We start from the raw sequence: 57,671 nt of genomic DNA, 5'->3' as shown, positions 1-57,671 counted from the left end.
TTATGAATTCAATGATAAATATAATGATATTATGTTTTCGAAAAACCTAAAAGCTAGTGGAGTAAATCCCCAAACTGGCTTAATAGAAATTATTGAACACAATGATCATCCATGGTTTATTGGAGTTCAGTTTCATCCCGAATATAAAAGTACAGTTTCTGAGCCTCACCCATTATTTGTTTCTTTTGTTGAAGCAGCATTAAAATATTCTAAATCAAAAAAATAAATGGAAGAACAACAATTTGATCCATATAAATTTATTGGAATTATATTAATTGCGTTGATATTGACTTGGATGCTTTTTCGCACTGAAAACACTAATATTTCAAATCCCAATATTACAGAGTCAGTAGATGTTTCAGAAACCAAATCGTCTCCAAAGATCAATGAATTTAATAATTCATCCAAAAATGATGAAATAAATCTAACATATGGCATTTTTTCTAAATGGTTAGAGCCTAAAGAAAATGAAGATCTAGTTTTAGAAAATAAAAATTTAAAAATAAAAATAAGCTCTAAAGGTGCAAACCTAACACTTGTTAATTTGAAAGATTTTTCAAATCACCTAGAGAAGCCTCTCAATCTTGTTTCTGAAAACAATCATTTAATAAACACAAGTTTAAAAAGTCGTTTAGGATTGTTAATAGATACTAAGGATATATATTTTAACAATATTAAAAATGAAAAAAATAAAGGAAGTCAATCAATTATTTTTAGAGCAAATATTTCAGATTATCAATTTTTAGAGTTTAGATATACACTTCCAAATGATGGATATAAATTAGGTTTTGAGATTAGGTCAGAAGGACTTGAAAATATTTTGGCTGATGAAGATGTTATTTTGAGTTGGCAGACAAATTTATTCAGGAACTCTAAAAGCATTGATTATGAAAGTAGGTACACTCAGTTGACATATTCTTATGAAGAAGATAAAGTTGACAATCTATCACTTTCGGGGGAAGATGAAGAAATTGAAAACAAAGTTCGATGGATATCATACAGACAACATTTTTTCAGTTCAATTTTAATACCTGATATTTTAATGGACGAAGTGTCATTTAAATCAAAAGATCTTACAGTTGACGAAACCTTAGATAATAGATTTACAAAAGAGCTTACTAGTTCCTTTAAATTAGGGAAAGAGAGAGGAGAGATACTCTCAAATATGAATTTTTATTTTGGCCCAACGGATTATCAAATTTTAAAATCTTATGGAGATTCACTTGAGACTTCTATTCCTTTAGGATGGGGTATTTTCGGATGGATAAATAGATTTATTTTTCTTCCACTTTTTGCTTGGCTAGCAACATTTTTACCATATGGAATTGCAATTATAGTTTTAACTATTATTGTTAGATTAGTAATGTCTCCAGTTGTTTACAAATCCTATGTTTCTCAAATTAAGATGAAGGTATTAAAACCCGAAATTGAAGAAATTACAAAAAAACACAAAAATGATGCTGTAAAAAAACAACAAGAGACTATGAGTTTATATGGTAAAGCTGGAGTTAATCCAATGTCTGGATGTATTCCTGCACTTATACAAGTCCCTATTTTCTATGCATTGTTTTCTTTTTTTCCAGTAGCTTTTGAACTTAGGCAAAAAAGTTTTCTCTGGGCCGATGATCTATCTTCATATGATTCAATTTTTGAACTTCCATTTTCAATTCCTTTCTATGGTGATCATATCAGCCTTTTTCCAATATTGGCATCAGCAGCAATTTTTGTTTATACACTGATGACTACAGGACAGCAGGCAATGCCTCAGCAAGAAGGAATGCCCAATATGAAATTTATTATTTATATGATGCCACTGATGATGTTGCTATTTTTTAATAATTATGCTAGTGGTCTGAGCTTATATTACTTCATATCAAATACACTTACCATTTTGTTAATGTTAGTCATAAAGAATTTCATAATCAAAGAAGATAATATAAAGGCTCAAATTGCTGAAAACAAAAAGAAACCAAGAAAAGTTGGTGGTTTTACTCAAAAATTTCAAAAGGCTATGGAGGCAGCTGAAGCCCAAAAAAAAATAAACCAACAAGGACGTAAGTAGTTTGAAAAACTGATTTCAATTTTCTCATGCTTAATTGTACCTTTGTGTTATGAAAAGTAAAAGGGTTGTTTTGGGACTTTCAGGTGGTGTAGATTCAAGTGTTGCTGCACACCTTCTTAAGAAAGAAGGATACGAAGTTATAAGCATCTTTATGAAAAATTGGCATAATGAGGATGTTACTATTTCTAATGAATGTCCATGGCTTGAAGATAGTTATGATGCTGTTATGGTTTCACAAAAGCTAGGTATACCATTTCAAACAGTAGATCTAAGTAAAGAATACAAGGAGCGAATAGTAGATTATATGTTTGATGAATATTCAAGAGGAAGAACTCCTAATCCAGATGTTTTATGCAATAGAGAAATTAAATTTGATTTATTCTTAGACATTGCTTTGTCTCTTGGCGCTGACTTTATTGCTACTGGACACTATTGTCAAAAAAAACAAATACAAAAAGGTAATGAAACGATTTTTCAATTATTTGAGGGGAATGATACTAATAAAGATCAATCATATTTTTTATGTCAACTCAATCAATATCAACTTAAAAAAGCTCTTTTTCCTATCGGACATTTAAAAAAAGATGAAGTTCGAAAAATAGCCAAGTCTGAAGGTTTTGTTACTGCAGAAAAAAAAGATTCTCAAGGATTATGTTTCATTGGAAAAGTCAAACTTCCTGATTTTTTAAAACAAAAATTAAAACCTTTTAAAGGAGATGTTATTCAAATTCCTGATTCTTTAGACACTTTTAAAAGTCACAATTTGAAAAATTTAAATAATTTGGAATTCGATGAGAGTATGTCAGTCCCTTACCAATATAATTTGAATGATGGAAAAAAAGTTGGAGTTCACCATGGGGCTCATTATTACACTATTGGACAAAGAAAAGGTTTAGCTATAGGAGGAACAAAAAACCCTCTTTTTGTTATTGGAACTGATGTTGAAGAGAATATAATTTATGTTGGTGAAGGTAATTTACATCCTGGATTATATAGAAAAGCTTTACGAGTTTCTTTGGATCAAATCCATTGGATTCGTGAAGATTTAAGTTTAATAGAAGGACAAACTATGGCAGTTGAAGCTAGAATTAGATATAGACAACCATTATCTAAAGCAAAACTTTTACAAAAAAAGGATTACTTATATGTTTTTTTTGACGAACCTCAATCTGCTGTAACTCCTGGTCAATTTGTTGCATGGTATATTAAAAAGGAACTTATTGGTTCTGGAACTATATTAGAATAATGAAAAAAATAACATCTTTATTTAATATTAGGTATCCCATAATTCAAGGAGGAATGGTTTGGGCTAGTGGTTGGAAATTAGCATCAGCAGTTAGCAATGCAGGTGGGCTAGGGCTAATTGGAGCAGGCTCTATGCGTCCAGAAAATCTTGAAGAACATATTTTAAAGTGTAAAAAAGCTACATCTAAACCTTTTGGAGTAAATGTTCCTCTTCTTTATCCGGAAATGGATAAAATAATGAAAATTTTGATTGATCAAAAAATATCAATTGTTTTTACATCTGCAGGAAACCCCAGTATCTGGACTTCCAAATTGAAAAATGCTGGATGCATAGTAGTTCATGTAGTTAGTTCTGTGAAATTTGCAATTAAAGCAGAAAATGCTGGAGTAGACGCAATTGTGGCTGAAGGTTTTGAAGCTGGGGGTCATAATGGTCGTGAGGAAACAACTACAATGGTTTTAATTCCATTAATAAAAGAAGCAATTAATTTGCCTTTAATTTCTGCAGGAGGAATTGGTTCCGGAAAATCAATGGCTGCAGCTATTTGTTTAGGTGCGGATGGAGTTCAGATTGGCTCAAGGTTTGTTGCTTCGATTGAAGCTTCATCACATATTAATTTTAAAAAAGCTATAGTTTCAGCTGGCCAAGGAAGTACAGTGTTAACTCTTAAAGAATTAACTCCTGTAAGAATGATGAAAAATAAATTTTATGAAGAAATTCTTGAACTTTATTCCAAAGGATCATCTTCTGATGTCTTATACAAACATTTAGGAAAAGGAAGAGCAAAAAAAGGAATGTTTGAAGGTGATATAGATCAAGGTGAATTAGAAATTGGACAAGTTTCATCTCAAATAAATGAAATTAAGCCTGTGTCAAAAATTATAGTGGATATAATAAAAGATTTTAATGAAGCATTATTTACAATCTCTGCATATAAACTATAAATTAAAATCTAATTCAATTTGTTTATTTAATATGTCTTTAAAATCTTCTTTATGCCTTATCAGTAGTGCTTTGTTTTTGTACCATAAAACTTCTGCAGGTTTTAAACGTGAGTTGTAATTGTTTGACATAGCAAAAGAATAAGCACCTGCATTTTTAAACGCAAGAAGATCTCCTTCAGAAATTTCTTCAATCTCTCTATTATTAGCAAAAGTATCTGTTTCGCATATATATCCTACAACTGAGTAAAATCTTTTCTTCCCTTTAGGATTAGAAATGTTCTTTATATCATGATATGAATTATAAAACATAGGTCTTATAAAATGATTAAATCCACTATTTATCTGAGCAAAAACAGTTGAAGTAGTTTGTTTTACAGAATTAACTGATGTTACAAAATAACCAGATTCACTTACTAAAAATTTTCCTGGTTCAAATACTAAGTCAACTTCTTTACCATATAATTTACAGAATTCATTAAACCTTATGCTTAGTTTTTTTCCTAACTCTTCAATATTTGTTTCAACATCATCCTTCTTATATGGAACTTTAAACCCACTCCCAAAGTCAATAAATTCAAGGTTTTTAAAATTCATGGCATTTTCAAATAATATTTCAGATGCATATAAAAAAACTTCAATATCTAATATATCACTTCCGGTATGCATGTGAATACCATTAACATTCATTTTTGTATTTTTTATTATTCTTAATAAAAGAGGTATTTGATGAATAGAAATTCCAAATTTTGAATCAATATGCCCAACTGAAATATTTGAATTCCCACCTGCATTAATATGAGGGTTTATTCTAATACATACAGGCGTTCTTGGGTTTTTAGTCCCAAACTGTTCTAATACAGATAAATTATCAATATTAATTTGAACACCTAATTTTGACACTGCTTCAATTTCATCTATTGAAACTCCATTTGGAGTGAATATTATTTTGTCTGGCTCAAAGCCAGCTAATATTCCTAATTTAACTTCTTGAATCGATACTGTATCTACACCTGATCCAAGATGTTTCATGAATTTTAAAATTGAAATATTAGACAAAGCTTTAACTGCATAATGAATCCTAAGGTTAGGTATATTGGAAAATGCATTTATTAGCTTATTATATTGATTTTCAATTTTCTTTGCATCATAAATATATATGGGACTTCCAAACTCTTTAGATATTGATAGTAGTTCTTGTGTTTTCAATTAGTTTTGATTTAATTTTTCAAATTTATTAAGTTGAATGTAATACCTATTAAAAAATAATAATATATACCAGATTATTATATAATTGTTAGATAAATTTATATAAAAAGAAATATAAAATAATTGACGTGATTAACATATTGATTTTTATTTTTGTAGGAAGTTATTTATATAAATTATGAATTTACACGAATATCAAGGGAAGAGTATTTTAGAAAACTACGGAGTTGCAATCCAAAAGGGTATTGTCGCTAACAACTCTAATGACGCTCTTGAAGCAGCAGAGAAGCTCACGGATCTTACAGGCACCAAATGGTTTGTTATTAAAGCTCAAATACATGCAGGTGGACGGGGAAAAGGAGGTGGTGTAAAACTAGCAAAATCACTTAAAGAAGTTAAAGAAATTTCAGAAAGTATAATTGGTATGCAACTAATAACACCTCAAACTCCATCGGAGGGTAAAAAAGTAAATAAAATTTTAATAGCTGAAGACGTCTATTATCCAGGTAATTCTGAACCTAAAGAATTTTATGTTTCTATTCTTCTTAATAGATCCACTGGGAAAAACATGATTATGTATTCAACTGAAGGTGGTATGGATATAGAAATGGTTGCTGAGAAGACACCCCACTTAATTTTTAATGAAGAAATTGATTCTGCCCTTGGCTTACTTCCTTTTCAAGCTAGAAAAGTTGCTTTTAATTTAGGTTTGGAAGGAGCTGCATTTAAGTCAATGATAAAATTCATAACAAGTTTATATAGGGCTTATGTTGGCTCTGACGCTTCTTTATTTGAAATAAACCCTGTACTCAAGACTTCTGATGATAAAATTATAGCTGTAGACGCCAAAGTGAGTATTGATGATAATTCTTTGTTTAGACACCCAGATTTTAAAAATCTTAGAGATTTAGCTGAAGAAAATCCAGTTGAAGTTGAAGCAAGTGAAGCAGGACTTAGTTATGTTGATTTAGACGGAAATGTTGGTTGTATGGTTAATGGAGCTGGTTTAGCAATGGCTACAATGGATTTAATTAAACAATCAGGAGGATCTCCTGCTAATTTTTTAGATGTAGGAGGAACAGCTGATGCTGAAAGAGTAGAACTTGCTTTTCGATTAATACTTAAAGACCCAAAAGTTAAAGCAATTCTCGTGAATATATTTGGGGGAATCGTAAGGTGTGATAGAGTAGCTCAAGGGATTATTGATGCTTACAAAAACATGGGAGATACAATTAAAGTTCCCATAATAGTTAGGTTGCAAGGAACCAATGCTGAACAAGCAAAAATTTTAATCCAAAAGTCAAAACTTGACGTCATAGCAGCTACTGCTTTTGAAGAGGCGGCTATTAAAGTTCAAGAAGTATTACGATAATTACATCTTTGATTTTTCAAGTTGTAAAACCTTAATTTGGTCTCTAAGTAATGCTGCTTCAATAAAGTCCAATTCTTTAGCAGCTTTTTCCATATTTTTCCTGGTATTTCTAATTGCTTTTTCAAAATCCTCAGTACTCTTAAACTTAGTAATTGAGTTTAAAGCTTTTTGCTGTTCAAGTTCTTTAGAGTATGTAGAAACTGAATTTTTAGCTAAAACATTGTTTAATGATTTATTTAAGGCTTCAGGTTTTTTGTTGTTTTTAGCATTGTATTCTTTTTGTTTTTTTCTTCTATATTCGGTATCATTTATTGTTTTATTCATACTCTTGGTTACTTTATCTGCATACATAATAGCTTTTCCATTCAAATTACGAGCTGCTCTTCCAACAGTTTGAGTAAGAGACCTAGCGCTCCTTAAAAAACCTTCTTTATCTGCGTCAAGAATTGCGACTAATGATACTTCCGGAAGGTCTAACCCCTCTCTAAGCAAATTAACTCCAACTAGCACGTCAAACCTTCCTAATCTGAGGTCCTGCATTATTTCAACTCTTTCCAAAGTATCCACATCACTATGAATGTACCGGCACCTTATATTTACCCTAGACAAATAGGCAGTAAGCTCTTCAGCCATTCTTTTTGTTAAAGTGGTAACTAGAGTTCGCTCATCACTTTCAATTCTTTTTTGTATTTCATCTATTAAATCATCAATTTGATTTAAACTGGGACGAACTTCAATTTCAGGATCCAAAAGTCCAGTTGGTCTTATTACTTGTTCAATTACAAATCCTTCTGTTTTTTCAAGTTCGTAATCAGCAGGTGTTGCACTTACATACATAATTTGATTTTGTAAACTTTCAAATTCTTCAAACTTCAGTGGTCTATTATCCATTGCTGCGGGGAGACGAAATCCATAATCTACAAGATTTTCTTTCCGTGACCTATCTCCTCCATACATAGCATGAACTTGTGAAATAGTAACATGACTTTCATCAATAACCATTAAATAATCACCTGGAAAATAATCGAGTAAACAAAATGGCCTAGTTCCAGGACTTCTTCCATCTAAATATCTTGAATAGTTTTCAATTCCGGAGCAATAACCCAATTCACGTATCATTTCTAAGTCAAATTCAGTTCTTTCCTTGAGGCGCTTAGCTTCTAAATGCTTTCCAATTTCTTTGAAATAATCAACTTGTTTGACTAGATCAATTTGTATTTGATGAATAGCATTTTGGAGAATATCAGGAGATGTGACAAACATATTGGCAGGGTATATTTTAATTTCATCCTGAGGATCAATTATTTTATTGTTAATTGGATCAAATGATTCAATTTCATCAATTTCATCTCCAAAAAAATGAATTTTATATGCTGTGTCTGTGTACCCAGGATAAATATCAATTACATCACCTTGGACCCTAAAGTTTCCTCTATCAAAATTAGCAGTTGTTCTTGAATAAAGACTTTGTACTAATGTTTGAAGAAGTTTTGTTCTTGATATTTTTTGATTTTTCTCAATTTTGATTGTGTTTTTTTGAAATTCAACTGGATTTCCAATTCCATATAAGCAAGATACTGATGCCACAACTATCACATCTCTTCTTCCAGATAGTAAGGACGAGGTTGTACTTAATCTTAATTTTTCTATTTCTTCATTTATTGAAAGATCTTTTTCGATATAAGTACCACTTATTGGCATATATGCTTCAGGCTGGTAATAATCATAATAGGAGACGAAATATTCAACAGCATTATTTGGAAAGAACTGTTTAAATTCAGAGTATAATTGTGCAGCTAAAGTTTTATTGTGAGCTAAAACTAAAGTAGGTTTTTCAATTTGCTCTATAACATTTGCTACAGTAAAAGTTTTTCCAGATCCAGTAACTCCTTGAAGTGTAATGTACTTGTCATTATTTTTAAAACTTGATAAAATTTCTTTTATAGCTTTTGGCTGATCACCAGTTGGTGAAAAATCTGAAACAATTTTAAATTTCATTTTTGAACTTTGAACACAAAAGTATATGTTTTATTGCTTTTAAATGAGTGCTTTTTAATTACTAACTTTAAAATTAAATGTTTATTTTGATAAAGGTGTTAATTTAGTAGAGATAAGTAATAAAATGAAAAAACTCATTTCCAAAAAAAAACCTTTTTTCCCAATATCAAATATTTTAAAAAAATATTTGATTGATTTCAATAGGTGGATGGAAATACCAATTTCATACGAAGACTTATTAAGGTTTCAGGGAAGTATAGTTGTTTATGACGAAAATGATAACGATACGTTGTGGACAAGGGTATATTATTCTGATAGTGAATTAAAAGAAATTGATTATAATTTAAAAAAACTATATACTATTCTTCATTCTGACGGAAATGAGTCAACAATATCATATTTAAATATAGATGCTATTGATTACTGCACTTTTGGAAACTCAAAGCCCTTTAGAGTTAAGGTGAGGAATATATTCAATGATAATTTCACCTATTTCTATATAAAAAAAACAGATTCTTCACGAGTATTTGGTTTGGAGTTTGAGCATATGCTATCTCCTTATAATTTAAATTTCCTAGTAAATGAATCTACCTTAATTGAAGAACATATAGCTGGAATTCCAGGTGACGTATTTATAAAGGATATGCTTCCAAAATGTTCAGAATCAGAACAAGCACAAATAGCTAAGGAATATGTAAAGTTTAATGAAAGATGTATGGTCAGATTATTGGGTGATATGAGGGCTTATAATTATGTTATAGTTCCAATCCATGATTTTGATCAAGTTGTATATAAAATAAGAGCTATTGATTTTGATCAACAAAGTTATGAAGGTAAATTTTCAGTTTATCGTCCTCAGTTCTTTAAAGAAAATCAACCTTTAATTAAAATGGTTCAAAAAAAACTTACACATGACTCAATAGATCAATATAAAATTGAAGAAAGATCAATTGTTGCAAAAAGAATAATTAGTAATGAGGATAAAATTGATCAATTATTGATTTCAATGAAGGAAAGTCCAATTACTATTAATAAAAATTTAAATAAACTAAAACTTGAAATTTATAAATTCACTAATGATAAAGCTTTTAAGAACAGTAAATCAATGGGAGATATAATGGAAGCCTCGTTATCTTTTTTAAAAAGAAATTATAAAAATATTAAACCAATATCTTTTCTAAGAAAATAAAAAATTCGTTTAGGAATTTTTCTTCTTCAATTTTTTTAACTCTTTGTAATTGTTTGCAACCCAAATTAGAGAACTTACGGTTATCCCTATACTAAGCCATAAACCTAAATTGTCATTTGCATCTCCAATTATTATACTAAAAGAAATACAAAACCCAACAATAAAGGAAATCCAAATGTGTTTATTATCTATGTCTTTTAATTGCTGTATAAACTTATTTAGATTCAAAGGGATTATAAACTCCCAAAACTTTGTTGTTTTCGTATTATGTTTTGTTGTAACTAAATCCTCATTAAAGACACTACTTAATATTTTCAAACTATAGGAGCTTGGATTAACCTCATTATTTTCTATTCTTTGTATGGTTCTTATAGATAAACCAGAAAGTTCAGAAAGTTTAAGCTGGGTGTAACCGAATTTCGTTCTTAGATCTTTTATTTTAAATCCTGTGTCCATTATGCTAAATATAATCAAACTTATATAAAACCTAGGGATAATCTAACGACATCCTTATGACATTTTAATAAAACTCATCATAATCTATATCATTATGATCTTTATTTTCTTCTGATTCTTCATTATCTGAGTTTGATTCTTCAAAGATTTTTATTGGAGGGTCTTCTGGAACCTCTCCTTGAGAAAAAACCAGATTAGGATATTTAATATTCTTATCATTTTCTGAAACTTCCATTACTTCAATAAAAAAAGTCCATAATGCTAAAAAATCATAAACATATAAAAGTCGATTGTTTTCGGAATTAAAAAGTTTATTTAAGCTCTCATTAGAATAATCTTTACCAACACCTAAATCTATTAAACTCATTTCATCTCCTTGATCCCAGGTTTCATTAGTTTTAAAAAAAGACGCCATTTCTTTTCCTTCAAATCCATATGATTTAGTTATTGAAACATGTAGATCTTTTAGAAGAGAGGTTTCATCAATTTCGATATCACGAAGCACATCATTCTCTACATCTAAAATGGTTCTTATTCTTAATATCATTTATATTTATTTGTTAAGGTTAATTGAAACAGTAAGTGCAGCTGAGCGCTAAAAATTAAAGTTGCTAAAAATAAATGAATTGGTTGAGTGGTAATAGGAAAATCTAAATAATACATTAGTACTCCAGTAAATATCTCAAGACCAATTACACTAATTATTATTTTTAGAGAAAAGGGAATAAAGGTATTTTTTTTAAATTCTAACCAAAGAAATAAATGGGTTGCAAAAACTAAAATTGAAAAACTCCGGTGAAAATAGAATTTTATTGGAGCGAATTTTAACCATAATTCATATTGATTTGGATATTGATTCATCTGAAGGTCTATAAATTGCCTTACTTGAGTTCCAGAAAATATCTGAATTAATGTTAAACAAAACGCTGTAATTGTTATATAAATTATTTTTTTATTTTTTATATTAATTGAATTATAGGTTGTTATATTTAAAAGCAATACAAGTAAAGCAAGAATTATTAAAGCCATTAACATGTGAATTGTAATTTTTAAAGGCAGAAGGTTAGAATCAACAACTTCTTTACCAAGCCATGCTTGAAACCCCATTCCTAGCACTACAAGTAGAGATCCAAAAACAACAATTTTATTTTTTTTCCAGTATGATAGTGAAAAAAATAACGTTGAAAGAGTTACAACTCCTGCAATTGCTCCTATCAACCTATTTATAAATTCAATCCAAGTATGATAAACGTTAAAAACTGAATAGTCATGTTTTAAATAAGGTGCCCAATTTGAACTATTATAATTTTTACCTGATTTAAAATTAGATTTAGCTACTCTTAGAAATTCATTTATAATTATTACTTCATTTGTGTTGTAAAAAAATTCTGTCTTCCACTCTAGTTGACTTTTCTCTGTGGGGGGAATGAGGTAACCAAAACATTTTGGCCAGTCTGGACAGCCCATTCCACTTCCGGTAACTCTAACTGTAGCTCCTGCAGCGATTACTAGTAAAATTAAGACAAGTGACGCTTTTAAAGAAAAAACAAATTTATTATTCATCAGTTTTGAGTCCTAATTTTTTACCTGTTAGCTTCATTAATTCAAAAGCAGCATTTTTTTCATTGGGAATTTTCCCCTCAAGAATTGCTTCTTTAATCACGTCTTTTATTTTTCCTATTTCTCGGCAAGGTTCTAAATTAAAATATTTCATAATTAAATCTCCATCAACAGGAGGTTGAAAATTTCTAATTTTATCTCTTTTTTCTACTTCAATAATTTTATTAGTTACTAACTCAAAGTTTTTATGATATTCTAAAAATTTTTTTTGATTTTTTGTGGTTATATCTGCCTTACATAAGCAAATCAGGTCATCAATAGAATTACCAGCATCAAAAACCAACCTTCTAACGGCTGCATCTGTAACCATCTCTTGTGCTATAATAATTGGACGAGAGCTCATAAAAATAAGCTTTTGAACATATTTTATTGTGTCATTTAATGGCATTTTAAGCCTTTTAAACAATTTGTAAACCATTTTTGATCCAACAAACTCATGACCGTGAAAGGTCCATCCAATATCTTTTATTAGCTTTTTTGTTGGAGCTTTACCAATATCATGAAGAAGGGCGGCCCATCTGAGCCATAGGTTGTCAGTTGATTCACAGATATTATCTAGAACTTCTAATGTATGATAAAAATTATCTTTATGTTTAAACCCTTCTACTTCTTCAATTCCTTTTAAGTTTTGAATTTCTGGAAGTATACTTTTTAATAGCCCAGTTTGTTCTAATATTGTAAATCCAATTGATGGTTTTTGTGATGAAATAATTTTATTAATTTCATCTATAATTCTTTCTTTGGAGACTATTTCAATCCTATCTTTATTTTCATATATAGAATTTAACGATTTTTCTTCAATTTTAAAACCTAATTGGGTTGCAAATCGTATAGCTCTTAACATTCTTAACGGATCGTCACTATATGTTTTATTAGGATCTAAAGGTGTTTTTATAATACCATTTTTTATGTCATCAAATCCATTAAAGGGATCTAAAATTTTTCCAAAATTTGTAGAATTAAGACTTATTGCTAGTGCATTTATTGTAAAATCTCGTCTATTTTGGTCATTTTTTAATGTTCCTTTTTCTACTATTGGATTTCTGCTTTCTTTTGAATATGATTCTTTCCTTGCACCAACAAACTCAAGGACTACTCCTCTCCATTTAAACATAGCCGTACCATAGTTTTTAAAAACTTGAATTTTGCTTGCATTTGGAAGTTCCTTTTGAACTGATTTAGCAATTTCTATTCCACTTCCTATAGCAACAATATCAATATCTTTTGAGTCTTTTTTTTGTAATAAAAAATCTCTAACAAATCCCCCAATTAAATATGTTTCAATTTTGGATTTTTCAACAACCTTTTTTATTATTTGGAAAAGCTGTGAACTTAATAATTCATCTGTATTCGGCAAATTCATTTATTCACGAATTATTTGAAGCTCTCCTTTAATATCTATTTTAAATATTCTTGATGGCAAACTACTTGTTTTTTCTTTTTGCAAATTTACAACATGATCAACACCTTCCAAAATTGTTGATGATATTTCGGAATATATTGAAGGTGTTTTATTTTGACTAATATTTGCAGATGTCGAAACAATTGGTTTAGAAAACTCAGTGATTAATCTATTACAAAATTCATGATTTGGTATTCTAATACCCAATGTATTATCCCTTGCTACTAAATTATGAGCCACTCCTATTGGATTATTGTAAATTATTGTAGTTGGAACTGGATCAGTTATTAATGATTCATATCCTTTGGGTATTTTGGTTATATAATCTTTCAACATATTTATATTACTAACTAAGCATATAAGTGCATTTTTTGATTTTCTTTTTTTGATTTTAAATATTTTTTTTACTGCTTCAGGATTAGTTGCATCACATCCAATTCCCCATACAGTATCTGTAGGATATAGAATCAATCCTCCATTATTTAATACTTTAACAGCATTTTTAATTTCAAAATTCATTTATAAATATTTATTCAAAAATACAGTTTAAAAATAACGAAGTTATAAAACATTGATTTCTATTTATATTTGCTTATAATTATGACAACAGCATTAGTAATTTCAACTTATAATTCCCCTGAAGCACTCAATATTATTATTGATGCAATATCTAAACAATTTAAAACACCAAATGAAATAATTATTGCCGAAGATGGAAATGACAGTAAAACACTCAAAATTGTTAACTTTTGGAAAAATAAAATTTCATCAAAATTTATTCATATTCAACAAAAAGATTCAGGCTTTAGGAAAGCTTTGATACTTAACAAAGCCATAAAATTATCCCATTCGGATTATATAATTCAAATTGATGGTGATTGTATTCCTGATGAGTATTTTATTTATGATCATTTAGCTAATGCTAAAAAAGGATGTTATTTGTATGGAACTAGGGTTCATATTAAAAAGAATTATATCTCTGAAGTACTATGGTGTTTCGAACATAAAAACCAAAAATTAATTTTTTCTTTTTTTAGCCCAAGAATAAAAAAAAGATTTAGAAAAGTTCGATTACCTTTTTTAAGCAATTTTTATAAAAAAAAACATAAAATTTCTCATAAATTTAGAGGATGTAATACCTCTTTCTGGAGGCGAGATTTTATTGCTGTAAATGGATATGATAACGATTTTATTGGTTGGGGGAGAGAGGATTCAGACTTGATGATTCGAATGCATAACAATGGAGTCATGTGCAAAAGGTTGAAATTTGTGGGGGTTGTTTATCATCTTGATCATGATCAAAAAGATGAAACCGGATTTTTAAAAAATAATTTAATTCAAACAGATTCTGTCTTAAATAAAAGAATTAAAGCACTTAATGGTTTATCTGAGTCGACTCATGAAATTTGATAATTTTTCTTTGAAAAGTTCAAATTCAAATTCATTATAAAAGCTTATAATTTCTTTATCTGTCAATTTAAAGTTTTGAAAGTTTTTATCGTAATCCATTATATGAACCCCAACTTCACTAGGAGAGGGATTGATCCACCCGCTAGGGTTTATTTGAGGAGAAAATATTGAAAAATTTGGTAATTCTAGCGATTTAGCTATATTTATTGCTCCTCCCTCATTACCAATTATTGCATCACATAAAGAAACAAGTGAGATATAATCTCTTAAACTATCAGGAGATTTATCTAAAACAATTGATTTTAATGTTTTGTTCTCTAAGGAGTTAATCAAATACAATGCTTCTTTTTCCTGACTCCTCATGTAATTTAAAATTAATTGAACCTTATGTACTTCAACTAAATAATTTAAAATTTTAATCATTTTATTAAGAGGATAAGTCTTTAGTTTTGAGCTGCCCAATAAGCTTATCATAATTAGTGGTGACTTGATGTTTTTTAATTTTGATTTTGCTGCCCTTTTTTCATTTTCATTGATGTACACTTTTGGTAATGTTACATAGTTGAATTCATTCCCAATAATAGGAATTAATAATTTAATTCTATTTTTAATTGTTAACTGTAAATCACCACCTAACCTTTCTGTTTCTCTTATTATAGATTCAGAATATACCCATTTAGAATACCATTTTTTAAAACCAATTTTTATTTTTGCCGGAGTTAAAAAGGAAGTTAATATACTTTCAGTTTTTCCATAAGCATCTATAAGGATGTCATATTTTTTCTTTTTCTGATTTATTAAAAATTTAATTAATGATATTTTATCATGTTTAAAGTAATCTTCAAAAATTATAATTTTATTAATATTAGGATTGTTTTGAAGTATCGGAACTGTATGAGTGTTTGCAATAAAATCAATTTTAGATGATGGATTCCACTTTTTAATATTTTCACATAACAGTGTGCTAATTAAAACATCTCCAATCATTTTTTGTTGAATTATTAATACATTCATTACACTAATTTATGATTATACAAAAGTACTTTTATTTAAAATAACTAATAAGTCAAATATCCTATATTTGAATTTATGTTAGATCTTTCAATAGTTATTGTTAATTATAGATGTTGGGACAAGCTTGCTGTTTGCTTAAAAAGTATAAAAATGCAGTCTGTAACAATAAGAAAGGTTATAGTCGTTGATAATTTTTCTAATGATGGTGAACTTGAAATTTTTTCAATTAAATTTAATTGGGTTCATTTTATTAAAGAACAAGTTAATGGTGGATTCTCATACGGGTGTAATATAGGAGCTCAATATGCTAATACTAAATGGATATTATTTCTTAATCCAGACACTAAAATTCCTAAAACCTGTTTTGAAAATTTAATTCCATTTTGTGATAATAATCCTGATTACCGATTGATTTCTATAAATCAATTAGGAGATCAGGGAAAGCAAACTTATCCATTTGGAATTTTTCCTAATTTTTTAAATGTACTTTCACCTATTCGGAGTCTAGAAAGAATTCTTTTCAGACCTTCTCAATCAAAAAAAGTAATTTCTCAAAATCAAATTTCTTTTCCAGATTGGATTTCCGGATCTTTTATTTTAATAAGAAATGATGATTTTACTAAAATAGGGGAGTGGGACGAAAGTTTCTGGATGTATTATGAAGATATAGATCTTTGCAAAAGAGCTCAAAATAACCAAATGAAATGTGTTATGCTTAATCAATGGAGCTGTATACATTCACATGGAGGTGCTTCAAGAAAAAACATTGATACCAGAATTAAAACAAAATCTGAAGTTATTATATCATCTCATAAGTATGCTGAAAAACATTTTAAAGGAATAGGTAGGTTTATCGCACATATTTTAATCTTCATTTCTTCAATTATAGAATTATTTATTTTTTCTCTTTTTTCAAAAGTTAAAAGAGGAATGTTTTTTGTTATGCTTAGGTATTGGTTTTTAAAAACAACTTCAGTTAAGTAAATTAGACTGGCACATTATTTTCTCTTAAAGCATCATTAAGTGATGTTTTTTTGTTTGTACTTTCTTTTCTTTCACCTATAATTAGGGCACACGGAACATGATATTTACCAGCTTTAAATTGTTTTTCGTAGCTACCTGGAATAACAACTGATCTCCTAGGTATTACCCCCTTAGACTCAATAGGTTTTTCACCAGTAACATCAATAATTTTAGTGGATGCTGTTAAAACAACATTAGCTCCCAAAACAGCTTCTTTTTCTACTCTAACCCCTTCAACTATTATAGATCTAGAGCCTATAAATGTATCATCTTCAATAATAACTGGAGAAGCTTGAATTGGCTCAAGTACTCCGCCTATACCAACACCACCACTAATATGAACATTTTTTCCAATTTGCGCACAACTTCCAACAGTAGCCCAAGTATCTATCATTGTACCACCGTCAATATACGCTCCTATATTTGTATAACTAGGCATTAAGATTGTTCCTCTAGCTATATACGCTCCATGTCTTACAACAGCATGGGGTACAACTCTAATTCCTTTTTTTACATAATCTTTTTTTAAAGGAATTTTATCATGAAATTCAAATGGCCCAATTTCAATTGATTCCATCTTTTGTATTGGAAAATATAAAACAACAGCCTTTTTTATCCACTCATTTATTTTCCAAACTCCATTATTTTTTTCTGCAACTCTAATATTACCAAGATCAAGTTCATTTATTACATCTCTTATAGCCTTTTGGGTTTCTTTATTCTCTAATAATGAACGTTTATTCCATGCAGCTTCAATTAAGGATTTCATATCTAAATATTTTAGTAAAAGTAATGAAACTAGGAATTAGCTGATTAATTTAAGCTGTCAAAATGTATATTTGTTAAAATTTAAAAATGGGTTGTTTGATTGCGTTAGATTTTGGAGAAAAGAGAACAGGTATTGCTCATACAGATCCTTTTCAAATAATTGCTAGTGGAATAACAACTTTACCTCCAAACGAAACATTAATCTTTTTAGAACAATATGTATTAAAAAATGATGTAGAAGCTATTATTGTTGGACAGCCTAAACAAAAGGATGGAAGTTTTTCTAATATAGAGACACTTATTGTGAAATTCATAGCAAAACTTCAAAATAAAATATCGAACATCAAAATTATTAGATATGATGAAAGGTACACTTCAAAAATTGCTAGTCAGGTAATAATTGACTCAGGAATAAAAAAGAATAAAAGAAAAAATAAGTCTCTTATTGATCAAATTAGCGCAACTATCATCTTACAATCTTATTTAGAATTTAAAAAACTTCAAAAATGATTTTACCAATATTAGCCTATGGAAATCCAGTATTGAAAAAAAAAGCTAAGAATATTTCAAATGATTTTATAAACCTCAATGAGTTTATTGAAAATATGTGGGAAACTATGAACAATGCTAATGGAGTTGGACTAGCTGCTCCACAGGTAGGGTTGTCATTTCGTATTTTTATTGTTGACACTTCACCTTTTGCTGATTCTGAAAGCATGAATAAAGATGAATTTGAATTGGTTAGCTCTTTTAAAAAAGTATTTATTAATCCAGTTATAATTAATGAAACTGGAAATAAATGGGATTTTAACGAAGGTTGTCTGAGTATTCCTGAAGTAAGAGCAGATGTAAAACGTCCCGAAACTATTTTGATTAAATATTTTGATGAAGAATTTAATCAACATCAACATTATTTTAATGGAATTATTGCCAGAGTAGTTCAGCATGAATATGATCATATAGAGGGTGTTTTGTTCACTGATAAAATATCACCCTTAAAAAGAAAACTATTGAAAGGTAAGTTAATAGACATAAGTAAGGGAAAAATTAAAACGGACTACAAAATGAAATTTTCAAAACTAATTAAAAATAAGTAATATGAAACTAGACGAAGTTATATCTATTTCTTCACGTCAAGGATTGTTTAAAATTTTATCAAAAACCCGATATGGATTTATTGCTCAATCATTAATAGATAATAAAAAAATATCAACAAAAATAAACGATCAGATTAGTATACTAAATGAAATTCAAGTTTTTGGAAACAATGAGAAAAAACCTCTTGAAGAGATTTTTAAATCAATTTTTAAAAACGAAAATGGATTACAAACAAAAATTACACACAAATCATCAAAAAATGATTTGATGAATTACTTTTATTTGATTTTTGATAATTATGATAAAGAGAGAGTATATCCAAATGATGTAAAAAAAATCATTAAGTGGTATAATTTGCTTCTGGATAAGAATTTTTTTTCTTCATTAAGTTTAAAAAATATTAAAAAATGAATTCCAGAAAAAAACAACTAGAGTTAATAGATCAGTTGTTGACCATAATAGATGAACTTCGATCTAAATGTCCATGGGATAAAAAACAAACCTTTGAAACCCTTCGAGCTCTTACTATTGAAGAAACACATGAGTTGTCTGATGCTATATCAGAAAAAAATTTTAATGGAATAAAATCTGAATTGGGAGATTTATTATTACATATTTTATTTTATTCAAAAATAGCCTCTGAAAAAAAAGAATTTGATATTGGAGATGTGGCAGAAGCTATATGTAATAAATTAGTTTATAGACATCCTCATATTTATGGAAATGTTAATGTAGAAGATGAAGATGAGGTTAAGCGTAATTGGGAATCTTTAAAACTCAAAGAGGGAAATGTTAGTGTTTTTTCTGGAATACCCTCCACTCTTTCAGAAATAATTAAATCACAACGTATTCAGGATAAAGCAGCAGGAGTAGGTTTTGAATGGAAGAAGCTAGAAGATGTTTGGAACAAAGTTAAAGAAGAAGAAGATGAATTTCTTGAGGCTGTTAAAGAAAAGAACAAATCATGCATGGAAGAAGAGTTTGGCGATTTAATTTTCTCCTTAATTAATTATGCAAGATTTGTTAAAATAGATCCTGATATGGCTTTAAAGAAAACAAATAAAAAATTTATTGAGAGATTTCAATACATGGAAAAGACTGTAAAATCTGAAAATAATTTAATACAGTCTTTAAATTTAGATGAGTTAATTATATTATGGGGTGAGGCAAAAAAAAATATTTAAAACTAATTTTTTTCATTAATATCTGTGTTTTTTTCTTTTAATTTTTTTTGGAAGAATTAATTATGTTCCTTTTTAAAAGCTTTAGCTTCTTGACCCTCTCTTTTGATGAGAATAATTTAGTAGTCAATACATTTAATTTTCCTGTTACATTCCTGAGAACAGGGCTTTCTGTACTAGACCTGCTAAAAAATTCAAGATTATTTTCTAATTGATTTATCTCTGATTGAAGTCCTTCTATTGTTCTTTTATAATAATCAATTTTGATTTGTAGTTCCTTTGAATTATTCTTTAAACAATTTAATTCAACTTCAAATAAAAAATTTGCTTTATTAAACTTTATATCAGAATTTACTTTGATTAAGCCGGAAATAGATTTTACAAATAAATCAACAACTTTGGTTTCCAATTCACTGTTTAAAACACCAAATTTTTCAATACTTTCCCATTGATTTTTATAAATTTCATCAATATTATTGTCTGTGAATTCAATTTTCTTAATACCATTAATTAAATCTATTTTTTTCTTGTAAAGAATTTCCTCATCAGTATTCAATTTTTGATAACCAGACTTTAATCTTTTGAAATATAGGTTCGTTTCTATTTGAAATTCAGATCTAAACCTTTTTAAAATATTTCTTGGAACAAAACCAAGTTTGTTGAAATCTATTTGAATTGATTTCATTCTTTCTATAAATTTTCTCCAATCTTCTTTTTCATTAATATTTTTAACTTCCTTTAAAAGACTTTTATAATTTTTTATAGTTTCTTTTTGATTGTTTTTTTGATTTTTATAAAATTTATTCTTACATAAATTATATGCTCTTCCTGTATCACGAAACAAGCTCCAATTTTCTTTACTTTCTGACTTTGGAATCGTCCCCAATGACTTAAACTCATCTCTTAAGTCATTGAATTTTTTTATTGACAATTGCCAATCTTTATGGGTTAAAGGTTCTGGATTTGTAAGTTTTTTTATTTTAAGAAGAATTATGTTTTTTCTTTCAAGATTTAAATTTTGATTTTGTTCAATGTCTTTTTGAAAATTTTGTCTTCTAGAATGAATTATTTTTGATACTTCTTGAAATCTTTTCCATAATAATTCTCTATTTTCAGGAGCAACTGGACCCAATTCATTTTTCCATAAAAGATGTAAAACATTTAGATCTCTTCCAGCCTTAATAATATCCTGTGTTTTTACTAGATCTTCTGCTTTTTCAATTATTTTAATTTTCTCCTCATAATTATGTTTATAATCTATATTTCTTAACTCTCTGTTGATATGAAGAAAGTCATAAAATCGTTCAATATGATGTTTATATGTTTCCCATAAATCATTACTATCAGATCTTAATGCAGGACCACTTATATGCCATTTTTCTTGCAGAGATTTAAATTTTTTATATATAACATTAATTGATTCATCTGAACCAATTAATTCTTTTATCTGCTCAATTATGACTCTTTTTAAATCACTATTTATTTTTTTTTGATTTTCTTTTTCTTTAAAGTATAGACGTTTAGTTTTTCTATATTCATAAGTTATTTTATTGAATTCTTCTTTTTCTTGAGATTCAAAATAAAAATCTATTTCTTTACCTCCATTTGATATAAAATCTTCCTTTTCTTTTTTTAAGGTATTTGAAAAAATATTTTCTAAATCCTTGATTGCCTCGTCAATTTCTTTTTTGTGGACACTCCATTTTGGATCATTTACTTTTTCTTTCAAATAATTAATTTGATCACTCTTATTTAGATGTTTTGTGTTATTTATTTTTGGAACAACTGCTTGACTATTTTGTTTTTTAAGGCTTTGGAGTTTGCTTTCTTTATCCTGAACTCCAACTTTCTTTTTTATCGTTTTGACTAAATCTGCTTTTTTTAATTTTGACACACCAGAAATGCCTTTTTCTTTAGCAATCTTCTTTAGTTCAATAACCGTCATGGTTGAAATATCCATATCTTTTTTTATTACTATCTTATTAAAACTAGTTCTCTAGTTTTGGAATTATTTGTTTTAAAATTTACAAAAAATATATCATATTATTACTTATTTCCAAAGTTTCCATGATGCTTCTGCTTGTTGAATCAACATATTGTGACCATTACAAACATTTGCCCCTTTATCAATTCCTTTTTTCATAAATTTTGTCTCTTTTGGATTATATATTAAATCAAATAAATAATTTTTTGAATTTATATAATCGTAAGGAATTTTTGGTAATCCTTCTATTTTTGGAAATGTTCCCAGAGGAGTGCAGTTTATGATTAGCGGATAATTATTTATTAATTCTTGATTTAAATCGATATAGTTTATTTCATTTTTATTTGGATTACGTGACACAATTATTATATCCATTCTATTTTTTCTTAAAACAAACTCTATAGCCTTTGAGGCTCCTCCTGAGCCAAGCACTAGTGCCTTTTTTATAAATGACCCTACAAAGACTTCCAATGCTCTTTCAAATCCAATAACATCTGTATTATCACCTATTGTTTTACCGTTTTTAAATATTACAGTATTAACTGCACCAATTTTTTGAGCAGTGGGTGTTAACTGATCTAGATAGGGTATAATTTTTTCTTTGTACGGTATTGTTATATTAAGACCGGATAAATTTTTTATTTTATATATATCTTTTATTTCAGAAATATTTTTTATGTCAAAATTTTTATAATTAAAATAAGTGTAGTTCTTGTTTTTTGAAAATTTTTTTTCAAAATATATTTTTGAAAATGAATATTCTATATTTTTTCCGACAAGCCCAAACTGTTTATGTTTTAAATTGTTTCCCATATTTTTCTAAAATATATATAAACCCAACTCCTAAAATAATACATATAAGCATTAAAGAGGTCTCTTTATTAATTTCACTGGGAAAATAATATGTTATTTTATTGTTTTCTGATAAAGATCTCCATGGCCATAAACTTATAATAGATCCAGAAACAAATCCAATTATTAGGGATAGCGTTATTGAATAAAATTTTTTTAAAACAAAACTTAAAATATTTACAAAAAAAACTAATCCTGTAATTGATCCTAAAATAAAGACTACCATCGTTTTAATTAATCGAATTCTTGACTTGTCGTTTAAAAAAGATAGATCGCCACCAACTGTCTCTTTAATTGTATAAAAAAATGCATTAACTGAATCAACTAATAAAAGTTCATAATTCCCTAAAAGCAATAATAAAAAAGAACCAGATATTCCAGGCAGGGTCATCCCAGACACACTAATTAATCCACAGAAAAATACAAAATATAAATTATCATTACCGCTTATAGGTTCAGACAAGCTAATACATAAACCAGTTAACATTCCAACAAAATAAAACGTATAAGTATTTAGCTTCCATTTTTTTACTAAAGGAAAAATAAAAAATATTGAAGCCAATACCATTCCAAAAAAACTTGACCATAAATAACTAGAATAATTCAGTATTAGAAATTCTAAAATCAAAGACATACTAAAAAAACTTATAATACTTCCTCCAAAAAGAAAAACTAAAAACTCAGCATTTATATAATTATAGAAGCTCTTCCAGCGTCCAGAAAAAAGAAGCCTTATAGATGTTAAATTGATTTTTTGGAGTGAATATATTAGCTCGATATAGAAACCTGAAACTAAAGCAACTATTCCACCTGAAACACCTGGAACTTTGTTTACAGCTCCCATGGCAAAACCTTTGACTAATAATAAAAGTTTATCACTGGTGGTTCTCTTTTTCATCATTGTGTTTTTGTTTTTCTAGAAGCTGAACACCAAAGATGAATAGTATTCCCAAAATAAAAAAGATTAAAGCCAGTAAGATGAAATTTTCTCCAGAATAATTAAACGGAAGAATACTTTCACCATTTTCTTGCCATGGCCATATTTTACTTATTCCACCAAGCATTAATCCAATCATAAATACTAGTACTGCATCATAATATTTGACAAGAAGCCATTTAAAAATTTTAGAAAAGATTAATATTCCACAAATTATTCCAAACGCAATAATACTAGCCTTGTATGTCACAATATATAGATTGGTGTAATCTTGTTTAATAAAAATATTTAAAAGACCCTTTATTGTTGAAATCACTTCTGTGTAGGTGCCAAATAGAATCAATATATATGCGCCTGAAATACCTGGAAGAATCATAGCACTTATTGCAAATAGTGACGAAAAAAATAAATATAAACCACTGAATGATTCAATTTCAGAAGTTGTATTTATTTGAGAAATTGAATACGAAATTAATATTCCAAAAAGAAAATATAACAATAAGTTGGTTTTTGGATTTTTAATATTTTTATAGATGAAAATTATGCTTGATAATAAAACCCCTATAAAAAAAGCCCATAAAGGAATTGGATGGTTGTTAATAAGCCAATCTATTAGATAAGTAAATAAAGAAACCCCTATAAAAATTCCTGAAAATAATTTTAAAAGAAAACTCCCATTGATTTCTATCCAAAAAGCTTTTATTCCATTATCTTTTAATAGTCTTAATGATGATATTGAAATTTTTGATAAACTAAAAATGAAATCATCATAAATCCCAAATATCAAAGCCATTGTTCCTCCTGAGACTCCAGGAACTAGATCAGCTATTCCCATAAAAACTCCTTTAAGAATAATAGAAAGTGATTTCATGTATAGATCTATTTAAATGGTTCAAGAACACTAAAACTGATAAAAAAGCAACTCTATTGTTTAATCATGTTTCTTAAATTATTATATAAATCATTTTTAAACAATTCATTTATAGATGACCTATTAATAGAGTTAAGATGTTTTTTTGCCAATTCAATATTACCTGTTTTAATTTCAACTATTGCTAACCTAAAAACAATTTCTGGAGAATTAGGATAAATTTCTAAAGCTTTATTTATTTTATTTTTAGCTTGATTAAATCTGTATAGTTTAATAAGACAGTCAAGAAGATTATTCCATATTTCTTTATTACAATCTCCTAGTTGAATAGCACTTTCATAATAAAAAGCTGCATCCGAAAACTGTTCTAGTTTAAAAAAAGTTTGACCTAATTTATATGTTATAATAGAGTTATCACCATTAGACTCTATGGCTCTTTTAGCAAATACAAGAGCATTAGTAAAATCATTATTTAGATAATAAAAATCAATAATAGCAATCCACCCTTTTTCAAATGTTGGCTCAGTGTTTACAGCTTTTTTATAAAATTGAATAGACAAATCATTACTACCTAAAGCCTTATAGCAACTGGCAATTCTATGAAAAACAAATGCGCTTGGATCATTTATTTGTAATGCAATATGATAATTTTCTATCGCCATATTTAATTTACCAGTTTTCTCTAATATTCTACCAATTTCAATATAAGCCCCAGTGAATTTATCATCACTAATAATAGCGAATTCAAATGCTGAAATTGCTTCTGTGTATTTTTGTAGATTACAATAAATTTTACCAAGTTGGTGCCATGCAACTTCACAGTAGGGATCTTTTTCTAGGATTAAATTTAAAGTTTCTATAGCTCCAGATGAATCGTCCAGTTGATCAAATGTGTGAAGCAGATTATATAATGATTGATAATCTAATGGGTCTTCTTCTAAACATAATTTAAAATAGTATTTCGCAGAATTAAAATCCTCTAAAATTATAAACTCCATACCTATTAGACTCCATATCTCTAAAGGATCTTCGCATAAATCAAGTGCTTTGTTAAGGAATTTTATAGCTTCAGAATGTTGTTTTGATTTTGATGCAATTGTTGCTTTTTGTAAAAAGATTTCTTCATGTTGAGGTATTAACTGTTCAGCTATTTCTATTATTTCCAAAGATTTTTTAAAATTTCCTTCGAAAATTAATATTTCACTTTTTAGTAAAAGTAGCTCTCCATTTCCTGGGTGTTGATTCATTCCTATTTCTAGTGCCCTTCCTGCAAGATTCAGTTTTCCGTAGTCTATATAGTATTGAACGATACTCTCGAATTCCTGAGCGTCAAAAAATAAAACCTCATTGGTTTTAAGCATTGCTTCAAACTTCGATATTGGAGCAATAAAATCATCATGATTGAAGTTTAACATATTATTATATCTTATTCCAAGTTAGATAACCTAAATGAATGTTTAATATCCATTAAAATATTGTTTTTAACAAAATAGTTAACATTAAGGGTTGATGATTTTGTTTAAAATACTAATAATGATATCACAGCCTTTATTAATTTCTTTCACACTAATATTTAAAGGTGGAGAAACTCTAACAGCTTTTTTTTCCCATAAAAGCCAAAACAATATTAGTCCCCTATCCATGGAATTTAAGACAAGAGTATTAGCTGTTGATTTTTTATCAAATATTATAGCAAGCATTAATCCTTTTCCATTGATTCTTTTTATCAAAGGATGTTTTAATCTTTTTCTAAATAATTTTTCTTTTGCATCAACACTATCTATTAAATTTTCTTTGTAAATAGTTTCTATTGTTGCTAGTGCTGAAGCTGCAACTACTGGGTTACCTCCAAATGTTGTAATATGACCTAGTTTTGGTTTACTTTCAAGTAATTTCATTATTTTTTTAGATGAGCAGAAAGCCCCTATAGGTAGTCCGCCACCCATTCCTTTGCCCATTACAAGTATATCGGGTACTAAATTAAAATGTTCAAAACTAAAAAGCTTACCTGTTCTTCCAAAACCAGGCTGTATTTCATCTAATATAAGGAGAGCTCCAGTATCCTCACATTTTTGTTTAACTAATTTTAAATAGTTGTTTGTTGGTAAAATAAATCCAGCACCTCCTTGAATAGTTTCCAAAACAACAGCTGCAGTTTTTGTAGTAATTAGATTTATATCGTCAATGTTATTAAAACGAATAAAATTTACTCCAGGAAGTAAAGGTTCATACCCTATTTTTTGTTTTTTAACACCTAATAAGCTCAGGGCTCCATGAGTACTTCCATGATATGAATTTTCTGCAGCAATAAACTCTTTCCTCCCCGTTGCCTTTTTCGCAACTTTTAAAGCCCCCTCAATTGCTTCAGTGCCTGAATTTGTTAAATATATGACATCTAATTTGTTTGGAAGTTTATTTACAATATTTTCACATAGCTCAACAGCAGGTTTTTGAATGTATTCTCCATAAACCATAACATGCATGTATTTTTTTAACTGTTTTTTTATTTCTTTTATAACTGAAGGGTGCCTATGGCCTAGAGGATTTGAAGAAATCCCAGCAATAAAATCAAGATATTTTTTATTTGATTTATCCCAAATATATGAGCCTTTTGCTTTTTTTATTTCTAAGCCTATTGGGTCAGGTGTTGTTTTTGCTTGATATTTTAAAAACTTATTTTTCATCGATTAAAATCCAATTCATAAAAAAAAGATTTTGGAATTTCAATACCATTTATTTTTGGAAGAATTAAGTTTTTATCTTTTTCACTAAATAGATCATTTTCATTTTTAGGTTTTTCATCATTTCTCCACACAAAACCTTTAAGTTTTCTTTCATTTTCATCAATTTCTTTATCTGGGAACACTTCACCATTTGGATTGATATGAAAGGTGATATCTGAAATTTCGTTATTTATCATTATCATGTCAAGTGAACTACAAATAGTCTTATTAATACCGATTAACTCATTATCTTCATCTGAATATAAATAATAAATTACCTGTGTGTTTTTTATAACTTCTATATTATTTAACTGACCATCAATAAAATCCCCATTTAATAAACCTCCTTTGATTTGATTAAATCCATCTTTGCCAATACTATCTTTTTCAATAATAAATGCCTCTCCTATTATTTTAAGTGAGTCAAGTTTCTTTGTTTTTAAATTTGATAAAAGAAAAATTTGATTACCAGTCATTTGACTATCGCCAAACCACAATATTGGATTACGTTTATTTTTATCTTCTTCAGTGAACAATTGAAGTTCTTTATTTGTTAAAGGTTTATTGATAAGCTCAATATCCCCAGTTTGTTGATTTAAAAAAAGGGAATCTGATCTCCCTTTGACATCAGACTTAAAAAATCGAACATCATAGAACCCCCTTAAAACTCTATTATCTTGAGGGCCTGTGGCTATTAAAGTATCAGCGTGAATGAATAGAGAATCATTTTCAATAATATTAAGAGCAACAGCTCTTTTCGTTATAATTGCAGAATCCTTGGCTTTAAAAACCTCTCCGTAATGACCATAAATAATGGAGTTGTTCATGGTGTCTTTTATTCTTACTCGATTTGTTGCAGACGCGTATTCTTTACTTTTTTCAAAATACAAGCTGTCTCCCGAAATTATTTTTCCATCATAAATTATTTTTCCATTTTTTTGAAAATTTCCTTTCTCTTTTTTTAAATCGTAAAAACCTCTTTCACAATATATTGAATAATCCTCACCAACTATATCGGTTGGACCGTAAAGATAAGCGTTGTCTATATCAGTGAAATAATCTAGCCTCTCAGATTTAACAGAGTATTTGGGAGAGTCAATTTTCACACTAGAGGTGAATCTATATTTATTTTCATTCATAAATAAAGAGCCTTTATTGCTTGTAAGAACTGTTGAGCTATCAATTACTTTGCCAAAAGTATTATAATATCCAATCTGCTTTTTCCTGTCTAAATAAAGTGTATCAGTTTCTAGGGACATATCAGGTTTTTTTAAAAAAACAGCACCCCATGCCTTTGCTTTTTTCAAACTTCCATCATACTCGAGGTAAGAACATGTCATCGTTAAACTATCACCTTGAGTAAATACAATATTACCTTCAGCTCTAAAAAAATTAGATTTGTTATAAAAAAATGCTTTGTCAGAAATTATTAACGCTCCTTCATGATAGAGGTTGACACGAGTATTCATATCCTTTAATAGTATATTAGCGCCAGGGTATAGTAATTCATTTTGATTCGAACTTCCAGCTTTTCTAATTTCTATCACCTTAGAATCTTGGCCGACAATCATAAGACATCCTATGATGTTAATAAAAATAAAAATAAGTGCTCGATACAAAAGCTAGTTTTAATAAATCAATTTATAAAAATAGTTTGTTTACGATCTGGTCCTACAGACACTATTTTAATTGGAGTTTCTAATTCTTTTTCTAAGAATTTTATATATTCTTTAAATGTTTCAGGAAAATATTTTTCATCTGTAATTTTTGTTAAATCTTCTGACCAGCCTTTTAATTCTTTATATACTGGTTTTAGCCCCTTAGCTCCTGAATCATAAGGGAAAAACAATGTTGTTTCTCCATTTTCCATTTCATATGAAGAACATGCTTTGATATTCTTAAATCCAGATAACACATCTCCTTTCATCATCATTAATTGAGTTACTCCATTTATTTCAATAGAATATTTAAGAGCAACTAAATCAATCCAACCACATCTTCTTGACCTTCCTGTAGTAGAACCAAACTCATTTCCAACCTTTGCCATAGTTTTTCCACTTTCATCAAATAATTCTGTAGGAAATGGACCTCTTCCCACTCTAGTTGTGTAAGCTTTAAAAATACCAAAAACATTTTTTATTTTATTAGGCGCTATACCAAGCCCTGTACACGCGCCTGCTGCAGTAGTATTTGAAGATGTAACATACGGGTATGTTCCAAAATCTATATCAAGTAGTGATCCCTGAGCACCTTCGGCTAATATTTTTTTACCTGCTTTTTGAGCCTTGCTAATATATTCTTCGCTATCAACTATTTGACAAGATTTGATAACTTCTAATGATTCAAAAAACTCTTTTTCCATTGACTTTAGATCAAATTCAATTTCACTATTAAAATAGTCTAACATTTTTAAATGTTTTTTTGAAAGTAAATGGTATTTATTTTTCCAATCAGTAAGAAGAATATCACCTATTCTGATTCCATTTCTTCCAGTTTTATCCATATAAGTTGGACCTATTCCCTTTAGAGTTGACCCAATCTTAGCTTTACCCTTAGAAGCCTCAGAAGCAGCATCTAGTAATCTATGAGTTGGCAAAATAATATGAGCCTTTTTTGAAATCAAAAGTTTTGTCTTGAAATCAATATTGTATGGCATTAGACCTTTAATTTCTTTTCTAAATATTACTGGATCTATCACAACGCCATTTCCAATAAGATTTATTGCTGATGGATGAAAAATTCCAGATGGAATTGTATGAAGTACATGTTTAATTCCATCAAACTCCAGAGTATGTCCTGCATTTGGACCTCCTTGAAAGCGAGCGATTATATCATAAGATTTTGTTAATACATCAACAATTTTCCCTTTTCCTTCGTCCCCCCATTGGAGTCCGAGTAACAAATCAACAGCCATATTTTAATAAATTCTTAAACGTTTTTTTTTGTGCCGTAAAAATACAATGAATGATTATGAATATTAATATCAAAAACTTCTTCAATTGTTTGTTTAATTTGATGAATTCTGGGATCACAAAATTCTTTTACATCTCCCGTGTCAGTAAAAATTACATGATCATGTTGTCTGTCAAAATATGATTTTTCATACTGAGCGTGAGCATTTCCAAATTGATGTTTTCTAACTAACCCACATTCAAGTAAAAGATCTATAGTGTTGTATAGAGTAGCTCTACTGACTCTATAGTTTTTATTTTTCATTTTGATATATAAAGATTCTATATCAAAATGTTCTTTACTTGCATAGATTTCAAATAAAATAGCAAAACGCTCTGGTGTTTTTCTGTGATATTTTATGTTCAAGAAGTTTGTAAAAACTTCTTTGACAACGTCTTGTTGTGACTTTACTTCTTTTTGTGATTCTATTTCTTGCATCTTTTACAAATATAATCTTTTATTCAGTTACTCTCGAGTAACCTTTTCAATTCCTTTCATTTTCTGTAAGTTTTTTACCATTTTATTTAAAATAGTTTTGTTTCGAACTCTTACACCCACATTCCCTTTAAAAAGGCCATCCTCAGTTTCAAAATTAAGTTTAAATATATCAACATTCATGTTACTAGAAATCACTCTAGTTAACTCATTAACCAAGCCTATATTATCTATTCCTGTAATTCTAAGAATAGCAGTAAAAATATCTGTGGATGAATTAATCCACTTAGCATTAATTATTCGGTAAGCAAATTTTGATTGCATTGAAAGAGCATTGCTACATTTTTTTTTATGAACCTTAATTCCTTCATTAATTGTAATAAATCCAAAAACTGAATCACCAGGTATTGGATTACAGCATGATGCAATCATATAACTTAATGATTGTTGATCTTTACCAAAAACTAATTTATCATAATCATTTATTTTAATATTCTTACTTATATATGAGGAGTTGTATTTGAGTCTTTTTTTAAAAAAACTAATAAATTTATTGTTGTAATCGGATGAAAATTGTCTAATTTTTTTATTGTCAAGAGTTCCAGATCCTACCTGATAGTAAAGATCAGAACTTGCATTAATTTTAAAAAATCTTAGCATTAACGTAATAACCTTATCAGTAAGGATGATTTTAAGATGTTTTAATTTTCTTCTTAATATTTCTTTTCCATCCTCTTCAATTTTCTTTTTTTCCTCATTTAGCGAGGACTTTATTTTTGATCTAGCTCTTGAGGTAACAACAAAATCAAGCCAATTTGCATTTGGTTTTGTGGCTTCTGAAGTTATAATTTCAACTTGATCACCACTTTTCAGAACTTTACTTAATGGAACAAGTTTTTGATTTATTCTAACACCTCTAGTTTTTATTCCAATTTCTGTGTGAATACTAAAAGCAAAATCCAATGCAGTTGAGCCTTTTGGAATTGAGAGTAAGTCACCATTTGGGGTAAAAACAAATATTTCTTCAGAGTACAAGCTTAGTTTGAAGTCATCTACAAAGTCAACAGCATTAACGCTATTCTCCTTTAACAACTCCTTTAAACGATCTAGCCAGTCTTCTATTCCGACATCATTTTTATTTTCAATTTTATATTTATGATGAGCAGCATATCCTTTTTCTGCTATTTCATGCATTCTATCTGATCTAATTTGAACTTCAACCCATTGATTTTCAGGTCCACTTACTGTAACATGAAGAGCTTCATACCCTGTAGATTTTGGTGCTGTAATCCAATCTCTTAATCTAGTAGGATTAGGAACAAAATGATCAGTTATAATAGAATATATTTTCCAAGCAATGAATTTTTCATCAACTCTTTCAGCACTATATACTATCCTAATAGCAAATTTATCATATATCAATTCAAATGGAATTGATTGATTTTCCATTTTGTTGAATATTGAGTATATAGATTTACTCCTCCCGTTTATAGAATATTTAAAATTTTCTTTGTTTAAAGTTTTTTGAACCAATGAAGAAAATTTCTTTATATATAAATCTTGTTTAGTTCTGCTTTTTTCAATTTTATTTTTAATCTGATTATATTTTCTTAAATCAGTATGTTTAAGGCCTAGATCTTCAAGCTCAGATTTGATATTATAAAGACCAATTCTGTGGGCTAAGGGTGCATAAATGAAAAGAGTTTCTGCTGCAATTTTCTCTCTTTTATCTTTAACCAAACTATTAAGAGTTTTCATGTTATGCAGACGATCTGCAATTTTTATAATAATAACTCTTATATCATCATTAAGAGTTAATAGCATTTTTCTAAAGTTCTCAGCCTGAAGAGAATCGTATTTATCTTTTTTTAAATTAGAAATTTTTGTTAGTCCAACTACAATTTTAGTGACAGTTTTCCCAAATAAACTTTCAATTTGATCAACATTATAATCTGTATCCTCTAAAACATCATGTAATAATGCTGCTGCAATTGAAGTTGCATCAAGTCCAATTTCATCAGCTACAATTTTAGCAACTTCAATTGGATGAAAAACATAAGCTTCACCAGATTTCCTTCTTTGGTTTTTATGAGCGTCAACTGAAGTGTCAAAAGCTAAGCGAATCAGCTTTTTATCGCTAGCTGTAAGTCTTTGATAGCTTATTCTTAACAACTCCTTATACTGCCGAGCGATTTCTTTATTTTCTATAACTTCATCTACTAACATAATTATATGAAGTTAACTTTTTCTTTTGTTAAGACCAAGGATTTTAATTATCTATACAATGCTTTAATAGTATAGCTGCAGCAACTGAAACATTCAAGGAATCTATGTTGTTATTCATATTGATTTTAACAATTTCTGATGAATTTTCAATCCATTTTTTTTCAAGACCTTTCGATTCGCTTCCAACAACTATAGCGCAAGGTTTATTGTAATTTGCTTTATTCATTGGGATTGAATTAGTTGTTAGTGCTCCAGAAACTATATTAATATTGTTCTTTAAAAAAAAACTTATTATATCATTTGAGCTTGATACAATTATCGGAATACTAAAAATTCCTCCTAGGCTAGATCTAATTATGTTTGGATGGTATAGATCAGTTTTTGGATTAGTAAGTATAAAAGCTGAAATTCCTAAACCTGAACTTGTTCTTAATAACGCTCCAATATTTCCAGGTTTTTCAATTGATTCAGCAACTAAAATTATAGCTTTTTTATTTAGTTTAAACCCCTCTAATTCATGACTTTTTGATATTCCAATACCTATAAATTTTTCACTACCAGAACGGATGGTTATTTTATCAAATAATTCATCCTTAATTATTATAAAATTAGAAACTTTTTCAGTGAAGTCAATGAAGATATTTGAAGATCCCTCACGAATAAAAATGATTTTAAAATAATAATTTCCGAGTAAAGCTCTTTCAATTTCTTTTTTACCTTCTACTACAAAAAGCTTTTTCTTTTTTCTTTCTCTAGACTTTTTTTGTAAAGTCAAAAGATTTTTTATGTTTAGGTTTTGTGCGCTTGAAACTATTTTCACATTAAATTCAAATAATGAATATTTTATTTTTGAGTGCTAAATTTTTCTGAATAACGTTTCCATAATTCAGTTTGATGAGTTTCTAAACTTATTTCTCGACCATTAATAAAGGCATTAGAAAGTATATTAGTTCTCATATCCAGAGCATCTCCTTTTGAGACAAACAATGTAGCATCTTTCCCTACTTCTAAGCTTCCTAATTGTTTATCAATGCCTAATATCTTAGCTGCATTAATTGTTATCATTTTTAAAGCCTCTTCTTTGTCAACTCCATAAGCTGAGAAACTTCCTGCATAGAATGGAAGATTTCGGGTATTCATTCTTTCCATTTGTCCACTAGGATCTATACTTACAATAATTCCCTTTTCAATTAATTTCTTTGCTAACTTAAAAGTTAATTTAGGATCATGATCTTCATTATCTGGCAATCTGTGTGGCCGTGAGATAATTACAGGTATCTTATTATCTTTCAAATATTTTATTTGATTAATTGATTGTTCTCCATGAACTAAAACAATATTTTTTATTTTTTGTTCTTTTAAAAAATTAACACCATCAACTATTTGTTTTTCATAACTAGCGTGTAAATACATCGTCTTTGATCCGTCAAAAACACCTTTCATAGATGAATAGGGGAGGTGTTTGGGTTTTTGACCTGAGTACACCTTTGACTCTTCAAAAAAGTTTTTAATTGATGTTGTTGATTTTAAATAGTCTTTATTTTCCTTTAAAGAGGGGTCTTCTCCTAGCCACCATCTTCCCCTTGAGTATGGACTTGGCCAATTCATATGAATACCTTCATCTGATTTTAAAAGAGCATCTTCCCAATTCCATGCATCTAGCTGCATCACAGATGAACTTCCTGATATAGTTCCTCCTCTTGGAACAACTTGAGCAATTAAAACTCCATTTGGTCTCACACTTTCTACAACTTTTGACTCCGCGTTATATGCAATCGCACTTCTTATGTGGGGAAGAAAATCCCCTAATTCATCTTCATCATCTGATGCTCTTACCGCATCAATTTCAACTAACCCTAAAGTAGAGTTTATTGCAATAAAGCCAGGGTATATATGTTTTCCATTTGCATTTATTACCCTAGATTGTTTTTTAGATAAAAGCAAAGGAAACGAATCTTCTTTAGAGATGTTTTCACCAACATAATTTATTATTCCGTCAGAAAAGCTAATAGAACCATTTTCAATTGTTGTTCCGTTACCTATATGAATAAAAGCATTGGTGATAAGAATGTTTTGAGTTTGTTCATTTGCAGGAGTTTGCTGACCTAAAACTAAGTTTAGTGATATAATGCAAAATAAAATTGTTGTTTTTTTCATAATTTTTAGTCTAAAGTTTCACAATGAAATTCTCTTCTAGTAAAATTTTTCGGTTCCTGAGTAGGGGCACCTTTACTTGAAGCATCAAGCATTTGTCCGATTAAAAAATTTCTTTCTTTTTCTATAGATTTAATTTTTTTAGAAACATTATCAATTGAATAATAAGTTTTTCCTTGAATCATGGTTTTTTCAGCTATGGCATATATTGACATTGGATGATCAGACCATAAAACTAAATCTGCATTTTTACCTATTTTGACACTTCCCACTTTATCATCTATATGTAATAATTTTGCTGGATTTAATGTTACAAATTTCCAAGCATCTTCTTCTGAAACTCCACCATATTTAATTGCTTTTGCAGCTTCTTGATTTAAGCGCCTTGACATTTCTGCACTATCAGAATTATAGGCTACTAAAACTCCAGCATTATGCATGATGGAACCATTATATGGTATAGCGTCATTAACTTCAAATTTATATGCCCACCAGTCTGAAAATGTAGAAGCGCCAGCTCCATGTTTTTCCATTTTGTCAGATACTTTATAACCTTCAAGTATATGTGTAAAAGTATTTATTCTAAAATCAAATTGCTCAGCAACCTTCATTAACATATTTATTTCACTTTGAACATATGAGTGGCATGAAACAAATCGATCTCCTCTTAAAATTTCCCATAAAACTTCCATTTCAATATCGTATCTAGGAGATTTAGTTTTTCTTTTTAATTTTTCAGATAGCTTGTTGTATTTAGCCCATGTCTCTCCATATTCTTTAGCCCTTTGAAAATTATCAATAAAGACTTGCTCAACACCCATTCTTGTTGAGGGAAAACGTAATTGTCTTGTAGACCTAGATTGTTTGACATTTTCTCCTAAAGCAAATTTTATAAATGGATCTGCATTTTTATAAAGCATTTTTTCAGCAGATTCCCCCCATTTAAGATTAATTATTGCAGATTGTCCGCCAATTGGGTTTGCTGACCCATGAAGAATCTGAATTGTTGTTACACCACCTGCAAGATTTCTAAAAATATTTATATCATCAGGATCAATAACGTCTTCAATACTTACTTCTGCAGATGAATTATGCCCTCCTTCATTAATACTTGAGGCCCCAATATGAGAATGTTCATCAATAATCCCACTAGTCAAATGTTTTCCACTAGCATCAATTACTTCTATATTATTTGTGTTTTTAATATTTTTTCCAATAATACTTATTTTACCATTAACAACAAGAACATCAGTGTTTTTAATAATTCCTTCTTTTTCATTTGTCCATACCGTTGCATTTTTAAATAAAATGTCTTTTTGTTTTGGTAAATATTTATTCCCATAGGCATTGTTTGGATAAGTAATAGCTACAGGTTTATAAAAATTTTTATTTTTTATTTTCTTTGAATCTACTTTAGACATTGAATCACTTTTGATAGACTTAGCTGTCCATACAAATGAATCCCCCTGGAAATCAATACCATTGCCATTTAGAGTACTTTTATCATTTATTTTACTATTAAATTGAGCAAAAGTATTTTTATTTTTATCAATAATAGTAATATCTAACCAGCCATTACTATACTTTGATTTAGTTGAAAATGTTGTTGAATCTTTAGTAACCTTTGCAATCAACTTCTTATCACTTCCTTTAAGGTTCAGTTTAAAAAGTTCATTATTAATTAAAAAATCATAATCACCATCTACATTAATAATATTATCGTTTACCAATATGTGGGGTTTGCCTTGAATCCAGTTCTCAGTAATAATTGTTTTGTCTTTGAATAATTCATCAGAAGTGATAATGAAATTAGCCAAACTATTTGTCTTAAGAACCCCTATTTTATCTTCCATTCCTAAAATCTTGGCAGGATAAGTTGTAAGTGCTTTTAGAGCAATAATTGGATCTAAGCCATAATTAATTGCTTTTTTAATATTACTAAAAAACTCTTCTGATGATTTTAGATTAAATCCGGTAAAAACAAAAGGTATATTATACTTTGCTACTTTATTAGGGTTTGATGGTGCTTGACTCCAATATCTCATCGAACTTAATGGAATTTGTTTTGTCAATAGAGGGTCAGATACATTTGTTGCTTTCGGAAAATTTAAAGGAAGTATTAATGTAACCCCTTGTTGTTTTAATTCTCTTAAATTTTCATATTCTTTTCCGCTTCCGAGAACAGCAAAATTCTCACCAATTTCTTTTCCTAATTTAATCGCTCGGATAGTGTTTAATTTATCACCACCTGCGTCAAATATTTTGGGCAAGCTTTTATTCTCAATAAGCGCTTCAATAGATAAGTCATTAGTTAATGAATTTCCTAACTCATACCAATTAGCATCATGATACAATTGACGGATTAAAGCAATTGAACCCATAATAGAACCAGGATAATTTTGATTAGAGGTAACACTTTTTTTAAATGAATAGTGCTCAGTTGATTTTTTAGATAATATTCTTTTACTATCATTTTCATGATCATTAAGGTTTAGCAATATACCTGTTCCTCTGATGATACCATTTGCTCTATGAGTGTTTACAACTCCAAAACCCATTTTTCGAATTTTTGAAGCAGACTTTTTATCATATTTATAATCACGGATGCTGTTATAATCACTTAAAATATGATCATTCCAATAATATCCTTCCCTACTAGGCTCAAATTGATAGCTCCTGCCAGGAGAACCAATTCTTTTAGCCTTTTTAATTCCAAATTCAGAATATACTTCTATAAAAGAGGGGTATATGTGTTTTCCTGATTTATTGTAAACTCTTGTATTTTCTGGTATTAATATATTTTTACCAACACTAACTATAATTCCATTTTTTTCTAATAATGTAGCGTCATTAATTACATTTTCAGCAGAAATGTGGATAGTAGCATTAGTAAATGCTTGATAGCTGTTTTTTGTTGTTTTTACACCAGAATTATTAGGGAAATAGCTTTGTGCTGTGACAAAGGTCAGGGGCATTATAAAAAGAAAAATATATTTTTTCATCTATTTATATTATTATATTATTATGTTATTGAAAAGTAATTAATTTTTTTGATTATTCGATATCATTTTTTAAATCAAATATCACAAGTGAAACCATTTCATTGTAGCTTGATATACCTAGTTTTTGATTATTGATTTTTAAAAAACTATCATATGATTTTTTAAAAATAGGTTCCAAAGGGTTTTTGTATTTATTCCAAAATTTATTAATGTCATTAAAATTTTTTTTAATTCCTAAATGAATGCTTTGAGATAATAATTTCGACTTTTTTGGATTTTTTTTATATAAATCAGACATACAATATCTGAGAGCAAAGCTGTATCCTGCATATTTAATATACGGGTTTTTATTATTAGATGTTTTTTTATATGCCCAATAATTCGATTCGTTTTCTCGTGCAACACCATTTTGATGCGATTGTTCATGTGCAATAGTGGTTAAATAACTAATCATAGGAATTTTTTCATTCACTTGAGCCTCAAGAGTGAAAGGGTTTAAATATCCTGCATATCCCATATAGCTTATAATTGTACTCCAAATAGAGTTTTTTACAATATCATTTTTTTCATTTGCCAGTAACATCCTTGCTTGTTTTTTATTAAATGGAAATTCAACAGGTAAGGTGTCATTTCTTGAAAGTTGGTGGTGTAATTTATTTGTTTCAAAAATTAAAAATGAAACAACTTTTTCTAAGTCTTGATCACTATATGACTTTTCAATATTCAGCTTTGATTCTAATGATTCAGAATGATAATTTAACCCCCATGAAATCTGAAATAAAACATTTACAACACTTATGACTGATAATAAATCTATTAAAAAATAAAATTTATAATTTAAGTAGTATGATCTATATTTAAAAATAACAGTAATTGCTATAATCACTATCAATAAATAAATTATATCACCAATAGAAAATGAAAATATAGAAAAAATACTTTTTCTTAATTCTGATATGTAATTGAAATTTGTAATATATAAATTGATAAAATTTGAGTTTTCAAACTCATTATTTTGAATCAAAATAAATTGAAATGGAAGTGATATTAATAAAAGCCATTTAAAAAAACTAACCCTGTATGACTTATTAAATTTATTCACCAGTTAATCCGACAATTTCAACTTCAAAAATTAAATCTGACTTAGCAGGGATTGCTCCGTTTCCAGACTCACCATATGCAATATCAAAAGGAAGAAAAAGAGTTGCTTTATCTCCAACGTTAAGTAGTCTAATACCTTCTTTAAATCCTGGAATTAACTGGGCCTCTTTGCTGACATCAAAAGGAAGAGGGTCGTAACCTCCGCTATCTTCTTTTCTAAAGTCATAAATACCGTTTTCTTTTGCAACATTTATCATGCTAGTTTCAATAATACTCCCATCTGATAAATAAACTGCATAATAGGCAAGTACTTTGTTTGTTGAATTTGATTTTGGACCTTTGCCTTTAATAGTAATAGTAAATTTGAGGCCTGAAGAGGTAGATTTTGCTTGATTTTTTTGAATTGAAAACTTTTTGAAATTCTCCTTTTGCTTTTCAATTGTCTTTAACTCTACTAGTTCCTTTTCCTTTTCCTTTTTAGCTTGAAAATTTTTAAAAACTTCAGCAGCATTAAAGCTTTGGGCTTTTTTACCTTTTCTAATAATTGACAGCTTTTTAATGGTATCGTTTTGAATTATGCTATCAACTACCTCTTGCCCCTCTATTACATTTCCAAAAACTGTATGTTTTCCATCAAGCCAAGGCGTGGCTTTATGAGTTATAAAAAATTGACTTCCATTAGTTCCAGGGCCACTATTAGCCATAGACAGTATTCCAGGGCCACTGTGTTGTAGATCTGTAATTTCATCTCCAAACTTGAAACCAGGCCCACCTTGACCTGTAGCAGTAGGGTCACCACCCTGTATCATAAAATCTTTTAAAACTCGATGAAAAACTATCCCGTCATAATATTTTTTCCCTTTATACTCTTCTTTTAAATTAGGACTAGGATGGTTTCCTTCAGCTAAAGCGACAAAATTGGAAACTGTAAGTGGTGTTTTTTCATATTCTAATAAAAGAATAATGTTGCCTTTATTGGTCATGATATCAGCATACATTCCAGGTTCTAAATCTGGATGTTGATCACATGAGTTAAAAAACATAAGGAATAAAATTAAAAATAGATGTCTGTTCATTTTTGTTAATTTAATTATTTGATAATGATACTAATTTTATGATAAATCTCAAAGGTTGATTAGGACCTATTTTTTCAGAATCTCCCTGATACCCATAACAAAAATGAGATGGAAATAAAAAAATACCTGTATCTCCCTCAGATAAAAATTTAACACCCTCCCTTAAAGCCGGAATAATTTCTTCTTTATCCACAATGAATTTTACAGTTTGTAAATCATCTTCACCATATAATAGGTTTTGATTTAAGTCTTCAATTTTATATTTAACCTCTACAAAATCTCCTCTTTTTGCAAAAACACTTTTGCTCTTTTGATCTTTTACGGAAAATAAAAAGCCTAGATTAGAATCCTTATAGGTATTTTTAGTGTCTAATTTTCTAGCTTTATTTATGAGAACTTGTTCAGATTGAACTCTTGACTTATTTCTTATTGCAGAATTTTTTAAAAAAACTGACATTTTTTTGTTTAATGGTTTTCTTGGTTTAATATCCTGGCAACTTAAGCCAAGTAAGCAAAAAAAACTTATTAGTATTACATTGATCCTCAATGGAATGATTTTAAAAGATTTATAAGCCTATTTTTTGTTTCATACATTGGTTCCTTTGAAACCCCTCCTGCTGCGTTGTGATGCCCACCTCCGCAAAAATATTTTTCAGCAAAAATATTAACTGAAAAATCACCTTTAGATCGAAATGACATTTTAATTATACCATCCTCTTTACTTTCTATTAAAATTACTGATAGTTCAATTCCTTTAATACTTAAGCCATAGTTAACAAACCCTTCAGTATCTCCTTTTTTAAATGAACATTCATCTAACTCGGTTTGGTTTAATGTAATTATAATATAGGGTAAAGAATCTAATTTTTGAATATTCTTTAAAGCGACTCCAAGTAGCTTTAGTCTATTGAAGGAGAAAGTATCATATATTTTTTGATGAATCTCAGAATTATTCGCCCCCTTTTCTATAAGTTTTGCAATAACATGATGGGTGCCGGATGTGGTTGAAGGAAATCTAAATGATCCTGTATCAGTCATTATTCCAGTATATAAACATGAAGCTATATCAGAATTTATAATACCTGAGTCTATATAATTAATTAGATTATATATCATTTCACAAGTGGAACCTATTTCAGGATCAGATAATTTCAGATCAGCGTATTCTTTTGGCTTTTCATGGTGATCAATCATTATTATTTTTCCGTTTGCTACTTTTATATTATCGCACATAATTCCTGACCTTGAGAGATCATTAAAATCAAGTGTAAAAATCAAATCAGCATTTTCTATTTTTTGGACAGCTTTAGTGGATTCTTTTTCAAAATTTAAAATCTTAGTTTCTCCAGGCATCCATTTTAAAAAACTTGGATAATCATTAGGAGAAATAACAATTGAATTTAAACCCTTTTTTAATAAAAAATGATTTAATGCTAGGCAACTACCTAAAGCATCTCCGTCTGGGTTTTTATGAGGTATAATAACACAGCTTGAAGACTTTTCAATAAGTGTTTTGATTTGCGATTCTGAATTTTTAATTTTCATATATTAAAGCTAGAACAAAGATAACTATACTTTTTTAATGCCAATATTTTTGTGATTGATTCAAATGTTTAACTTTACAACAAATTAAATAATATGTCAAAAAGTATTACTTTTTCTATGATCAAACCTGATGGAGTTGAAAATGGTCATATTGGTTCAATCCTAGAGAAAATAAGTAAAGCAGGATTTAAAATTGTAGCATTAAAGCTCACTCATTTAACCAAAAATGATGCTGAGTCATTCTATTCTATTCACAATGAAAGACCTTTCTATAATGATTTAATTAGTTTTATAACTAGAGGCCCAATAGTTGCGATGGTTTTAGAAAAAGAAAATGCAGTAGATGATTTTAGAACTTTAATAGGTTCAACTAATCCTTTAGATGCTGCTGAAGGAACAATCAGAAAGTTGTTTGCTAAATCAGTTGGAGAAAATGCTATTCATGGATCAGATTCTAATGAAAATTCTATGATTGAAAGTAGCTTTCATTTTTCAAATCGAGAAATGTTTTAGTAAAAAACAATTTGTTTAATATCCTCACTTTTCATTTTTTGATTTAAGAGCTTGATTATTTTAGTTTCACCAAATCGAAGTTCTTCCTTTAGAGTAGGGCTTTTAATCTTAACATATAATACCGACTTTTCTAGTTTTACTCGATCTGTGTAGGCTGTAATATTTTTACCCATCATTTGTTTCCATAATTCATTAATTTTCAACTCTTTTAACCCTTTAGCTATAGGTTTTTGATTTGAGATCTCGTTTAGCACTTCGGAAAGCTTTTGTGGTTCAAATTTCCTGTTACTCATAAATCAAGGATTAAATTTTTGGTAATGATAGTTTTTATCTTGAATTTTTAAAATTAGTGAAACACTATCTAATTTAACTATCATCTCTTCCCAATTATGCCAATTGGTTTCAAAAAATAAAAATGAATTTTTTTCTAAAGTTTTAAGTTTAAAAAAAGTTGTGTCATTTGATGTTTCGAAATTATTATTTATTAATGGTCTTACTTTTTTTCTCCAACCAATGTTTTCATTTAAGTAATAATAATCCAATAAAAGAGCCCCTCCTTTTAATTTAAATGTTTCATTCTTTTGTGAAACAAAATCAATTTTCCAATAACCATTTAAAAGTATCGTGTCAATTTTTTTTGAAGAATTGCAGTTTATAAATAAAAAAAGTGATAGAGAGTGAACAACAATATTAATTTTTTTTAAAATTTTGCACATAAAATGTTTAATTGTAATCTAATTAATCTGAAAAATTTCAAAGTTTGAGTCAACTGATTCCAATGCTTTGAGAGTTCTATCTTGATGAGTGTCTGTCAAAAATATTTGACCAAAACTCTCTTCAATCATTAATTTCAATAAACTAGTAACCCTTTTTTGATCAAGTTTGTCAAAAATATCATCTAATAAGATAATTGGTGACATACCTTTTTTATTTCTTAAATAATCAAATTGAGCTATTTTCAAAGCTATTAAAAACGTTTTTTTTTGTCCTTGACTTCCAAATTTTTTAATTGGTTTATCATGAATTAAAAAATCTAAATCATCTTTATGAATTCCCTCGGTTGTATATTGAAAACCTCTATCTTTTTTTAAGGAATTTGTAAGTATTTCTATTAAAGTATTGTCCTCTAATGCGCTTATGTATTTTAATTTAACTTTTTCATTTCCACTATTTATAGCTTCATACCGTTTTATAAATAAAGGAGAAAAAACCTCCATAAACTCTTTTCTTTTCTCATAAATAGGTAGACCTAATTTATCAAGCTGTTCGTTGTAAATATCAATTGTTTTTTGATCGAAAGTATGATTTAAAGCAAAATATTTTAATAATGAATTTCTTTGAGCTAAAATCTTATTATAGTTAAGAAGGTTTGTTAGGTAATCTTTATGGATTTGACCTAAAATACCATCTATAAATTTTCTTCTCAAACTACTTCCTTCATTAATTAAATCAATATCATCTGGAGATATCATTACCAGTGGTATTAACCCTATATGTTCTGATATTTTACTGTATAGCTTGTTGTTTCTTTTTAATACTTTTTTTTGTCCTTTTTTAAAACTACAATTGATCTTTTCATTTCTGGATTTAATTGTAAAACTTCCTTCAATCACAAAAAATGTTTTATCAAATTGAATGTTTTGAGCTGAAGTAGGGTTAAAGTAACTTTTACCAAAAGCCAAATGGTATATTGAGTCAAGAATATTTGATTTTCCAACACCATTGTTTCCTACAAAGCAATTTATTGAAGATTTAAAATCAAAAGATTCCGAGCTTAAGTTTTTATAGTTAGTAAGTGTAAGCTTTTGAATGTGCATATCAGCAAATATAATAGTCTATTTGATAATATCTTAAATTTTATAAGTATTGTTAAATACATTTTAAAACTCATAAAAAAAGGCTATTTTTGAGTGCTAAAATTTAAATGATGGCTACATATCAAAAAAGAGGACAAAAACGTTCTAACAAAGCTCAATCTAATCAAAGTTCAAAAGATACAAGTGCAACAGCTGAAGTTTTTGAAACTCTGGATTCAACTGCAAGTAGGACAGAGTCAATAGTTGCTAAATATCAAAATCATATTCTTATCATTGTAGGTTCTATTGTTTTAATTACATTAAGTTATTTAGGTTATGATAAATTTATCCTAGAACCTCGTGATAATGAAGCTATTAGCGAATTAAATCAAGCTCAATATTATTTTGAAATTGCTATAAATAGCTCGAACTCTGACTCACTTTATAAAAGAGCTTTAAATGGTGGTGAAGGTAGATATGGATTTTTAGATATAATTGAAAACTACAGTGGAACATCTGCATCAAAGTTAGCAACTTACAGTGCTGGAATGTCTTATCTAAATATTAAAGACTATGAAAACGCTATTAAGTATTTAGACCAATTTGATTCAGAGGATATAATGTTAAGTGCCCTAGCAAAAGGTGCTATTGGTGATGCTTTTGCACAATTAGGTCAAAATAAAGATGCTTATGATTATTATGTTAAGGCATTTAATGCAAGTAATAATAGCTATAGTACGCCTAAATACTTATACAAGGCTGGAATGTTAGGAGCAGAGCTAGGGAAAAGCGTATCTGCAATTAAATTTTTTAAACGAATAAAAAAAGAATTTCCTGAAGTTTCAGAAGCACAATTAGTCGATGTACAAATTGGTCGACTTGAAAACATTAAATAATGTCTTCTTCACAAAAGAACCTATCAAACTATGACTTTTCCATGGTTCCAAATGGTAAAGGTCTCAGAATTGCTTTAATTGTTTCAGAATGGAATTCTCAAATAACAGAACAACTATATAATGGTGCTGAATCTACTCTGATAAAGCAGAATGTTAAAAAGTCAGATATTTTAAGGTTTAATGTGCCTGGGAGTTTTGAATTAATATATGGAGCTAAGCATGTTCAGAATAAAAATTTTAATGCTGTAATTGTAATTGGAAGTATCATTAAGGGAGAAACAAAACATTTTGATTTTATTTGTCAGGCTGTTGCAAACGGTATAGCAAGTTTAAATTCAAATGGAATTTGTCCTGTAATCTTTTGTGTATTAACGGATAATGATATTGATCAAGCCGAAGATCGAAGCGGGGGTAAGTATGGTAATAAAGGTATTGAGGCTGCTGTTAGTGCCTTAAAAATGGCAAAATTAACATAGCTGTTACTCATGTTTTAAACTATATTTAAAATTAATTATTTAAAATTTGAAATCCAACCTATTTAAATTAAAAAAAAATAAACGGTATAATTATACTCCAAGGTATTATAATGGTAAAGGTTCAGGAAATATTTATGATTTTGATTCTAAATTTTCTAAATACAGAGAAATATACAATAAAAATGATTTTGGAAGTTCATGGAAAGAAGCTAGATTTAAAATGCGATCAAGGGGAAATAGATCATTTACCCCAACACTTTTAGTCATTATTCTTTTTCTAACTTTTTGTTTTTTATATATTATCGATTTTGATTTAACAATTTTTTATAGAACTTGATGTCAGAGAAAATAACTTTATTACCTGATCATGTTGCCAATCAAATTGCTGCTGGAGAAGTTATTCAACGACCTTCATCAATAGTAAAAGAGTTGATGGAAAATGCTATTGACGCTGGTGCTACAAATATTAACTTAATTGTTAAAGATGCTGGTAAAACACTAGTTCAGGTAATAGATAATGGTAATGGAATCCCCCATAACGACCTTTCTTTAGCTTTTCAAAGACATGCTACCTCAAAAATTAAAACAGCTGAAGATTTATTTAGTTTAAAAACAAAGGGGTTTAGGGGAGAGGCACTTGCTTCTATCTCTGCCATTTCTCATATTTATATGGTTTCTAGAACCTCTAAAGATTCTATGGCAAAATTCATAAAAATTGCAGGAAATAAAATTGAAAATGAAGATTTTAAAGTAGCACCATTGGGAACTTCTTTTTCTGTTAAAAATTTATTTTATAATATTCCTGCTCGAAGAAATTTTCTCAAATCTGATTCAGTTGAACTTCGTCATATAATTGACGAATTCAATAGAGTTGCCATAGCTCATCCAAATATAAATTTTTCTTTTATCCAAAATAAAAAAGAAGTTTTTGATTTAAAAAAAACTAATTTAAGAAAAAGAATATCTTCTATTTTTGGCTCTAAGGTGTCAAGTCTATTAGTTCCTATTCAAGAAAACACTCCTGTTGCTAAAATTAGTGGCTTTATTATTAAACCCTCAGGATCTAGAAAGTCAAGAGGTCAGCAATTCTTTTTTGTAAACAATAGATACATTAGGAGTCCTTTTTTAAATCATTCTGTAAATTCTGCATTTGAAGGTTTATTATCTTCTGGTTATCACCCAGGTTATTTCATCATTCTTGAAGTAAATCCAAATAAGATTGATGTTAATATTCATCCAACTAAAACTGAAATAAAGTTTGAAGATGAACAAAGTTTATACTCTATACTTAGATCAACTATTAAACATAGTTTAGGAATTTTCCAGGTTACTCCTACTTTAGATTTTGATAGAGACTCATCAATGGACACTCCTTACTCATATAAAGAAAAGACACCTTCCAGCCCCACTATTTCTGTAAATTCATCCTTTAACCCATTTAAAGAAGATTCAAATATATATTCTATAGATTCAAAAGAAAGTAAAAGTCAAATTGAATTTGAATCTGAAAGCACTCAAAGTGTTATAGATATTCTAGATTTTGACTTTAATCCTAAACAAATTAAAGTTTTTCAATTATTCAAAAAGTACTTAGTAACAGCTTTGCCCTCAGGTTTAATGATTATTAATCAAAACAGAGCTCACCAAAGAGTTCTTTACGAGAAACTATTAACCAATTTGTCTTTAGAGAAAACTCCAAGTCAAAGTTTATTGTTTCCATACAAAATATCTATAAGTCCAAAAAATTTAATTTATTTTTTTGAAAATAAAACTGTTCTTGAGGCTATGGGTTTTGAATTTAAACTAGAAAAGGATTCTAAAGTTATAAATTTAACAGCTATCCCCATTTTATTTGATAAAAACCAATTGGATCATCTTTTTGATAAGTTTTTTTCTGACGAATATAGATTTGATGGATTTAGTAAAGCAGATGCTATTTCAAAACAACTATGTAAAGTTTTGGCTATAAGTAACGGGAAATCATTAAATATAGAAGAACAGCAGGAGCTTTTAGCTTCACTATTTACCTGTAAAGAAAAAAATCTATCTCCATTTAATCGTCCAATTTTAGTTAATTTAGATCCAACTGAAATTGATAAAAAAATTAATTAATGCGATCAGCCTCAGAGACCGTTAAACATCTTCTTATAATAAATGTTATATTTTTTTTAGCCACATTAATCTTTGGTCAATACACTTATGATTTATTTGCTCTGCATTATTACGAGTCACCAAAATTCCAATATTGGCAAATATTATCTCATATGTTCATGCACGGAGATTTTTCTCATATATTATTTAACATGATTGGGCTCTGGATGTTTGGCTCGCCAATTGAGCAGATGTGGGGAAAAAACAAATTTATTTTCTTTTACTTATCAACTGGTTTTGGAGCAGCAGCTTTACAAATGTTATTGTATAATTTTCAGATAAGTCAAGCGAATGATTTTTTTTTAAACTTAAATATTGATTCTTCAGTTATTTCAGAATTCTATTCCTCTTCTAGACTTCCTTCTAATATTATTAATTTGATTGAGGTCGAAACTCTTCAAAGTGCTTTCTCATCATATAACTCTGTTTTAGTTGGAGCTTCTGGTGCCTTATATGGTTTATTGGTTGCCTTTGCAATGTCATTTCCAAATACCCAACTTATGTTATTATTTCCTCCAATACCTATTCGAGCTAAGTATTTGGTTCCATTACTTATTGGTGCAGATGTATTTTTTGGTTTTTCATCTTATTCTATTGGACCAATAGCTCATTTTGCTCATGTTGGTGGAGCTTTAACTGGTTTTATAATGATAGAATATTGGAAAAAAAACCAATTTAATAATAAAAGATGGGATCAATGATTAGATGGAAATACTTAAAAGATAAATATGATTTTTTATCTATCTCTGAAAAATTAATTTTAATAAATGTTTTATGTTTTTTTATACCATTTATTTTAAACACAATACTATTCCTCTTTAATTTTTCATTTGGAAACCTTATTACTTGGTTTGAATTATCTCCAAAGCTTGAAGTTTTATTGTTTAAACCATGGACTTTATTAACATATTCATTTTTTCATACTCGAATTTCACATTTATTTTGGAATATGTTATTGCTTTATTATGCCAGTTCAATATTTCTTAATCTTTTTAAAAAAGAGACCTTTATTAACACCTACTTCCTGGGTGTTATGTTTGGTGGTGTTTTATTTGTTTTAAGCTATTTAGTTTTCCCCGTATTTCAAGGTAGTTTTCCTTCAATGATTGGTGCTTCTGCAGGAGTTATGGCTGTTTTAATTTTTGTTTGTAAATATACACCTGAAACTGAAATAAGACTTTTATTTTTTAATGTAAAACTTAAATATATTGGAATTGCACTTGTTGCAATTGATTTAGTCATGATTCCTTATGGAAATGCTGGAGGAAGAATATCCCATTTAGGCGGAGCTGTTCTGGGTTATATTTATGCAAAAAATCTATCTCAAGGAACTGATATTGGATATTATTTTGAGAAATTATGGCAATACATTGTTTCTTTCTCCTCTAAATCACACTTAAAAACTGTATATAAATCTAAAAAGAAATCATCAAAAAATGTTAAAGTTGATCAAAACGAAATTGATGCAATTTTAGATAAAATTTCTAATTCTGGATATGAAAGTTTAACTAAAAATGAAAAAGAAACTTTGTTTAATGCTGGAAAATAGTATGTCTTAGTCTAAAGAGATTTTATATAATCAGAAGATTCAGGCCCTAGGTTGAACAGAAGGTCAATTATGCTTAGATCACTTTGAAATCCTTTTTTGTTTTGAAAAACTTGATTATAGAATATAAATTTTGTTAAATCTTTTTTAGGATTTAATAAACGATTTATCTCTTTGAAATCTTCTATATGATTTACTTCTTTTATTTTAATAGATAAATCCAAAATGGAACAAATCTGAATTATTAATTTTACATTATAATCAAAAAGAAGTTTATGCTTCTCCATGTAGAATGGTTTTAATTCGTCTTGATAATATTCAAAAAAGGGAGATGATTTATAAGCTGATTCAATTGACTTCCAATGATTTTTTTGCCAAGCTATTTCATTGTAAATAGGCACAATCTTATCTTTTTTTTTAATTACATTTCTTGCTATTGGTATTGTTAAGCTCTGTCTTCCATTAGCTCCGTATATAACACACCTGTTTCTGTAGGTTTGTTTTTGATAATTTGTGTTAACGCAAAATGATAATTCATTTTGAGTTATTAAATTCTTAAAATAGCTTATTGGAGGTAAATAAGCCGGAATTAGAATCATATTTTATTTTTTTTTGATCTATATTTTTTTTTGATAAAAGCGAAAATTTGCCAAACACCAATTAATATTAGAAAGTGGGGCAGGTAAGAAGTTCTATCTCCTTGTCCATTAACAACGGAAAAGACTCTATTCCATCGAATTTTCCAATTTTTCCACCCATCGTTAAAACCATCAATGCTCATCCATATAAAAACAGGTTTTCCCATAACATGATCTTCAGGAACAAATCCCCAAAATCTACTATCTTCAGAACGGTGTCTATTGTCTCCCATCATCCAGTAGTAATTCTGTTTAAAAGTATAAGTGGAAAGTTCTTTACCTTGAATAAAAAACTTGTTATCTTTTCTAGTCATCTCGTTTGATTCATATTCTTCGATTATTTTTTTATACAGAGGATAATTTTTTTTATCTAGAAGTATTTTAGCTCCCTTTTTAGGAATTATAATTGGACCAAAATTATCTTCATTCCAATCAAAAGTTATTCTATTTGGAAAAAAACTTTCATTTGGCGTTTTATTTTTTGATATATTTCTATTTATGCTATCAAATTTTTCAAAGCTTTGAAGCTCTAATACATTTTTGTAGGTTGAATTAATCACTTTTTTCTTAGTCATTAATTCTGAAACTTTTAATCCTAGAGATCGAACTAACTCTATAGGCAGGCCCTTAGCTGTTGTAAATACAGAAAACTCTTCAACAGTTCCCTTTCTGCCAATAATATATGGCAGTAATGCGTCAAATGAGCTTTGAGTTATGTTTTTAATTCTGTATTCTCTTTCAAAGTCATTTATTCCATATTTTAGAAGTTTCCTCGAGGAAATTCCATTATTATCGTAAACAGTATATGTGTGTTGAATTTTAGCCCACTCAGGTAAAATATTTTGTAAATTATTTATATATATAACTCCATTTTTTATTTCTAAAGTGTCTCCAGATATTCCAACACAACGCTTAACATAATTTGATTTTTTATCTATTGGCTTTCTAACTCCTTTTTCTCTAACAAAAAATTGCCTGACTGTATCTGCAGGCCAATTGAAAACAACAATATCATTTCTTTTTATTTTTTGAAAACCTGGAAGACGCAAAAAAGGTAGTTGAGGTTTATTTAAATATGATCTTGTTTTTAAAATAGGGATAGTGTCATGAACCATTGGTGTAGCAAAAGGAGTGGTGGGAACTCTAGCTCCATAATGGAACTTACTGACAAATAAAAAATCTCCAATTAGCAATGATTTTTCAAGTGAACCAGTTGGGATTATAAATGGTTGAATAAAATATGTATGGACCAAAGTTGCTGCCATTATGGCAAATATCATCGAACTCATCCATTCGCCAAAAGCAGAATGGTGATCTAGATTTCTTTTATTAATGTAATTAACATTTTTACTATAATTAATAAACATTATATAAAAGCCTAAAGTTATGATAACTAATATGCTTTGAAGAGTTGAGTTTTTACCATAGCTCCTTATAGTTTCAATCCATATAACTCCTAACATCATTATATTTACAACTGGTATGAATAGTAAAAAAACCCACCACTTAGGCCTCTTTATTATATCCATTAAAACAAATGCATTATATATTGGTACTGCAGATTCCCATGATTTTTTTCCAGCTTTGGAATAAAGCCTCCATGTTCCTGTAAAATGAATTAACTGCAAACTCAAAATAAAAATTAACCATTCGGTAAAGTCCATAATTATTTATTTTAAATTATTTAATGTTAAGAACATCTGACATTGAAAAAACACCATTTTTTCCATTTATCCATTCAGCAGCAATAACAGCTCCTAAAGCATAGCCGACTCTAGAATGACTCTCGTGCTTTATACTTATTTTGTCGAATTCTGAATTGTATGAAACATTATGTATACCTGAAGAATCTCCTTCACGGAAAGACTTAATTTTTAAAACTTCTTTTTTATCATTTTCAGTACTCCATTCTTTATAATTAGAATTTGAAATAATATCTTTTGCTAAATATATAGCGGTTCCACTTGGCGAATCAATTTTACTAGAATGGTGAATTTCACTTAATTCTGTTGAATAATTGTATGATCTCATAATTTTAGATAGAGATTTATTTAATTGAAAAAATAAATTTACTCCAATACTAAAATTTGATGAATATAAAAATCCTACATTTTCCTGGATTGCTAATTTTTCTATCTTTTCAAGATCGCTTAACCATCCTGTTGTTCCGCTCACAACAGAAATTTTATTATTAAAAGCTTCTTTGATGTTTTGAAAAGCCGATGTTGGAGTGCTGAAATTAACAGCAACATCTGCATTACTAATGTCATTGTTTTTTATTAGATCAATTTTAGAAACAATAGTATGACCTCTTTTAATAGCAATTGACTCTACAGCTCTTCCCATTTTTCCGTAACCTAAAAGAGCTATTTTCATGTAATTAAAATTTTAATTTAACAACAAAACCTATAGTTTTAGACTCACTGATTGGTTCAAAATCAATATTTGGTTTAAAGCTTAAATCATCATTAACATTAAATTGCATTAAGTGAGTGCTAACATTTGCTTCAAGTATATTTAACATATAAGTTCCAATTATAAAAATAAATGACATGTCCCTATATCTTTTATGGAAATCCATTCCTTTTAAAATCTTATCATTTTGAGGTATGAGATCAATGTATTCATCATCATTATATCCAGCAATTCTTCTTTTATAAATTCCTCTGTATTTGTTGTATTCACTTTTATTATAGACATAACTATATACTGCACTTCCAATTGCAGCATAAACAAGAGGAACTTTCCATGCATTTCCTGAGTATAATTGACCTAAACCAGGAAAAACTGCTGAGTAAAATGCTGCTTTAGAAGGGGCAAGAGGATCAGACATAAGTTCTATTTTTCTTTTTTTTCTAGCACTTAATTCTTGACTATAATTTTGCCCACAGCAAAAAAATAAAATGAAAAATAAAACAAATTTATACACTATTATTAATTTTGTTAACAATCCGATTTAAGTCCTCTTGCGAATCAAATGATATACTCAAAAAACCTTTACCGCTCGTGTTAACTTTTACTTTAACTTCAGTTTCTAAGAAAATTTTGAGATTAGTTGCAGTTGCTAATATGAATTTCGGTTTATGATTACTAGACTTTTTGCCTTTATGTCTTAATTCATTAATTATATCTTCAGTATTTCTGACAGATAATCCTTTTTTAAGTATTTTTTCATAAACTTTAATCTGTTCTTTATTATCAATACTTATTAGAGCTCTTCCGTGACCCATTGAGATAAAACCATCTCTTAAGCCTGTTTGAATGATTGGATCAAGAGTTAACAACCTTAAGTAATTTGTAATTGTACTTCTTTTTTTTCCAACACGATCACTCAATTCATTCTGAGTTAATTGAATATCGTCTATCAAACGTTTATAGGATAATGCAATTTCAATTGGATCTAAATCTTGTCTTTGAATATTCTCAACAAGAGACATCTCGAGTGACTCTTGATCATTAATTGATCTTATGTAACAGGGTATTTTTTCAAGACCGATTAGTTTACTTGCTCTTAACCTTCTTTCTCCTGAAATTAATTGATATGATTCTTTATTTATCTTTCTAACTGTAACTGGTTGAATTAATCCGAGTTCACTAATAGAAGAAGCTAACTCGTTGATTCTTCCTTCATTAAAATGTGACCTTGGTTGAAAAGGGTTAGCGGAAATAAACTCAACTGGAATATCTGTTATGCTTCCTATCTTTAAATTAGTTATATCACTAACTGTTTCTTTTAAGTTGTCATTCAAAAGAGCTGAAATTCCTCGACCTAGAACTTGTTTTTTTGAAGATCTACTCATTATAATTTATTTTTTTTAATAATTTCAGTAGCTAAAGAAAGATAGTTTTTTGCACCCCTACTGGAAGCGTCGTAAGAAATTATATCTTTTCCATAGCTTGGTGCTTCACCTAAAGTTGTATTTCGTTGGATGATTGTTTTAAATACCATTTTACCAAAATGTTTTTGAACTTCTTCTACTACTTGATTCGAAAGCCTTAATCTAGTATCGTACATTGTTAAAAGTAACCCCTCAATACTCAAATTTTTGTTATGAATTTTTTGAACACTTTTGATAGTATTTAAAAGTTTACCTAGCCCTTCTAAAGCGAAATATTCACATTGGATTGGAATAATTACTGAGTCGGCTGAAACTAATGCGTTTAAAGTTATTAATCCTAAAGAGGGGGCACAGTCAATTATAATGAAATCATAATCATTTTTTATACTAATTAATGCTTTTTGCAGCATATATTCTCTTTTTGGTTTATCAACTAATTCTATTTCAGAAGCTACTAAGTCTATGTTTGAAGTAATTATATCAAGATTTGGAATTGATGTTTTTGATATAGCATCTTTTACAGATATGGAATGCTCTAATAGTCTATAAGTTCCCTTATTCTCTTTGTTTGTGTCATAGCCTAACCCTGAACTCGCATTTGCTTGGGGATCAGCATCTACTAAAAGAATTTTTTTTTCTAAAATTCCAAGTCCTGCAGCCAAATTAATCGATGTTGTTGTTTTTCCGACTCCTCCTTTTTGGTTAGCAATAGCTAAAATTTTACCCATTTAAATTTTATTAACGTCTAAAAATACAATTATTTGAGTGCTTATGAAACTTATATATAACAATGATTTATTAACATTTGTTAATCAATAGTTTCTTGATGTTCTATGTAAAATATTGTTTCATTGTCTTTTTTGAGGTTATAATTTCTTCTTCCAAAAGCTTCTAAACTATCTGGATTTTTTAGGACTTCAATCGTGTGCTTATCATTTCTAATATTTTTTTCTAATGCAATTTTTTGAGCCTCAAGTTGACTTACTTCATTATTTAATTCATTATGAATTAGCCATGAATGAGTATCTAAAAAAATCATCCATATCAAAAAAATGATAATGATAATTAAATATTTCAGCTTTGTAATTTTTTTTAATAAAGAATTAAACAAATCAAATAGCTTCATAAGTTAAATAGGGTTTTTAATATTATTTACATCTTTAACAGTGATTTGTGATTTATCCGAATTGCTCCATTTGTTTTTTATATAGTTTAAAACATCTGATATTTCTTCATCGTCTAGCCCTTGAGAAATCATAGAGTTTCCATTATATTTCTTGTTGTTTACAATGATTGGTCCTTTAGATCCGTACTTTATAATTGAGATGCTTTTACCTATATTCAAAAGAAAATCAGAGCTATCCAAAGGAGGAATGTTCTTTGTCAATCCTTTACCAAGAGGACCGTGACATTGAATGCAAAAATCATCATAAATCATTGAACCATCTTCAATGCTTTGATCCATAGACTTGTTTTGTATTGAAAAGAAAATCCCTAATAAAGAGAAAATATAGATGAGTAAAAACATTCTCATTATAGGGGGGAGATTTTAACAATTCCTATTCCTTCAACACCAAGGTATAGATAACCATCTGGACCTTGTTTTACATTTCTAACCCTTCCGATTCCATCTAATAATTTCTCTCTATAAACTACTTTATTATTCTCTATTACTAGCCTTTCCAGGTATTCGAAAACTAGAGAACCGACAAATAAATTTCCTTTCCATTTGGGGTATATGTCTGAAGTTGAAAAGCTCATGCCGCTAGGAGCAATTGATGGTTTCCAGTAATAAATTGGTTGCTCCATTCCAGGAGCTGCAGTCTTATCTGTAATTGTTGTGCCAATATAATTTATTCCGTAAGTAATAATTGGCCATCCGTAATTCTTTCCTTTTTCTGGAAGGTTAATTTCATCGCCTCCTCGTGGTCCATGTTCATGCTCCCAAAGAACTCCTGTTTCAGGATGAATAACTAAACCCTGAGGGTTTCTATGCCCATATGAATAAACAGCAGATTTAGCGCCTCTTTTAGTTTTGAAAGGATTATCATTTGGAATGCTTCCATCTAAATTTAAACGATAAATTTTACCTCCATCTAATTCAATATTTTGTGGATTAACATCTCTGTTTCCTCTGTCTCCAATCGAGAAAAATAGATGATTATTGTCGTCAAAAACAATTTTTGAACCCCAATGCTGTCCTTTTTTTGTATTGGGAAAAGCTTTATAAAGTAAGCGTAAATCAGTGATTTCTGTATCAAGTAGTTTGGCAATGTATAGGGCTGTATTTCCACCCGACCCTTCTCCTTCTTGACTGCTAATTGTCAAATAAATAAGATTGTTGTTATTGTAATCAGGATGAAGAGCTACATCTAGTAATCCACCTTGCCCCCTTGAATATGCTTTAGGAATTCCAGTAATAATTATTTTTTTTCCATCAACAAATCTATATAGGATTCCAGATTTTTCAGTAACAAGTATTTCATCTTTACTAATGAAATCCATACCCCACGGAATGTCTATTCCATCTACAATAACATCAACTTTATAATTAATTTTATTTTCAGGATTAATTTTTGGAGGATTTTCTCCTTGACAAGAAATTGAATTTGTAAAAGAAAATAAAAGGATATTGAAATAGAGATATTTATTCATTAATTTTTTTTAGTAATTTAAGGATAAGTATCGATTTAAAAAAGCAATAAACGTTTCTGTAAAATTTTACATGCTTTAAATCTGATTTTTTATTTGCCTTAGGCTTACTTTATATTAAACACCTCAATTATATTTTTTTTCTAGTGAATATTAAATATGTAAAATAAAATAAAATTAACACAATGATTTCCCAATTTACAATGTAGAATGGCCAATCTCCGAAAACTAGTGGATTATCTATTTTTGGAGATTCAGATAAGTACATGTAATTAGATCCTGATCCAATTAAAAAATTTAATGGCATTACAATAATCATTAAAATATTTAGAATTATAAATGTCGTTAACCACGAATACTTAGACAGCTTCATTTCGAGGTGATAAAACATATATAAAGGGATAAGTATAATAATTCCATGATTTATATAATATTCTAAATACATAAAGATCCCACCATCGTAATAATTGATTTGGGGTGTTAAAATTGCCATTAATCCACCTAGAAAACCACAATAAAATAGGAATTCAAAAAGTTTATTGTTTTTTGGGATAAAAAGAATAACGCAAATGATTAAATTAGAAATCGAGCATAAATGAATAGGAAGGTCTTCGTGTAACCTCCAATTTTCATTAACAATATCAATTAAATGACCATATAAAGTTAAGATTATGGCCAATATGCATATTGCTTTTGCTAAAGTTAGTTTTGTGTTCTTATTTAGATATTTACCTACAACTAGAATTGATATTATTATTAAAGAAGAAATTGTTAAATTCCTTAAGCCTTCAAATGACTGAAGATCAATTATGTAATGCTCATGTTGGTTAAAAAGTAAATTATTCATCATAAAGTTCATTTACTGAAAATAAGTAAAATTTATGATTATAAACTCATCTTCGTGAGTTTTGCATGATCTGATTAATGGGGAAATTGTGATATCCTAAATTTGAGTTTAAGAAAGTTTCTTGTCAAAATGAATATAAAAAAATTTCCCTAAGTTGAAATTTGTATTATTTGAAAGACGTATTCAGAAAATACACCTAACTCTTTTATTCTCATTTAATTTTTTACCAGATCCCACCAAAATTGAAAAACAGAAGAAAAATAAGTTCTCCCAAAGATGAATGATTCCTGTCGGTATTATAATCTGGATATTAGTTCTTTTTGAATATTGTGAGTTTTCTATATAGAGTGTAACCCTTTTTAGACTTAAAACTGTTTTTACTCAAAATATTTTTAATTCTATACGAGGAGGTTTCTTGTAACTGAGAGAATACTTTTTTCCAAAAGGTGTATCGGAGGTGTTCTTATATC

General features: G+C 28.6%; 58 protein-coding genes (1 of these 58 running past the window's edge). 19 read left to right on the top strand and 39 right to left on the bottom strand.

Translation table 11 applies throughout. From position 1 onward, the window contains the following. The 4 genes in view from pyrG to AC34EU_RS03010 are tightly spaced (at most 49 nt apart) and all read left to right on the top strand, a layout consistent with a single transcriptional unit that may run on beyond the window. Positions 1–226 carry the final stretch of a CTP synthase gene (pyrG, locus tag AC34EU_RS03025; protein WP_489696041.1) on the top strand. It extends 1,394 nt beyond the left edge of the window, so only the last 226 of its 1,620 coding nucleotides appear in the window; its start codon lies off the left edge, out of view; it ends in the stop codon at positions 224–226. Then, the gene (gene yidC, locus AC34EU_RS03020; protein ID WP_487533685.1) at positions 227–2,062 is read left to right on the top strand and encodes a membrane protein insertase YidC; all 1,836 of its coding nucleotides are present in this window, start codon (positions 227–229) and stop codon (positions 2,060–2,062) included. Between the two features lie 49 nt (positions 2,063–2,111). Continuing rightward, positions 2,112–3,308: a tRNA 2-thiouridine(34) synthase MnmA gene (gene mnmA / locus AC34EU_RS03015; RefSeq protein ID WP_487533684.1), complete on the top strand. Its 1,197-nt coding sequence runs from the start codon at positions 2,112–2,114 to the stop codon at positions 3,306–3,308. Further along, positions 3,305–4,252 (top strand): NAD(P)H-dependent flavin oxidoreductase, encoded by a 948-nt coding sequence (locus AC34EU_RS03010; protein ID WP_489666599.1) that lies wholly within the window; start codon positions 3,305–3,307, stop codon positions 4,250–4,252. Before mnmA ends, AC34EU_RS03010 begins: the two co-directional genes overlap by 4 nt. On the opposite strand, the gene lysA is transcribed toward AC34EU_RS03010, so the two are convergent. Beyond that, on the bottom strand, positions 4,247–5,458 hold the full coding sequence (gene lysA / locus AC34EU_RS03005; protein ID WP_489696040.1) for a diaminopimelate decarboxylase: 1,212 nt from the start codon (positions 5,456–5,458) through the stop codon (positions 4,247–4,249). The genes AC34EU_RS03010 and lysA overlap by 6 nt on opposite strands. 178 nt (positions 5,459–5,636) lie before the next feature. On the opposite strand from lysA, the gene sucC reads away from it, so the two are divergent. Then, entirely contained in the window at positions 5,637–6,830 is a 1,194-nt protein-coding gene (gene sucC, locus AC34EU_RS03000) for an ADP-forming succinate--CoA ligase subunit beta (RefSeq protein WP_487533682.1), read from the top strand. Here sucC and uvrB read toward each other — a convergent pair whose 3' ends face one another. Further along, complete coding sequence (gene uvrB, locus AC34EU_RS02995) at positions 6,831–8,828, bottom strand: excinuclease ABC subunit UvrB (protein ID WP_487533681.1); 1,998 nt, start codon at positions 8,826–8,828, stop codon at positions 6,831–6,833. Between the two features lie 124 nt (positions 8,829–8,952). On the opposite strand from uvrB, the gene AC34EU_RS02990 reads away from it, so the two are divergent. After that, positions 8,953–10,017, top strand: coding sequence for a hypothetical protein (locus AC34EU_RS02990; protein ID WP_487533680.1), 1,065 nt, complete (start codon positions 8,953–8,955; stop codon positions 10,015–10,017). Positions 10,018–10,026: 9 nt separating this feature from the next. On the opposite strand, the gene AC34EU_RS02985 is transcribed toward AC34EU_RS02990, so the two are convergent. From AC34EU_RS02985 to AC34EU_RS02965, 5 genes are all read right to left on the bottom strand, one after another. Then, complete coding sequence (locus AC34EU_RS02985; protein ID WP_487533679.1) at positions 10,027–10,473, bottom strand: helix-turn-helix domain-containing protein; 447 nt, start codon at positions 10,471–10,473, stop codon at positions 10,027–10,029. Between the two features lie 64 nt (positions 10,474–10,537). Next, a complete protein-coding gene (locus tag AC34EU_RS02980) occupies positions 10,538–11,020 on the bottom strand; it encodes an IS1096 element passenger TnpR family protein (protein WP_487533678.1) in 483 nt (160 codons plus the stop codon). Then, positions 11,017–12,036, bottom strand: a complete 1,020-nt coding sequence (locus AC34EU_RS02975) for a COX15/CtaA family protein (protein WP_489696039.1) — start codon at positions 12,034–12,036, stop codon at positions 11,017–11,019. Before AC34EU_RS02975 ends, AC34EU_RS02980 begins: the two co-directional genes overlap by 4 nt. Continuing rightward, positions 12,029–13,456, bottom strand: a complete 1,428-nt coding sequence (locus AC34EU_RS02970; protein ID WP_487533676.1) for a CCA tRNA nucleotidyltransferase — start codon at positions 13,454–13,456, stop codon at positions 12,029–12,031. Before AC34EU_RS02970 ends, AC34EU_RS02975 begins: the two co-directional genes overlap by 8 nt. Continuing rightward, positions 13,457–14,014 carry an L-threonylcarbamoyladenylate synthase gene (locus tag AC34EU_RS02965; protein WP_487533675.1) on the bottom strand — a complete coding sequence of 186 codons (558 nt, stop codon included), beginning with the start codon at positions 14,012–14,014 and terminating at the stop codon, positions 13,457–13,459. It abuts the gene before it with no gap. An 81-nt stretch (positions 14,015–14,095) separates the two neighbouring features. On the opposite strand from AC34EU_RS02965, the gene AC34EU_RS02960 reads away from it, so the two are divergent. Beyond that, complete coding sequence (locus AC34EU_RS02960; RefSeq protein WP_487533674.1) at positions 14,096–14,905, top strand: galactosyltransferase-related protein; 810 nt, start codon at positions 14,096–14,098, stop codon at positions 14,903–14,905. Here the strand turns inward: AC34EU_RS02960 and AC34EU_RS02955 are convergent. Further along, positions 14,879–15,919, bottom strand: a complete 1,041-nt coding sequence (locus tag AC34EU_RS02955) for a glycosyltransferase family 9 protein (protein WP_489666597.1) — start codon at positions 15,917–15,919, stop codon at positions 14,879–14,881. The two genes, AC34EU_RS02960 and AC34EU_RS02955, sit on opposite strands and share 27 nt — an antisense overlap. 75 nt (positions 15,920–15,994) lie before the next feature. Between AC34EU_RS02955 and AC34EU_RS02950 the strand changes: the two genes are divergently transcribed. Further along, the gene (locus AC34EU_RS02950; RefSeq protein WP_489696038.1) at positions 15,995–16,903 is read left to right on the top strand and encodes a glycosyltransferase family 2 protein; all 909 of its coding nucleotides are present in this window, start codon (positions 15,995–15,997) and stop codon (positions 16,901–16,903) included. Between the two features lies 1 nt (position 16,904). On the opposite strand, the gene AC34EU_RS02945 is transcribed toward AC34EU_RS02950, so the two are convergent. Further along, positions 16,905–17,711 carry a 2,3,4,5-tetrahydropyridine-2,6-dicarboxylate N-succinyltransferase gene (locus AC34EU_RS02945; protein WP_487533671.1) on the bottom strand — a complete coding sequence of 269 codons (807 nt, stop codon included), beginning with the start codon at positions 17,709–17,711 and terminating at the stop codon, positions 16,905–16,907. 86 nt (positions 17,712–17,797) lie between these two features. On the opposite strand from AC34EU_RS02945, the gene ruvX reads away from it, so the two are divergent. From ruvX to mazG, 4 genes are read left to right on the top strand one after another with little or no spacing between them, the layout of a single operon-like run. Then, positions 17,798–18,220, top strand: coding sequence for a Holliday junction resolvase RuvX (ruvX, locus tag AC34EU_RS02940; RefSeq protein ID WP_487533670.1), 423 nt, complete (start codon positions 17,798–17,800; stop codon positions 18,218–18,220). After that, entirely contained in the window at positions 18,217–18,807 is a 591-nt protein-coding gene (gene def, locus AC34EU_RS02935) for a peptide deformylase (RefSeq protein WP_487533669.1), read from the top strand. Before ruvX ends, def begins: the two co-directional genes overlap by 4 nt. A gap of 1 nt (position 18,808) precedes the next feature. Next, complete coding sequence (locus tag AC34EU_RS02930; RefSeq protein ID WP_487533668.1) at positions 18,809–19,219, top strand: DUF5606 family protein; 411 nt, start codon at positions 18,809–18,811, stop codon at positions 19,217–19,219. Continuing rightward, positions 19,216–19,992, top strand: coding sequence for a nucleoside triphosphate pyrophosphohydrolase (mazG, locus tag AC34EU_RS02925; protein ID WP_489696037.1), 777 nt, complete (start codon positions 19,216–19,218; stop codon positions 19,990–19,992). The genes AC34EU_RS02930 and mazG overlap by 4 nt, the downstream gene beginning before the upstream one ends. Before the next feature lie 37 nt (positions 19,993–20,029). Here mazG and AC34EU_RS02920 read toward each other — a convergent pair whose 3' ends face one another. The 17 genes from AC34EU_RS02920 to AC34EU_RS02840 form a co-directional block, all read right to left on the bottom strand. Then, positions 20,030–21,949 (bottom strand): DUF349 domain-containing protein, encoded by a 1,920-nt coding sequence (locus AC34EU_RS02920; protein ID WP_489696036.1) that lies wholly within the window; start codon positions 21,947–21,949, stop codon positions 20,030–20,032. Positions 21,950–22,039: 90 nt separating this feature from the next. Next, a complete protein-coding gene (locus AC34EU_RS02915; protein WP_487533665.1) occupies positions 22,040–22,786 on the bottom strand; it encodes a shikimate dehydrogenase family protein in 747 nt (248 codons plus the stop codon). Beyond that, the gene (locus AC34EU_RS02910) at positions 22,764–23,723 is read right to left on the bottom strand and encodes a DUF368 domain-containing protein (protein ID WP_487533664.1); all 960 of its coding nucleotides are present in this window, start codon (positions 23,721–23,723) and stop codon (positions 22,764–22,766) included. Before AC34EU_RS02910 ends, AC34EU_RS02915 begins: the two co-directional genes overlap by 23 nt. After that, the gene (locus AC34EU_RS02905; RefSeq protein ID WP_487533663.1) at positions 23,701–24,633 is read right to left on the bottom strand and encodes a DUF368 domain-containing protein; all 933 of its coding nucleotides are present in this window, start codon (positions 24,631–24,633) and stop codon (positions 23,701–23,703) included. Before AC34EU_RS02905 ends, AC34EU_RS02910 begins: the two co-directional genes overlap by 23 nt. 53 nt (positions 24,634–24,686) lie before the next feature. Next, positions 24,687–26,048 (bottom strand): tetratricopeptide repeat protein, encoded by a 1,362-nt coding sequence (locus AC34EU_RS02900; protein WP_489696035.1) that lies wholly within the window; start codon positions 26,046–26,048, stop codon positions 24,687–24,689. Positions 26,049–26,132: 84 nt separating this feature from the next. Beyond that, positions 26,133–27,317 carry an aspartate aminotransferase family protein gene (locus AC34EU_RS02895; protein WP_487533661.1) on the bottom strand — a complete coding sequence of 395 codons (1,185 nt, stop codon included), beginning with the start codon at positions 27,315–27,317 and terminating at the stop codon, positions 26,133–26,135. After that, on the bottom strand, positions 27,314–28,975 hold the full coding sequence (locus AC34EU_RS02890; RefSeq protein WP_487533660.1) for an OstA-like protein: 1,662 nt from the start codon (positions 28,973–28,975) through the stop codon (positions 27,314–27,316). The genes AC34EU_RS02895 and AC34EU_RS02890 overlap by 4 nt, the downstream gene beginning before the upstream one ends. Positions 28,976–28,992: 17 nt before the next feature. Next, complete coding sequence (locus AC34EU_RS02885; protein ID WP_487533659.1) at positions 28,993–30,270, bottom strand: adenylosuccinate synthase; 1,278 nt, start codon at positions 30,268–30,270, stop codon at positions 28,993–28,995. A gap of 14 nt (positions 30,271–30,284) precedes the next feature. Then, on the bottom strand, positions 30,285–30,746 hold the full coding sequence (locus AC34EU_RS02880) for a Fur family transcriptional regulator (RefSeq protein ID WP_487533658.1): 462 nt from the start codon (positions 30,744–30,746) through the stop codon (positions 30,285–30,287). Between the two features lie 27 nt (positions 30,747–30,773). Next, positions 30,774–32,969 carry a RelA/SpoT family protein gene (locus AC34EU_RS02875; protein ID WP_487533657.1) on the bottom strand — a complete coding sequence of 732 codons (2,196 nt, stop codon included), beginning with the start codon at positions 32,967–32,969 and terminating at the stop codon, positions 30,774–30,776. 43 nt (positions 32,970–33,012) lie between these two features. Beyond that, positions 33,013–33,789, bottom strand: a complete 777-nt coding sequence (locus AC34EU_RS02870; RefSeq protein WP_487533656.1) for a TrmH family RNA methyltransferase — start codon at positions 33,787–33,789, stop codon at positions 33,013–33,015. Positions 33,790–33,812: 23 nt separating this feature from the next. After that, positions 33,813–35,126 (bottom strand): amidohydrolase family protein, encoded by a 1,314-nt coding sequence (locus tag AC34EU_RS02865; RefSeq protein WP_487533655.1) that lies wholly within the window; start codon positions 35,124–35,126, stop codon positions 33,813–33,815. Between the two features lie 5 nt (positions 35,127–35,131). Then, on the bottom strand, positions 35,132–38,125 hold the full coding sequence (locus tag AC34EU_RS02860; protein ID WP_487533654.1) for an amidohydrolase family protein: 2,994 nt from the start codon (positions 38,123–38,125) through the stop codon (positions 35,132–35,134). A gap of 52 nt (positions 38,126–38,177) precedes the next feature. Further along, positions 38,178–39,227 carry a DUF3810 domain-containing protein gene (locus AC34EU_RS02855; RefSeq protein ID WP_487533653.1) on the bottom strand — a complete coding sequence of 350 codons (1,050 nt, stop codon included), beginning with the start codon at positions 39,225–39,227 and terminating at the stop codon, positions 38,178–38,180. Continuing rightward, positions 39,220–40,302, bottom strand: a complete 1,083-nt coding sequence (locus tag AC34EU_RS02850) for a peptidylprolyl isomerase (RefSeq protein WP_489696034.1) — start codon at positions 40,300–40,302, stop codon at positions 39,220–39,222. Before AC34EU_RS02850 ends, AC34EU_RS02855 begins: the two co-directional genes overlap by 8 nt. A 10-nt stretch (positions 40,303–40,312) precedes the next feature. Continuing rightward, a complete protein-coding gene (locus AC34EU_RS02845; protein WP_487533651.1) occupies positions 40,313–40,759 on the bottom strand; it encodes an FKBP-type peptidyl-prolyl cis-trans isomerase in 447 nt (148 codons plus the stop codon). Between the two features lie 86 nt (positions 40,760–40,845). Further along, the gene (locus AC34EU_RS02840) at positions 40,846–41,847 is read right to left on the bottom strand and encodes a DHH family phosphoesterase (RefSeq protein WP_489696033.1); all 1,002 of its coding nucleotides are present in this window, start codon (positions 41,845–41,847) and stop codon (positions 40,846–40,848) included. A gap of 93 nt (positions 41,848–41,940) precedes the next feature. Here AC34EU_RS02840 and AC34EU_RS02835 point away from each other — a divergent pair, with 93 nt between their 5' ends. Continuing rightward, the gene (locus AC34EU_RS02835; RefSeq protein WP_487533649.1) at positions 41,941–42,360 is read left to right on the top strand and encodes a nucleoside-diphosphate kinase; all 420 of its coding nucleotides are present in this window, start codon (positions 41,941–41,943) and stop codon (positions 42,358–42,360) included. Here AC34EU_RS02835 and AC34EU_RS02830 read toward each other — a convergent pair. The 3 genes from AC34EU_RS02830 to recF are packed head-to-tail and all read right to left on the bottom strand — an operon-like array spanning position 42,357 to position 44,177. Beyond that, entirely contained in the window at positions 42,357–42,653 is a 297-nt protein-coding gene (locus AC34EU_RS02830; RefSeq protein WP_489696032.1) for a DciA family protein, read from the bottom strand. The genes AC34EU_RS02835 and AC34EU_RS02830 overlap by 4 nt on opposite strands. Before the next feature lie 3 nt (positions 42,654–42,656). Continuing rightward, positions 42,657–43,076 (bottom strand): hypothetical protein, encoded by a 420-nt coding sequence (locus tag AC34EU_RS02825; protein ID WP_487533647.1) that lies wholly within the window; start codon positions 43,074–43,076, stop codon positions 42,657–42,659. Positions 43,077–43,094: 18 nt separating this feature from the next. After that, positions 43,095–44,177, bottom strand: a complete 1,083-nt coding sequence (gene recF / locus AC34EU_RS02820; RefSeq protein WP_487533646.1) for a DNA replication/repair protein RecF — start codon at positions 44,175–44,177, stop codon at positions 43,095–43,097. A 110-nt stretch (positions 44,178–44,287) separates the two neighbouring features. Here recF and AC34EU_RS02815 point away from each other — a divergent pair, with 110 nt between their 5' ends. Genes AC34EU_RS02815 through AC34EU_RS02790 form a run of 6 tightly spaced genes read left to right on the top strand, consistent with a single transcriptional unit; the run spans position 44,288 to position 49,228 of the window. Then, entirely contained in the window at positions 44,288–45,052 is a 765-nt protein-coding gene (locus tag AC34EU_RS02815) for a tetratricopeptide repeat protein (protein WP_487533645.1), read from the top strand. After that, positions 45,052–45,528, top strand: a complete 477-nt coding sequence (gene ribH, locus AC34EU_RS02810) for a 6,7-dimethyl-8-ribityllumazine synthase (RefSeq protein WP_487533644.1) — start codon at positions 45,052–45,054, stop codon at positions 45,526–45,528. The genes AC34EU_RS02815 and ribH overlap by 1 nt, the downstream gene beginning before the upstream one ends. Positions 45,529–45,574: 46 nt before the next feature. After that, a complete protein-coding gene (locus tag AC34EU_RS02805; RefSeq protein ID WP_487533643.1) occupies positions 45,575–45,865 on the top strand; it encodes a hypothetical protein in 291 nt (96 codons plus the stop codon). Continuing rightward, complete coding sequence (gene mutL / locus AC34EU_RS02800) at positions 45,865–47,640, top strand: DNA mismatch repair endonuclease MutL (protein ID WP_487533642.1); 1,776 nt, start codon at positions 45,865–45,867, stop codon at positions 47,638–47,640. Before AC34EU_RS02805 ends, mutL begins: the two co-directional genes overlap by 1 nt. Beyond that, positions 47,640–48,380, top strand: coding sequence for a rhomboid family intramembrane serine protease (locus AC34EU_RS02795; protein ID WP_487533641.1), 741 nt, complete (start codon positions 47,640–47,642; stop codon positions 48,378–48,380). The genes mutL and AC34EU_RS02795 overlap by 1 nt, the downstream gene beginning before the upstream one ends. After that, the gene (locus AC34EU_RS02790) at positions 48,377–49,228 is read left to right on the top strand and encodes a rhomboid family intramembrane serine protease (protein ID WP_487533640.1); all 852 of its coding nucleotides are present in this window, start codon (positions 48,377–48,379) and stop codon (positions 49,226–49,228) included. The genes AC34EU_RS02795 and AC34EU_RS02790 overlap by 4 nt, the downstream gene beginning before the upstream one ends. 11 nt (positions 49,229–49,239) lie before the next feature. On the opposite strand, the gene AC34EU_RS02785 is transcribed toward AC34EU_RS02790, so the two are convergent. The 10 genes from AC34EU_RS02785 to AC34EU_RS02740 all read right to left on the bottom strand — a co-directional run bounded on the left by AC34EU_RS02785 (position 49,240) and on the right by AC34EU_RS02740 (position 57,204). Further along, positions 49,240–49,824, bottom strand: a complete 585-nt coding sequence (locus AC34EU_RS02785; RefSeq protein WP_487533639.1) for a WbqC family protein — start codon at positions 49,822–49,824, stop codon at positions 49,240–49,242. Next, positions 49,821–51,527, bottom strand: coding sequence for a signal peptidase I (gene lepB / locus AC34EU_RS02780; protein WP_487533638.1), 1,707 nt, complete (start codon positions 51,525–51,527; stop codon positions 49,821–49,823). The genes AC34EU_RS02785 and lepB overlap by 4 nt, the downstream gene beginning before the upstream one ends. Before the next feature lie 16 nt (positions 51,528–51,543). Next, positions 51,544–52,239, bottom strand: a complete 696-nt coding sequence (gene dapB, locus AC34EU_RS02775; protein WP_487533637.1) for a 4-hydroxy-tetrahydrodipicolinate reductase — start codon at positions 52,237–52,239, stop codon at positions 51,544–51,546. A gap of 4 nt (positions 52,240–52,243) precedes the next feature. Continuing rightward, positions 52,244–52,696, bottom strand: coding sequence for a DUF5683 domain-containing protein (locus AC34EU_RS02770; protein WP_489666767.1), 453 nt, complete (start codon positions 52,694–52,696; stop codon positions 52,244–52,246). Positions 52,697–52,784: 88 nt separating this feature from the next. Beyond that, on the bottom strand, positions 52,785–53,663 hold the full coding sequence (locus AC34EU_RS02765; protein ID WP_487533635.1) for a ParB/RepB/Spo0J family partition protein: 879 nt from the start codon (positions 53,661–53,663) through the stop codon (positions 52,785–52,787). Continuing rightward, positions 53,663–54,430, bottom strand: coding sequence for a ParA family protein (locus AC34EU_RS02760; RefSeq protein WP_487533634.1), 768 nt, complete (start codon positions 54,428–54,430; stop codon positions 53,663–53,665). Before AC34EU_RS02760 ends, AC34EU_RS02765 begins: the two co-directional genes overlap by 1 nt. A gap of 80 nt (positions 54,431–54,510) precedes the next feature. Continuing rightward, positions 54,511–54,828, bottom strand: a complete 318-nt coding sequence (locus AC34EU_RS02755) for an FtsB family cell division protein (RefSeq protein ID WP_489696031.1) — start codon at positions 54,826–54,828, stop codon at positions 54,511–54,513. A 3-nt stretch (positions 54,829–54,831) separates the two neighbouring features. Next, positions 54,832–55,167 carry a c-type cytochrome gene (locus tag AC34EU_RS02750; protein WP_487533632.1) on the bottom strand — a complete coding sequence of 112 codons (336 nt, stop codon included), beginning with the start codon at positions 55,165–55,167 and terminating at the stop codon, positions 54,832–54,834. Between the two features lie 68 nt (positions 55,168–55,235). Next, entirely contained in the window at positions 55,236–56,357 is a 1,122-nt protein-coding gene (locus AC34EU_RS02745; RefSeq protein ID WP_487533631.1) for a PQQ-dependent sugar dehydrogenase, read from the bottom strand. Between the two features lie 127 nt (positions 56,358–56,484). Further along, on the bottom strand, positions 56,485–57,204 hold the full coding sequence (locus AC34EU_RS02740; protein WP_489696030.1) for a TMEM164-related integral membrane acyltransferase: 720 nt from the start codon (positions 57,202–57,204) through the stop codon (positions 56,485–56,487). Between the last annotated feature and the right edge of the window lie 467 nt (positions 57,205–57,671).

It is taken from the genome of Candidatus Marivariicella framensis (assembly GCF_982709265.1).
The sequence above is the reverse complement of the archived record's forward strand: the minus strand, read 5'-3'. Positions and strand labels throughout refer to the sequence as shown.

Coding starts and splice junctions, on each gene's coding strand:
- yidC (WP_487533685.1), top strand. CDS start 227: ATGGAAGAACAACAATTTGATCCATATAAATTTATTGGAATTATATTA.
- mnmA (WP_487533684.1), top strand. CDS start 2,112: ATGAAAAGTAAAAGGGTTGTTTTGGGACTTTCAGGTGGTGTAGATTCA.
- sucC (WP_487533682.1), top strand. CDS start 5,637: ATGAATTTACACGAATATCAAGGGAAGAGTATTTTAGAAAACTACGGA.
- uvrB (WP_487533681.1), bottom strand. CDS start 8,828: ATGAAATTTAAAATTGTTTCAGATTTTTCACCAACTGGTGATCAGCCA.
- AC34EU_RS02990 (WP_487533680.1), top strand. CDS start 8,953: ATGAAAAAACTCATTTCCAAAAAAAAACCTTTTTTCCCAATATCAAAT.
- AC34EU_RS02985 (WP_487533679.1), bottom strand. CDS start 10,473: ATGGACACAGGATTTAAAATAAAAGATCTAAGAACGAAATTCGGTTAC.
- AC34EU_RS02980 (WP_487533678.1), bottom strand. CDS start 11,020: ATGATATTAAGAATAAGAACCATTTTAGATGTAGAGAATGATGTGCTT.
- AC34EU_RS02975 (WP_489696039.1), bottom strand. CDS start 12,036: ATGAATAATAAATTTGTTTTTTCTTTAAAAGCGTCACTTGTCTTAATT.
- AC34EU_RS02970 (WP_487533676.1), bottom strand. CDS start 13,456: ATGAATTTGCCGAATACAGATGAATTATTAAGTTCACAGCTTTTCCAA.
- AC34EU_RS02965 (WP_487533675.1), bottom strand. CDS start 14,014: ATGAATTTTGAAATTAAAAATGCTGTTAAAGTATTAAATAATGGAGGA.
- AC34EU_RS02960 (WP_487533674.1), top strand. CDS start 14,096: ATGACAACAGCATTAGTAATTTCAACTTATAATTCCCCTGAAGCACTC.
- AC34EU_RS02955 (WP_489666597.1), bottom strand. CDS start 15,919: ATGAATGTATTAATAATTCAACAAAAAATGATTGGAGATGTTTTAATT.
- AC34EU_RS02950 (WP_489696038.1), top strand. CDS start 15,995: ATGTTAGATCTTTCAATAGTTATTGTTAATTATAGATGTTGGGACAAG.
- AC34EU_RS02945 (WP_487533671.1), bottom strand. CDS start 17,711: ATGAAATCCTTAATTGAAGCTGCATGGAATAAACGTTCATTATTAGAG.
- ruvX (WP_487533670.1), top strand. CDS start 17,798: ATGGGTTGTTTGATTGCGTTAGATTTTGGAGAAAAGAGAACAGGTATT.
- def (WP_487533669.1), top strand. CDS start 18,217: ATGATTTTACCAATATTAGCCTATGGAAATCCAGTATTGAAAAAAAAA.
- AC34EU_RS02930 (WP_487533668.1), top strand. CDS start 18,809: ATGAAACTAGACGAAGTTATATCTATTTCTTCACGTCAAGGATTGTTT.
- mazG (WP_489696037.1), top strand. CDS start 19,216: ATGAATTCCAGAAAAAAACAACTAGAGTTAATAGATCAGTTGTTGACC.
- AC34EU_RS02920 (WP_489696036.1), bottom strand. CDS start 21,949: ATGGATATTTCAACCATGACGGTTATTGAACTAAAGAAGATTGCTAAA.
- AC34EU_RS02915 (WP_487533665.1), bottom strand. CDS start 22,786: ATGGGAAACAATTTAAAACATAAACAGTTTGGGCTTGTCGGAAAAAAT.
- AC34EU_RS02910 (WP_487533664.1), bottom strand. CDS start 23,723: ATGAAAAAGAGAACCACCAGTGATAAACTTTTATTATTAGTCAAAGGT.
- AC34EU_RS02905 (WP_487533663.1), bottom strand. CDS start 24,633: ATGAAATCACTTTCTATTATTCTTAAAGGAGTTTTTATGGGAATAGCT.
- AC34EU_RS02900 (WP_489696035.1), bottom strand. CDS start 26,048: ATGTTAAACTTCAATCATGATGATTTTATTGCTCCAATATCGAAGTTT.
- AC34EU_RS02895 (WP_487533661.1), bottom strand. CDS start 27,317: ATGAAAAATAAGTTTTTAAAATATCAAGCAAAAACAACACCTGACCCA.
- AC34EU_RS02885 (WP_487533659.1), bottom strand. CDS start 30,270: ATGGCTGTTGATTTGTTACTCGGACTCCAATGGGGGGACGAAGGAAAA.
- AC34EU_RS02880 (WP_487533658.1), bottom strand. CDS start 30,746: ATGCAAGAAATAGAATCACAAAAAGAAGTAAAGTCACAACAAGACGTT.
- AC34EU_RS02875 (WP_487533657.1), bottom strand. CDS start 32,969: ATGTTAGTAGATGAAGTTATAGAAAATAAAGAAATCGCTCGGCAGTAT.
- AC34EU_RS02865 (WP_487533655.1), bottom strand. CDS start 35,126: ATGAAAAAAACAACAATTTTATTTTGCATTATATCACTAAACTTAGTT.
- AC34EU_RS02860 (WP_487533654.1), bottom strand. CDS start 38,125: ATGAAAAAATATATTTTTCTTTTTATAATGCCCCTGACCTTTGTCACA.
- AC34EU_RS02850 (WP_489696034.1), bottom strand. CDS start 40,302: ATGAACAGACATCTATTTTTAATTTTATTCCTTATGTTTTTTAACTCA.
- AC34EU_RS02845 (WP_487533651.1), bottom strand. CDS start 40,759: ATGTCAGTTTTTTTAAAAAATTCTGCAATAAGAAATAAGTCAAGAGTT.
- AC34EU_RS02840 (WP_489696033.1), bottom strand. CDS start 41,847: ATGAAAATTAAAAATTCAGAATCGCAAATCAAAACACTTATTGAAAAG.
- AC34EU_RS02835 (WP_487533649.1), top strand. CDS start 41,941: ATGTCAAAAAGTATTACTTTTTCTATGATCAAACCTGATGGAGTTGAA.
- AC34EU_RS02830 (WP_489696032.1), bottom strand. CDS start 42,653: ATGAGTAACAGGAAATTTGAACCACAAAAGCTTTCCGAAGTGCTAAAC.
- AC34EU_RS02825 (WP_487533647.1), bottom strand. CDS start 43,076: ATGTGCAAAATTTTAAAAAAAATTAATATTGTTGTTCACTCTCTATCA.
- recF (WP_487533646.1), bottom strand. CDS start 44,177: ATGCACATTCAAAAGCTTACACTTACTAACTATAAAAACTTAAGCTCG.
- AC34EU_RS02815 (WP_487533645.1), top strand. CDS start 44,288: ATGGCTACATATCAAAAAAGAGGACAAAAACGTTCTAACAAAGCTCAA.
- ribH (WP_487533644.1), top strand. CDS start 45,052: ATGTCTTCTTCACAAAAGAACCTATCAAACTATGACTTTTCCATGGTT.
- mutL (WP_487533642.1), top strand. CDS start 45,865: ATGTCAGAGAAAATAACTTTATTACCTGATCATGTTGCCAATCAAATT.
- AC34EU_RS02795 (WP_487533641.1), top strand. CDS start 47,640: ATGCGATCAGCCTCAGAGACCGTTAAACATCTTCTTATAATAAATGTT.
- AC34EU_RS02790 (WP_487533640.1), top strand. CDS start 48,377: ATGATTAGATGGAAATACTTAAAAGATAAATATGATTTTTTATCTATC.
- AC34EU_RS02785 (WP_487533639.1), bottom strand. CDS start 49,824: ATGATTCTAATTCCGGCTTATTTACCTCCAATAAGCTATTTTAAGAAT.
- lepB (WP_487533638.1), bottom strand. CDS start 51,527: ATGGACTTTACCGAATGGTTAATTTTTATTTTGAGTTTGCAGTTAATT.
- dapB (WP_487533637.1), bottom strand. CDS start 52,239: ATGAAAATAGCTCTTTTAGGTTACGGAAAAATGGGAAGAGCTGTAGAG.
- AC34EU_RS02770 (WP_489666767.1), bottom strand. CDS start 52,696: ATGTCTGATCCTCTTGCCCCTTCTAAAGCAGCATTTTACTCAGCAGTT.
- AC34EU_RS02765 (WP_487533635.1), bottom strand. CDS start 53,663: ATGAGTAGATCTTCAAAAAAACAAGTTCTAGGTCGAGGAATTTCAGCT.
- AC34EU_RS02760 (WP_487533634.1), bottom strand. CDS start 54,430: ATGGGTAAAATTTTAGCTATTGCTAACCAAAAAGGAGGAGTCGGAAAA.
- AC34EU_RS02755 (WP_489696031.1), bottom strand. CDS start 54,828: ATGAAGCTATTTGATTTGTTTAATTCTTTATTAAAAAAAATTACAAAG.
- AC34EU_RS02750 (WP_487533632.1), bottom strand. CDS start 55,167: ATGGATCAAAGCATTGAAGATGGTTCAATGATTTATGATGATTTTTGC.
- AC34EU_RS02745 (WP_487533631.1), bottom strand. CDS start 56,357: ATGAATAAATATCTCTATTTCAATATCCTTTTATTTTCTTTTACAAAT.
- AC34EU_RS02740 (WP_489696030.1), bottom strand. CDS start 57,204: ATGATGAATAATTTACTTTTTAACCAACATGAGCATTACATAATTGAT.